Source organism: Pseudomonas sp. 2822-15, from assembly GCF_002742515.1.
In the GTDB taxonomy this organism is placed as follows: domain Bacteria; phylum Pseudomonadota; class Gammaproteobacteria; order Pseudomonadales; family Pseudomonadaceae; genus Aquipseudomonas; species Aquipseudomonas salomonii.
The window spans coordinates 112,980-170,650 of record NZ_LJRY01000377.1 but is presented as its reverse complement, the minus strand read 5'-3'; the positions used below and the strand labels follow the sequence as shown (position 1 = coordinate 170,650).

The following is a 57,671-nucleotide window of genomic DNA, read 5'->3' as shown; positions in this document are numbered from 1 at the left end:
TGTTAGCCCCCATGTTCACCTTGGTCAGGCTTGCCGCCGAGATATTGCTGTTGATCACCAGCACCCGCGGGGTGGTGTCGCCAATATTGGCTTTGAGTTGGTCCAGCGTGGTGATACTGACCACCTGGCCCGCCCAGCCACCGGTGACTTTTGCCGCAAGGGCGAAACCGGTCAAGCCGGTGAGCTTGCTTTCTGGATACGACATGAGATCCCTCTCTTTCATAAAAAGCGGCTCGACAGTGCGAGCCCGCGCATTCAAGTTAATCCGTTAACTTGCACACAGTGTTTGGCGTGGCTGGTAATGCCGAGGTTGGCTGATCAGCGCTTAAACACTGTGCTTATATACAGTATTGGATATTGAGTACGCCGTCAACACGCTGCTGGAAATGGCCAGGACCACGGTGGATTGCTCCATCGAATGCCTGAAGCCCGCCAGGGCTATGGCTTAAACGCGGTAAAAAAAGTGGGAGCTGACAAGCCAGCTCCCACCATTGACCTGCGGTGTATTTAAGTTACTTGGACACCGGCATCGCAAACTCCGCGCCCTGCTCGATGCTCTCCGACCAGCGCTGCATGATCGACTTCTGCTTGGTGTAAAAACGCACACCTTCCGTGCCGTAGGCATGCATGTCGCCAAACAGGCTCTTCTTCCAGCCACCAAAGCCGTGCCAGGCCATCGGCACCGGAATCGGCACGTTGATGCCGACCATGCCCACTTCGATGCGCCGGGCGAATTCGCGGGCGATGTTGCCGTCGCGGGTAAAGCAGCTGACGCCGTTGCCGAACTCGTGGTCGTTGACCAGCTTGATTGCCTCGGCAAAGTCATTCACGCGCACGCAGGCCAGCACCGGGCCGAAGATTTCTTCGCGGTAGATGCTCATGTCTTTTGTCACGTGGTCGAACAGGGTCGCGCCGAGCCAGAAGCCGTTTTCCAAGCCGGCCTCGGTTGGCACGTAATCACGCCCGTCGAGCAGCAATTGCGCGCCGGCTTGCACGCCTTGTTCGATGTAGCCGCTGATGCGTTCCAGTGCAGCACGCGACACGATCGGGCCCATTTCAGCCTTCAAATCGCGGCCGTCGGTGATGCGCAGGTGCTTGGCGCGCTCGGTCAACGAAGCGATGACTTTGTCACCCACATCGCCTACCAGCACGGCCACGGAAATCGCCATGCAGCGCTCGCCGGCACTGCCGTAGGCGGCGCCCATCAGTGCATCCACGGTTTTTTCGATATCGGCGTCGGGCATCACCACCATGTGGTTTTTCGCGCCGCCCAGGCCTTGTACACGCTTGCCGTTGCGCGCACCGGTCTCGTAGATGTATTGGGCAATCGGCGTGGAGCCGACGAAGCTCATGGCCTTGACGTCCGGGTGTTCGAGCAGGGCATCCACCGATTCCTTGTCGCCCTGCACCACGTTGAACACGCCTTTGGGCAGGCCGGCTTCACGCAGCAGCTCGGCCATGAACAGCGAGGCGCTCGGGTCGGTCGGGCTGGGCTTGAGGATAAAGGTGTTGCCCGCCGCGATGGCGATCGGGTACATCCACATCGGTACCATCACCGGGAAGTTGAACGGCGTAACGCCCGCTACAACCCCCAAGGGCTGGCGCATCGTCCAGTTGTCCATGCCACGGGACACCTGGTCGGAATGCTCGCCCTTGAGCAGGTTGGGAATGCCGCAGGCGAATTCCAGAATATCGATGCCACGGTCGACTTCGCCCTGGGCATCGGTGAAGACTTTGCCGTGCTCTGCGACGATGATGCGCGCCAGGTCGTCCTTGCGTTCACGCAGCAGGTGCAGGTACTCGAACAACACGCGAGCGCGACGGATCGGCGGTGTGTCGGCCCAACCGGCGAACGCGGCCTGGGCAGCGGCGACGGCTTCACCGACGGTCTGGCGGCTGGCCAGGGCGACCCGACCGGTGATTTCGCCGGTAGCTGGGTTGTAGACGTCTTGATAGCGATCATCGCGGCTCACGCGTTGGTCGTTGATGTAGTGCTCGATCGTGCTGGTCATGGCAGGTGATCCCTGGTGGGTAGCGTTGAGGCACACGATAGGCTTTCAGTTTGTTCCAAACCAGAGCAGAATCCTGAACTTATTGTCCTTGTTAGCGAACAATAGCATCATGGAAAAATCCGAGATCGAAGGGCTGTGGACCCATATTCACTGGTTGTCGGTGCTCGAAGAGCAAGGCACCTACACCGCCGCCGCAGCGCGCCTGGGGGTGAGCAAGTCGGCGGTCAGCCAGCGCATCTCGGACCTGGAAAAGGCCACCGGCACCCGCCTGGTCACCCGCACCACGCGCAGTGTGCGGCTCACTGATGCGGGGCTGTCGTTGACCCGCGAAGTGCGCAGTGCTTACGAGCACATCGCCCGCAGCTTCTCGTCGGTGCGCGACTCGGCCGGGGAGATTCGCGGGCTGGTGCGCCTCACCGCGCCGGTGGCGTTTGCGCGGCAGCAATTGGTGCCGCATCTGTCGGAGTTTTTACAGCTTTACCCGCAAGTGCGCATACAGCTGGACGTGTCGGATGCCCTGAGTTCACTGGCAGCCGAAGGTTACGACCTGGCGGTGCGCCATGGCTTCCAGGTGCCGGAGACCCATGTGGCGTGGAAGTTGTGCGACACCGGCTCGGTGCTGGTCGCCACCCAGGACTACCTGCAGCGCCACGGCGAACCGCGCGAACCCAGCGACCTCAGCGCCCACAACTGCCTCTACTACCCACGCGGCGCCGACCAGCCGGCCTGGACATTCGAGCGCGGCGGCAAAAAAGTCGAACGCACCACCGTGCCCATCGCCGGTAGCTTTTCCACCAACAACAGCGAAGCCCTGCGCGACTCGGCGCTCAACCACCTGGGCATCGCCCTGCTCCCGGATTTCAGCGCCCAGGCGGCCCTGGCCAGCGGCAAGTTGGTGCAAGTGCTCAAGGGCTGGACACTCAAGGGCGCATTTGCCGATGAGATCTACTTGATCCGCCCGTATTCACCCCATGTGCCGAAGTCGGTGAGTGCGTTGGTGGGGTATCTGAAGGAGAAACTGTCGGATGGGTTTCGGTTTGTGGGATGAGGCAGAGCCGACGCGGTGCGCTCCTTAGCGGCAATGGCTTGAACGCGGTCAAGAAAATGTGGGAGCTGTGGCGCGGCTCCGTGTGGCTGATCAGTCAGTGGTCTTTCGACAGGGTGTGAAGGCATGTCCCTTCGAGAGGCATTGGCTTGAACGCGGTCAAAAAATGTGGGAGCGGGCTTGCTCGCGAATGCGGTGGGTCAGCCACACATGTGCTGACTGACACTGCGCTTTCGCGAGCAAGCCCGCTCCCACATTGGATCTGCGGCGTGACTGAAAACAGTGTAACTGTTGCTCCATGTGGCCGATCAATCAGTGGCCTTTCGACATGGCTTGTAAAGGGCCAGCAAGGCGTGTCCCTTTTAATTGCAGGACGTTTCCTAGACAATCCCTGCCGCCTTGTGCCTGTTGGAATCGATGGCTAGTCTGCGATCCGTCACTGCTCATCAGTGATCGGGTTTAGCAGCCTGACTTCAATAGGTATACGGTTCACCGCTGCGTTTATGGTGGCTGTGCGTGGGGCATCTTCGGGTGCGCTGGTTTTCCTATTGACCGGTCTGCTAACCCGCGTACAGCTACCACCCTCGTTTAGCAGCGCTGGTGATAGCTCTCTGGTTCAATAGGAGTTACACCATGAAAAAAGTCGTCCCCGACCCACCCCGCAATTGCGCCAAAGACCGCGCCGCCTTCAACCGCGCCCTCGACCATTACCTGCCCACCCCAGGCGTTCACAGCGTGATCGAAGACCTGAGCTTTGAAGACGCCTTGCTCTACACCGCCAGCCTGCTCGACAGCGCTTCGGCCACCACACTCAATTGCAGTGAAATGCTCGCCAGCCCCGAACGCGCGAAGATCCTGGCGGTGTGGCATTTGCTGGAGCTGGCGCGCACCACGGTGGATCGCTCTATCGAGTGCCTGAAACCCGCAAAAGCAATGGCTTAAACACGGTCAAAAATGTGGGAGCTGGCTTGCCTGCGATGGCGGTATATCTGTACCTGATTTTCTAACTGATACACCGTTATCGCAGACAAGCCAGCTCCCACATTGGAACTGTGGCGCTGTTCCGTGTGGCTGATCAGCCGGTGGCCTTTCGACATGGTTTGTAAAGGGCCAGCAAGGCCCGTCCCTTTTAATTGCAGGACGTTTCCTAGACAATCCCTGCCGCCTTGTGCCTGTTGGAATCGATGGCTAGTCTGCGATCCGTCACTGCTCATCAGTGATCGGGTTTAGTCGCCCGGTTTCAGAACAGGCGCATCGTCCTCCGAAGTTTATGGTGGCTGTGCGCAGGGCGCCTTCGGGCGCGCCGGGTTCCTGTTCTGACCGGTCGACTAACCTGCGTACAGCCGCCACCCTCGTTTAGTCGCGAAGCGTGTCAGCTCTTTGACCAGACAGGTACTAAACGATGAAGAAAATTGTTCCCGACCCACCCCGCAATTGCGCCAAAGACCGCGCCGCCTTCAACCGCGCCCTCGACCATTACCTGCCCACCCCAGGCGTTCACAGCGTGATCGAAGACCTGAGCTTTGAAGACGCCTTGCTCTACACCGCCAGCCTGCTCGACAGCGCTTCGGCCACCACACTCAATTGCAGTGAAATGCTCGCCAGCCCCGAACGCGCGAAGATCCTGGCGGTGTGGCATTTGCTGGAGCTGGCGCGCACCACGGTGGATCGCTCTATCGAGTGCCTGAAACCCGCAAAAGCAATGGCTTAAACACGGTCAAAAATGTGGGAGCTGGCTTGCCTGCGATGGCGGTATATCTGTACCTGATTTTCTAACTGATACACCGTTATCGCAGGCAAGCCAGCTCCCACAATTGACTGTCGCCACTCCTACTAAACGGAACAGTTCTCGACAACTACGCCCACATAAACTTGTTATAGCCAGCCGCAATAATTCACCAAACAAACCTCACGTTTTTGAACTCAACTTGTTACTTGCAACGGTCATCACCAACAGCTTCTTGACGCCGCCATAAAAGCCATACAACTAATTGTAAATATTGAATAATCACCGCTAAACCTTCTCCTCTAAAACGCCCTTTTCAAACTCCCTTGCGCACAAACTTGCAAAACAACCACAACCGGCTACGTTCATGAATACCGTGAAAGCCATCAGCCATTACGCACAAAACCTGCCCGCCAGGTGAGGGGTTTTATTGCTCTAAAAATAGCGCAAGCACAGACACGGAATTTAAGTCTCAACACTCAAAAGGGATGCTTTGATGAAGCGCAGCCGGTGGTATCGTGCGTTCACGAAAAAGGGCCCAGCCGAACATTTTTGGCTGTCATTGGTGTGCTTTTCTGTACTGGTGATTGCCAGCTTTCTGTTGTTTGAACAACAGATCCAAGACTTCCTGATTCACCTCAACCTCTACCAACCGTCCACGCCTGCCCAGGTATTCAACCTGGCGCTGCTGCTGATCGCCCTGCTGGCGCTGGACGTGGTGCTGCCGGTGCCGTCGAGCATGGTGGCGTTGCTGGGGGTGGCCATGCTCGGCAGCATTGGCGGTTACCTGGTGATCTTTATCGGGCTGTGCCTGGGTGCAGGCTTGGGGTATGCGTTGGGCGCCGGTTATTTTCGTTTGCTGTCCGGCCGCCTTGGCTTGCATCAGCGCTCGCCCGGGCAGTTGGCGTACCGCTTGGGCACGCTGTCGTTGATTTGCCTGCGCGGTGTGCCGGTGCTGGCGGAAACCTCGGTGGTGGCCGCCGGAATGCAACGCTACCCGCTGCGGGCCTTTTTGCTGATCACCACCTTGGCCAATGCCGGCCTGGCGCTGGCCTACACGGCCATCGGCACCTTCCTGATCGAGCAGAATTCATTGCTGGTCACGGTGCTGGCCAGCATGGTGTTGCCGCTGGTGTTTGTGGCGATTTACAGCCTGCTCAAACGCAAGCCCAGTGAGGACCAGCCCCTGCGTGGGCGGTTCACGGTCGCCTATGACTACCCGGTGGTCTTCACCGACCACCTGTTCGACCCGCTCAACCCGTGCCTGCACCACCAGCTCATCACCCAGCACCCTGCGCCGGTCACGGTGATGGCGTTCGCCGATGAGCAACTGCTGCACAGCGCGCCTGCGTTGCGCGACCAGATCGACGCCTACTTCGCGGCCCATGCCGATCTGCGGTTGCTCGCCGCGCCTATCGCCGTGCCCGCCGGTGAACTGAGTAAAACCTCAGAGGTGTTGCAACAGCTCTACAGCGACATGCTGCAACACGGCCTGGACCGGCACTGCTACGTGCTGGCCCTGGGCGGCGGTGCAGTGCTGGATGCGGTGGGTTACGCCTGCGCGACTTTCCACCGGGGTATCCGGCTGATCCGTATTCCCAGCACGGTGCTGGCCCAGAACGATGCCGGTATCGGCGTCAAAAACGGCATCAATGCCTTCGGCCAGAAGAACCTGCTCGGCGCGTTCTACCCCGCCACCGCGGTGATCAACGACTTCCAACTGCTCACCAGCCTCACCCGCCGCGACCAGATCGCCGGGCTGGCCGAGGCGGTGAAAGTGGCGCTGATCAAGGACGCCGCGTTCTTCCAGTGGATGGAAGCCAACGCCAGCGCCCTCGCCCACTTCGACCACGCGGCCAGCCGCTATGCGATTCGCCGTTGCGCCGAACTGCACCTGGGGCATATCACCGGCGCCGGTGACCCGTTCGAGCGCGGCAACGGCCGCCCGCTGGATTACGGGCACTGGGCCGCGCACAAACTGGAAAACCTCAGCCACCACCGGCTGCGCCATGGCGAAGCAGTAGCCGTGGGCATGGCGCTGGATGGGCTTTACGCGAACGCACTGGGCCTGTTGAGCGATTCCGAAACAGAGCGGGTGATGAGCCTGCTGCACACGCTGGGCTTCAACCTGTGCCCGCCGGAGTTGAGTGTGACCGATGCCCAAGGTCGCTCGCCGCTGTTGCTCGGCCTGGAGGAATTTCGCCAGCACCTGGGCGGGCAACTGTCGATCCCCATGCTCACCGGCATCGGCCAATCGGTGGACCTGCATGCAATCGACAGCGCAAAAATGCACGCGGCGCTGCAACGGCTGGCGGCCCACAGCAACCCGGCACTGCCTGCCACCGAGGGCTACGCGCGATGAGCCCGATGAAAACCTGGATGACCCTCGGCCGCGTGTCCAACCTGCCCACGGTGTGGACCAATACCCTGGCCGCCGCCCTGCTCGCCAGCAGCGCCGGAGCCCTGGCGCCGCCGTCGTCGCTGGTGTGGGGGCTGCTGTTGATCACCTTGTCGCTGCTGTACCTGGCCGGGATGTTCTTGAATGACCTGCTCGATGCCGACTGGGACGCGCAACACCACAACCCGCGCCCCATCACCCTGGGACTTGCCAGCCGCCAGCAAGTCGGCGTAGCCACAGCCTTGCTGCTGGTGTTCGCGGCAGCGGCGGTGCTGGGCCTGAGCCGCTTGATCGACACGCCGCATTGGCTGCTTGGCGGCGTGGTGCTGCTGGTGGGCTGCATTTTCGGCTACAACCTGCTGCATAAAAAATATGCCCACAGCGTGTGGCTGATGGGCGCCTGCCGCTCGGCGCTGTACCTCACCGCCGCCGCCAGCCTGGCGGTGCCGCCGGAGCCGATCTGGCTGTGCGCGATGCTGCTTGGCGTGTACATCAGCGGCCTGACCTACCTGGCCCGCCAGGAGCATCGCAACCAACTGATCAGCCGCCTGCCACTGCTGTTGATGCTCAGCCCGCTGGCGCTGGCGTTCTACTCCAACAACCTGTGGTTCTGGCCGGTATTGCTGCTGTGGCTGGGCTGGTTGGGCTGGCATTACTGGAAACACCTGGCCCACCCGCAACAGCGCCAGGTGCGCGCGTTTATCGGCGCAGGTTTGGCCGCGCTGCCGTTGTTCGATGCGCTGGTGCTGGCGGTGGCGAACCAGCCGTTGGGCAGCCTGGTGTGTGTGCTGGTGTTTTTCCTGCTTCCCCACTTTCAGCGCTGGATCAAGCCGACATGAACATGCGCCCGGACTCTCTCGCCGACCTTCGCTTGAGCCTCACTCAACAGCTGGATGCCACGCAACTGCGGTGGTGGCTGCAGGCGCATGCACAGCTAGAAGCGCAGCCGCTTGCGTCCACCGTGGCGCTGCTGAGCGGCCAGTGCAAGCGCCAGTTGCCCGCCGCTGTTGTCGCGCCAGCCCGGGCACTGCTGATAGCCAAGGCACTGGAACACACGCCAACAGACGATCACCTGCCGCTGCTGCGCCAACTGTTCCGGTGGGGCGACGATCAGGAAAAAATCGCCCTGCTCAGCGCCCTCGACTGGCTCGACCGCGACGGGCTGTGCCTGGAGCTGGCGTTGCAGGCCGGGCGCACCAGCAACCCGCAGGTATTTGCCGCGCTGGCCCTCGACACCGCCTACCCATCACGTCATTACCCGGAACGCGCCTTTCACCAGCTGGTGCTCAAGGCGCTCGGCATGGGCCTCGACATCGGGCGCCTGGCGAACCTGGCCCAGCACCATAGCGTGAGCCTCAACCAACTGGCCCTCGACCTGCTCGACGAACAGCTCGCGGCCTCGCGCACCGTATCCCCAGGCTTGCCCAAAGCGATCGCCTTTGACCTGCTCAGCCCGGCGCAATTACAGCGCCTGCGCGGCCTGCGCCTGCCGCCCGAATGGCACGCCTACCTGAACTGATGCACATCGCCTTCCCTTGACGAGGATTCACCATGCTCAAGTATTTCGATCCGCATATCCATATGGTCAGCCGCACCACCGACGACTACCAGAACATGGCCGCCGCCGGTATCACCGGGGTGATCGAGCCGGCGTTCTGGCAAGGCCAGGCGCGCACCAGCCTGGGCAGTTTCGTCGACTATTTCGACACGCTGCTGGGTTGGGAACGCTTTCGCGCGAGCATGTTCGGCATCCATCACTTCTGCACCATCGGCCTGAACCCCAAGGAGGCCAATGACCTGTCGATTGCCAATGAAGTGCTGGAGATTCTGCCGCGTTACCTGGTCAAGGACGGCGTGGTGGCGGTGGGTGAAATCGGCTACGACGACATCACCCCCGAAGAGGACCGCTTCCTCGCCGCGCAACTGGAACTGGCCAAGCAATTCAACCTGCCGGTGCTGGTGCACACGCCGCATCGCGACAAGATCGGCGGCACCAAACGCACCCTCGCCGTGATCCGCGAAGTGGGGATTGCCGAGCACCTGGTGATCATCGACCACCTCAATGAGCTGACCTTGCCGCTGGTGCTGGACAGCGACTGCTGGCGCGGCCATTCGATCTACCCCAACACCAAGATGTCGGAGCAGCGCATGGTCGCGTTGCTGCAGGAATATGGCACCGAAAAAATGGTGGTCAACAGCGCGGCGGACTGGGGCATCAGCGACCCGCTCAAGGTGCCCAAGACCGGCCAGGCGATGCTCGCGGCCGGGTTCAGTGAAGCCCAGGTCGAACAGGTGCTGTTCCATAACCCGGTGGATTTTTTTGCCCAGAGCGGCCAGCTCGACAAAGCCCTGGTGAGCACGCCGCTGCCCATCGACCAGCGCAAGCAATGGCAGGAAAACTCCGCCTTGCGTGGCCAGGACCCGGTGGTCAAATGAGCGCCGCCAACGGCTGGACGGCCAGCCAGATCGGCTATTGCAGCAATGTGCACCCGGCCCGCGACCTGGCCGCGCTGCGCGCCTCCATCACCGAGCATTTTCAGGGTGTGCGCACCTTGCGCGGGCTGGAGCAACAAGACAGCGGCCTGTGGATCTGCGCCCAGGCGGCGGCGCAATTACAGCACGCCTCGGCACGCACGCAGTTTGTGCAGTTGCTAAAGCAAAGCGGCGTGCGCCTGACTTCACTGAACGGTTTCCCCTACGGCGACTTCCACAAAGGCGCGGTGAAAGCCGAGGTGTATTTGCCCAACTGGGCCGACCCGCAGCGGCTGGCTTACAGCCTGGACCTGGCGCACATCCTTGCCCACGCCCTGCCCGACGATTGCCGCCAAGGGGTGATTTCCACGGTGCCGCTGGGCTATGCCGCAACCTGGAGCAAAGCGCGGCAACTGCGCGCCGATGAACACCTCAGCCAACTCACGGAGGCACTTGCCGATCTGCACCGCAAAACCGGCAAGAACATTGTGTTTTGCCTGGAGATGGAGCCCGACTGTGTGCTGGAAAACACCGAGCAGACCCTCGCCTTCTTCCAGCGCCGGCAGGCCATGGACCCGAACCATGCCTACCTGGCGCTGTGTTTTGATGTGTGCCACCAAGCAGTGATGTACGAGGATTGTTATCAATCCCTGGACCGGCTGCGTGCGGCCGGCGTGCCGGTGGGCAAGGTGCAGCTGTCCAACGCGATGATCTGCCACTTGCCGCCCGACGATGCCACGCGGCGCGAAGCCGTGCTCGACACCCTCGCAAGCTTTGCCGAAGCCACCTACCTGCACCAGGTCAAGGCACTCGACGCACAGGGCGGCCGTGTGGCCTGGCCCGACCTGCCGGCGGCCCTGCAGGCGTGCGCGGGGTTCAACGAGCTGCGTATTCACTTCCATATCCCGCTGTTCAGCGAACACCTGCTGTTGCCCGAACTGCGCGGTAGCCAGGCGGCCCTGGCCCAGACCTTCGACTACCTGGCCGCCCATGCCGAGTTCCGCCCGGTGCTGGAGGTGGAAACCTACAGCTGGGGCGTGCTGCCCGCGCAATTGCGGCCCACCACGCAACAGGCGCAGCTTGAAGGTATCGCCGCCGAGCTGCGCTGGGTCGAGGACCAATTGCGCCAGCGCAACCTGCTGCAATCCTTGGTGCAGGAGGCGTATGCCGATGCGCTCTGAGCAACCGCTGCTGCTGATCAATGTGGTCGGGTTGACGCCGTCGCTGCTGGGTGAGGCGACGCCGCAGATCAACGCGCTGCTCAAGACCGCCCAGATGGCCAGCCTGCAACCGGTGTTCCCCGCCGTGACGTCCACGGTGCAGGCCTCGATCCTTACCGGCGCGCCGCCGTCGCAGCATGGGATTGTCGGCAATGGCTGGTACTTTCGCGACCAGGCCGAAGTGCGTTTCTGGCTGCAACCCAATGCGCTGATCCAGGGCGAAAAGGTCTGGCACACCCTCAAGCGTGAAATGCCTGGCTTTCGCTGCAGCCAGTTGTTCTGGTGGTACAACATGTACGCCGATGTGGACGCCTCCATCACCCCGCGCCCACATTACCCGGCCGACGGGCGCAAGCAATTTGGCCTGTATTCGTCGCCGCCCGGTTTGCATGAGCAGATCGAGGCGCAGATTGGCGAGTTCCCCTTCCACGGTTTTTGGGGGCCGGCGGCGGGCATCGCGTCGAGCCGCTGGATCGTCGAGTGCGCCATGGCCGAGTTCCAGATCAGCCGGCCGCACCTGCAATTGATCTACCTGCCGCACCTTGATTACAGCTTGCAGCGCGTGGGGCCTGAGCACCCGTCGATTGCTGATGAAGTGCGCGCCATCGACCACCAAGTCGGGCGTTTGCTGGCCTTCGCCGAGGCCCAGGGCGCGGCGGTGATGCTGCTGTCTGAGTACGGCATCGAAGCCGTCGCGCAGTCGGTGTCGATCAACCGCGTGCTGCGCGCCGAAGGCCTGTTGCAGGTGCGCCAATCCTTGAGCTGGGAATTGCTCGACCCCGGCGCCAGCGCGGCGTTTGCGGTGGCGGACCATCAGGTCGCGCATGTCTATGTAAAGCACGTGCAAGACATCCCTCGCGTTAAAGCCTTGTTGCAGTGCCAGCCCGGCATCGAGCAGGTGCTGGACAAGGCCGAGCAACGCGCCTGGCAGCTCGACCACCCCCGCAGCGGCGAGTTGGTGGCCGTGGCCGCTGCCGGGTTTTGGTTCGATTACTACTACTGGCTGGATGAGCGCAAAGCGCCGGATTTTGCGCGCACCGTGGACATTCACCGCAAGCCCGGCTACGACCCGGTGGAGCTGTTTATCGACCCGGCCATTCGCTTGCCCAGGCTCAAAGTGGCGCGCCGCCTGCTGCAAAAAAAGCTCGGTTTTCGCTACTACATGGACCTGATCCCACTGGACACGGGGCTAGTCCGTGGCAGCCATGGCCGCCTGCCCACCAGCACGCAGACCGGCCCGCTGCTGATCACCAATTGCGACCTGGCGTTGCCGCAGCAACTGGCGGCGACGGCAGTCAAGCAACTGCTCCTGGAGCACTTCCTGGGGCGCCCTCACCTCGAACTGGCGAATGCCAAGGAGCTTTCATGCGGCGAGCCTTATCTATAACGGTCCTGAGTGCCCTGGCCGGATTGGCCCAGGCACAGGACACCAACCCCTTCGACTGCAGCAACTTTTTGCAGTTTGGAGGCAATCTCGACGCCACCCGGGCCGCCTTCACCCAAGGCCCCGACACCCTCGCCTGGAACTGGTTCGTCTGCCTGAACCAGCCCGCCGGCGCGCAAAGCCCTGACCGGGTCTGGGAAACCCTGAAACCGTCGGACCAGGTGTACCTGCCTAACGGCGCCCAACCGCTGCCCTACGGCCAAAGCGTGCCACCACCCGCCGCCGTGCTGACCCAGGCCCAGGCGATGGGCATGAACCCCAACCGCATCATGCATAACCTCAACGCCACACAACAGGTGGACGGGTTGATCCTGCAAATGGGCGGCCAGGTGCCGGCGGCCGAAAAAGGCCAGGCAGTGCGCTTCCAACTGCTGATGGGCCAGGACACCTTCAACTACATCCTGCAGCAGAAGGTCTACAACGTGAATGGCCAGGCCGCACTCACCAGCGACCTGAACTTCCCCTCCACCGCCTGGGAGCTCAAAGCCGCGTGGCTGTGGATCGGTAACGACACGGCCTACCAGCAACAATTGGCCAGCCAGGGTTATTACATCGCCCAGGCCTATTACCAACAGGGCAAGCAGTATCAGGTCGGCTATGCGGCGCTGAGCGGCTTGCATGTGATCAACAAGCTGAACCCCGATTGGGTGTGGACCACCTTCGAAAACCGTAACAACAGCCAATACACGGTGACCAACGCCGCCCCCGCCGCGCCGATGACCAACAGCACCGGGCCGACAGCGGCGGCGCAGCCGGTGAACGCTACCTTCCAGGCCCAATACCCGGCGTTGGCGCAGTACGAACTGATCGGCGTGCAATCGAATACCACGCCCACTTTGCTCGCCAACTCCCAGCTGGAATCGGCGTTCCAAAGCGAATCTTCCTGCTTCGCCTGCCATGGCACCGCTGCTTATTCGCCCAAGCAGGGCTACTTCAATTTCGCCTTGAACAAAGACGGCGGCATCGTCTACCCCACCGCGCCGCTGCCCGACTCCGACTTTGTCGGCTACCACAAACTGGACTTTGTCTGGTCGCTCAAACGCGCCCAGTGGCAACGCTAAGGAGCCTCACATGAGCGTCTTGAATTTCCCGCGTATCTACCTGGGCGGCCATATGTTCTGGAACCCGCCGACCGCCAACAACAACGACATGTACCCGCTGTACGATGCGGTAAAAATGCAGATGAACTGGCCGTTCCTGAAGGCCTTCGACATCACCCCGTTGAACGCCGCCAGCACCTTGCTGCCCTGGACCATCGCCCCGCTGTCGCCCGCCAGCGTGCCCGATTACGTGATGCAGGTGCCAGGCAACGCCGCGCAGTTGACCACGCCGATGATCCCTGGCGAGTGGAACCTGTTTGGCGACAATGCCTGCGGCACCGTGAGCTACAACCAGACCCAGTCGGTGATCACCGGCGGCGAGTTGCCGGGCGGTGGTTATGTGAGCCAGGACCCGCTGATCAACCAGAGCTTCCAGCTGCTCGGCAACCCCTTCGGCGGTGCGCCCAGCTCACCGGCGCGCTTTGTCGACGTGAGCCCCTGGCAAAACACCTTCACCGCGCTGTACTTCGACAAGCTGGTGCTGGGCAATGCCGAGTGCGGCCTGACGCTCAATCGCCAGTTCCGCATGCTCGACCGCTTCCTCAACTTCAACTGGGCCAACCTCGGCGGCCTGGCCTACGTGACCACCACCTGGCAAACCTGTTTCCCCAAAGAAAACCTGGAATGGGTGATCGGCAATTCGGCCTTGCTGCAAAACCTGCAAACCCAGATGGCGCAGCAAAATGCCAAGGGCTTGATGTTCCGTTTTTCAACCTACCTGACGTGCTACGACAAGAACGGCATCCTCAACAACTACCCGCCGATCGACACCCACTCTTCCAGCGCCGCAGCCCAGGCCCAAGTGCAGGCCATGTACCAACAGGGGTTGGATAACGTCGGCGATATTTTCTTCAACCCGGCCTATAGCCGCACGGTCGGCACCCTGGGCCTGTGGCTCGACGATGAGTTCCCCACCGCCCCCGCCGGCCGGCGCCTGGTGCCGGCGGGCGCAGTGCCCATCTACAAGACCTCGCCAGGCTCGGCTACCCCGGCGCAGCTCGGGGTGATCTCGGCGCAGGCCCACGACGACACCTTGTCGCTGGATCTGGGCAATGCCTTCCCGTTCTACCCGATCGACAAGACGGCGGACATCCCGGTCGCGGCCAAATTCCAGGCGGGCAATTACCAGATCGGCATCCGCCAGGGCACGCAATTCAGCCCGCTGGCCAGTTTTGGTTATGACGATTATCAGCAGGCGGCCTTCGACAAACGCTCGGGCATCCTCGACCTGCCGCTGGGCGTGGACGCCCAGGCACTCCTGCAAACCGGCACCCTGGAATTGCAACAGCCCGGCACCACGCCCGTGATCGCCGCGACCCAGCAAATGTGGACCGCCGAAGTGGTCGAGAGCGCCAGCTTTATCGACGTGGGCGATACCAGAACCCTGCAAGTGATGGTGCAATACGACGGCCTGCCCGCGCCCGCCGGCACCACCTTGTGGGTGGCCGAATACGGCAATGCCTACATGCTGTGTACCACCGATTATTACCTGGCTTTCAGCAACGCGGCGAACTTCACACTGTTTAACAACGACCCGGCCAACCTGACTAAAAACAGCGCCAATTGGCCGCAATTCCAGGGCGCAACCCCGCTGCGCAGTCACGTGACCGAGGGCACCGGCCGCCAATTGATGGCCACGCGGCTGGCGGTGTCGGCCGATCAAATGACGCCGGTGACCTACCAGGAATTTTTGCCGACGCCTGCCGCAGTCGCCTTAAGCCCGACGCTCACGTTCGCCAACCCGATCGCCATGCAGGGCATCTTGCAAGACCCGCTTAACAGTACGGTGCAATACAGCCTGGCGAAGATCCAGACCGACGCCAACGGCATCGCCAACCTGACCGTTACGGCCCAGGCGCCGGGCTTTCCGACCTTGCGTTTCTTTGTGCAGGAAGGTCAGCAGGCCCCGGCGATCCCGTTCAGCTTCCCGCTGCCCACGGCCTTCACCGACTTCCTCGCCCCCCTGCGCGTGCTGCCGCTGGAGCCGCAGTTGCAGCAGAACTTCGTGGATGCCTGGAACCTGATTTATCAGCGCGAGAACGCCGGCCAGTTGATCTGGGAGACCTTCATCTATCCCTTCATCCTCCAGCCGTTCTATTACCTGTACCCGATCATGAGCAAGTTCATGCCGCTCAATTCCCTGCCGCGCATTGAGGGCGCGGTGGACCAGCTGATTGTGTTGATCAGCAAGCCCTATCAGGAAGAAAGCACCCTGGCGATGCCCATCACGCGGGACATGCCGCAAAGCCGTCGAGCCGTGCTGGAGCTGTGGGCGAACGCCCTGGTGAAATGCAACTACCCACCCGTGCAACTGAGCATGAGCGACTACCACTAAGCCACACACAGGAGCGCCGGGTGGCCTCACGGCTGCCCGGCACCCCACAGGAGTGCCCCATGAACACCCGCCTTTTGAACCGACTGTTGCTGCTGCTTGTGCTGCTCAGCCCCGCCGCGTTTGCCGCCGACGACAGCGGCGCCGTGTACTTCACCAATGGTGTGCACAACAGCGAAGGGTGCAATGCGCAGAACGGCAACTGCATCGCCAAACGCATGCCCGGCGAGCCATCCGATCCGTTTTTCCCGGCGCAATGGATCAGCGACTGGACCATGTACCGGGTCACCAACAACTACGCGAAAAACCCGCCGCCCTACAGCAACCCACCCTCAACCCTCACACCTGCCGACTACACGGTCTCGCGCGGGACGAGCTATTACGACACCACGTACATCCCGCCGGATGGCGACGGCTTCGGCGCGATGATGGAGCACTACGAGAAGTACTGCCTGCCGATCTTTCCGATCAAGAACAACAACTACACCTGTTCGTTCGTGTCCCTGGGCAACAAGGCGTACTTTTTGACTTACCCGCAGGACCGCCCGAAAGACATGCCGGCGTGCTGCATGTTTTCGCCGATGAACCACCCGCCGCGCCAGGACTTTATCGAGCATCTGCCCTACAGCGCCGAGCGCAGCAAAAACCTCAACGCCAGCGTGCAGGCCTATGCCCTGGACCTGCAATCACCGGCGGGGCCGATCCTGTTTGGGTATGCCTTCAACAAGCGCCAGACCGGCGCACCGCCCTACCGTTCGCCGCAGTCGTTCTTCTTCTCCGGGGACACCAGCGTCGCCAATGCGCCGATCGTGAGCCAGAACTACACCAACTTCCGTATCGCCAAACCCGACCCCAGGCAGACCTGGGACCAAGTGGCCGCGATGTGCCCGTCGAACCCGCCACCGTGCCAGTTGTTCGAGCCGCCGGCGTCCCGGAGCAACGGCCATAAGGCGCAATGGAACCAACTGATGCAGCGCAAGCCTTGAGGAAGATCATCATGAAAACCCTACTAAGTGTGATGCTGCTGGGGCTGGTCAGCCTGCCGGCCCTGGCGCGCGAAGCACCGCAGCCGTCGCTGCTGGCCACCCAGCTCAACTGCCAGCCACCCACCAGCGCACCCGCCGCCAATGCGCCGCAGGACCAGTTCGATCAATACAGCTGGCAGATGTTCGTCGCCCTGAACTGGCCGGCCCAGGACGGGCAGCGCGGCACGCCCAATTGCAACAAACAGCCTGGGGATTCGGGCTACACCGTGTGGCAAACCTACAAGACCGTCAGTGAGATCTTCCTGCCCGGCGCCGCCAACCCTGGGCCGTGGAACAGCCCACTGACGGCCCGCAGCCTGGGCATTATCAATATTGCCGCGTTGAAGAACAGTTCATTGGTCAACTCCATCGACCAGGCGGTCGGCGGCTGGCTGATCGACCAGGCGGGCAACCCGACCTACTACGACATCTCGGCCAACCAGGCGTCCTATAACTACATTGTCGGCAACCGCTTCTACAACGCGAATGTGGTGTCCAAGGCCAGCAACATCAGTTTTCCCAACGGGGTGATCGAGATCAAATCGAGCTGGCGCATCCTCACGCCCAGGGACAACGCCAGCCATTACCTGACCCAGATTGCGCGCGTGGCCACCTTCAACAACCAGGGCCAGCGCACCGGCGTGACCGAGGCGTATCTGGGGCTGGTGGGCCTGCATATCATCACCAAGGTCAATGGCTACCCGCAGTGGATCTGGTCGACCTTCGAGCAGATCGAAAACGTGCCGCCCAAGGCCAAGGTCAATGGCCAGTGGGTCGATCAACCGGTGTCCGGTACCGCGTATTCCTACTACAACCCTGTGGCCCCGGCTGCCACGCTCAACCAGTCGCCGTGCAACTGGCAAACCCAGGGCACGCAACTGGTCTGCGTGCCCAAGCCCGGCACCACGTTCAAGACGCCGAACCCGCTCAACCGCGTCACGCCGATTGCCGACGCCACAGGCTGGGTGAATGCCAACTACCAGGCCAGCCCCGGCCTGCAACGCAGCGTCTTGAAGTACTACCAGCTCATCACCACCCAGCGTCCGCTGATGCCCAACAACCCGAGCAACCCGCTGGGCCAGCCGACGCCGGCACTGTCGGCCAACGTGACCATGGAGAGCTATATCCAGCCCAACAGCAGCTGCATGAATTGCCACTCCATGGCGACGCCGGTGAAGAGCCCGTTCAAGTCTGACTTCTCGTACCTGTTCAAATTTGCCAACCCGCCTGTCACCCCACACGCCACGGACAAGGAATAGACCATGAGCATCCTCAATGGACCACGACTGAATTTCTGGGGCGGCATCCGCACGGACGTGAGCTTGCCGAACAACTCCCCGACCATTCCGTTCAATGGCAACCCGAACTGGCCGCTGTTCGACCTGACCACCTCGACCCTGGCGCCGGGTGCGCAGTCTTATACCGATGACCAGTTAAACAACATGATCAACGCGCCAGCAGGCAATTACTACACGGCCGGCGGCTGGAACCACTACGGCCAGCACGTGGTGGACATGCAGAATGCCTTGATCAGCTCCCAAGGTGTGCCGGGCAACATCAGCACCACCGGCGACATGATTGGCCAGCCGGTGTACCTGCTCGGTTCGGTGGACCCGGTGACCGGCCAGGGCCCGGTCTCCGGCCCGATGATGGTGGACCTGGACCCCAGCGCCTCGACCACCACGCAGATATTTGTCGGCGGCCTGCAAATTGGCGGCAACGACAACATTCAATTGCTGATCCGCAACAATGCGGTGTGCAGCAGTTACGACGTGACCGGCCGCGTGCTCGACCCGGCCAAAATGGACGCACCGGGTTCGTTCCATGCCAGCGGCACATTCCAGCTGACCTTCCCGCTGAGCAGCATCGTCAGCTGGAACCAGAACAGCGCCGGCCTCAGGGCAATTATTCAGGCGCCGGGGGCGACGGGCATTGTCTTGCGGTTTGTGATGTTCGAGATGTGCCCGCAGATGACCACGGCGCAGTTGGATGCTGATTACGCCGCCGGTAAATACACCCCGAACCCGAGCATCGGCCGGGTGATCGGCACCCTGGCCCCGGCGTTTGCCGGCGAGTTGCCGGGCTGCCAACCGGGCCGCCAGATCGTCAACCAGGCCACGGGCAACGCCGCCTACGCGGCGCTGGGCAACAACGGCTTGCTGAGCCTGGATATGGTCAATGTCATCCCCAAGCAAACCTTCCGTGCCGTGCGCGATGACATCACCAGCCCCATCGGGCCGAATGCCAATTACGGGCCGGTGACCATTGCCGCCGGTGCGGCGCCGCTGACGACGCTCAACCCCGTCGCCAGCCCGCTGGTCAATTACTATGTGTACGGCGGTATCGTCGACCTGCCCCTGAGTACCAGCCAACAGCAAGCCGTGCGAACCACCGCGTTGAACATCACTGCGCCCAATGCAGTGAACGGTAAAAAACTCAACGCCACCGAGGCCACTTACCGGGTGTCTGCCGACCAGCGCAATGTGTACCTGGAGGACTACCCCAATGGCCTGACCATCACCTTGCGGGTCAGCTACCTGGGCGGGCCGGTGCCCAACGCCACCCAGGTGAGCCTCGCAGCCAGCGCGCCGGGGGTTTACGGGCAAAAGCAGTACTTTGACTTTCTCAACTTCCCCCCTTCGCTGACCGTGAATGCCGGGCAACAGACGGTAAGTTTTCCGGTCTCGCTCAAAAGCGGCAGCGCCGGCCAGGCCGGTTTTGTCGCGCTGACCTGCACGGCCAATGGCGTGGGCGATGGCGCCTTCTTCACCAACCTGCGCAAATACGCCCAGACTGATTTCGGCATAGCCAAGGGCAGCACCATCACCTGGGCCCAGGTTTACCCGAACGTGTTGCGTTTTCACTACCTGGCCTTCCCCGCCATGTCGCGCTATGTGCCGCTCAACCAGCCCGACGCGATCATGGCCGCCAAGAACGCGATTTTGGCGCGCACCTCGGACGCCTATAAAGGCACCACGCTGTTCATGCCGGTCGTGCGCTCGATGTCGCCGGCCCAACGGGCATTGTTGCGCGCCTACCTCACCGGCAGCCCATGGCAGCCACCGCAATAGGAGCACAGCCCATGACCTTGCATATCCCGGCGCAGCCCATTGAGGCGCTGCGCCCCAGTACATTGATCGCCGAAGGCCTGCTCAACCCGCGCGGTCTGTGCCTGCAAGACGACGGCAGCCTGCTGCTGGCCGAAGCCGGCTCCGGCCTGGCGGATCAGCCGTACAGCGGCCGCATCAGCCACCTGCAACCCAACCCTGCACGGCCGGGCGAATACCTGCCCGGCGACGTCATCGCCCACGGCTTTCGCAGCATGAACATGCAGGCGCGCATGCTGCGCGATGAAATCATGGGCGTGTCGGACATTGCCTGCGGTGAGGGGCGTTGCCTGGCCAGCCTGACGGATTATGTCGGCGGCTCGCAACTGCTCGATCTGCAATACAGCCCACCTGAACCGGTGTTCCACAGTCGAGGCAATTTGAATGCGCTGTGCTACCACCCCACCCGCCACAGCTGGCTGGCGGTAAAGCCGGATACCAATCAACTGGTGGAATTCACTGAAGGCCGGGACGAACGGGTACTGGCGCAACTGCCGGAACTCGATCAGGGCCAGGACGCCGTGCCCGTGACATTGGTGTACGAACCGCAGACGGACGCCGTGCTGATCAGCCTGTTCTCCGGCGAGCTGCACGGCGACCTGGCGCGCAAGGGCATCGACTTTGCCGATTTTGCCGGTCAAGTGATCCGCGTGCACCCGGCCAGCGGGCAAATAGAAGGCGTGATACGCGGCCTGCAATTGCCCACGGGCCTGGCGTTGTGCCCGCGCGGCAGGTTGCTGGTGCTAGAGCTGTGCAGCCACCTGCAGCAACCGCTGCTGCCGGACTGGAGCGGCGAGCCGCTGCACGGCGGCTTTACTCGGTTCAGTGGTCGTCTGCTGCGTTGCGAGCTGCACACACGGAAGGTCGAAGTGCTGGTGCGTGGCCTGGATACGCCGTCCAACTTATGCGTGGTGCCGGGCGCCGTACTGGTCAGCGAAGGCATGGGGTTGACCGGTCGGCACATCCCAACGCCTACCGACACGGTGGTGGCATTGAGCGGAAAGATAAGGCGGGTGCCGCTCTGAAAGCCATGCCTTTCAAGGTTTTTGGGCTGATGCAGTCAAGTCGAATCAGAAATAAAACTAACAGCAATCTGTGGCGAGCAGGCTTGCCACAGTGACAGTGTTCGTCCTTATTGAACGGTATCGCCGGTTATTCAACGTCCTTGAAAGCGCAGGCTCTGAAAGCGACCTTATACCGCGTCCCCCAACAGCAAAACGGTCGCAGGCCCGGCACGAAACGATGGATTGTGCTGGGCCGCTGCGACCATATGAGGGGCGACATGGTGGGCGTCCAATGCGGCCTTTGACGCCCACTTTTCGATGAGGACAAAACTGTCGGGGTTGCCCACCACGGGATGCAAATCATAGTGCAGGCACCCGTGCTCGGCCCGCACCTTGGGCGCCAGCGCCTGGAACGCTGCCAACTGCTGCGAGCCCTTGCCGGGCTGGGTGTTGATCATCACGACAAGCCGCACTTCATTGGACATGAACACACCGTTGCTTGGATTGGGTAAGGAGGACGTACAGTACGTGAGCATGATGCCTGGGTGCAAAAAACATAATGCACACACGGTTTTCACGCGGTTTTCACAGTGGCGCGCCTAGCCTGAACTCAGCTCCTAAGTGAACACCTTTTAAGCCCGCGCCCCCATCGTGGGCTTTTCTTTGTCTGAGTTTTGAATCGACATGCCTCACCTACCCTAGTGGGTTGGCGTACTCAGAAACTGACCCTCTGCCAGCATTGCTACAGCCAACCACACTCAAAAAATTCAGATGTCGCTCTCATCGAGACTGTAATATTGAAGCCCTAAAAAAGGACGTGCGCTTTTTTGCTTTCGCCATAACTACCCGCCAAACTATTGATACGACACAAGGAAGAACATGTACTTCTACCACTTCACGACTGCCTCTGCCGCACAAAACATCATGGCGTCATCACTCAAAGTTGGAATCACGCCCTTCAGCGCAATGTCCAAGAGGCAGGCCGTCAACCTCACAAACACACCAGATCCCAAAGGGCACGGTTTGTTGACAGGCCAAACCTTGAAGGACACTGATCCGGAATATAGAGCAGTCCAAGCTCTTGGTGTATACACGCCGGTGCGAAACCCTGATGGGTACTACACGATTACCGTTGCAGACCAGACTGAGGCAATGCTGGTTATTGACCTTAACATCAGCAGTAGCAAACTCATCAGCTACGACAAATTATTCGAGAAAGACATCAAAAACATGCTATACCCTGGTCGCGATAAAAAATTATATGATCAATTAAGTGCAACAGCGATACACAGTGCCGACTACCCTTTTTCTACCGCGCACATCAGCAACGCTCAACAAGACCAAGAAATAGCCGATATAATAAATAAGAAACGCAAACACAAAGCCCCTACCTGGTTCTTCCATCTTGTCGATATCCCAGCGAAAAAAATAGTGGAAGTCCGACTCAAACAAAGTGATGGCTCTTACAAGTAATAAACAACGCTCGTATTCATCACCTACACTACCCAATTATTGCCTAGCCGTTCTGGCGATAAATCGACGATCTTATTTGCCTCGGGGGCGGGTGGATACGTTCCCCCCCGCCGTGCACATAGACCGGGAAGGTTGACGCGACATCGTATCTCGTCGGGGTATATCGGCGGCGACCACGCTGGACAATGGGAGGGTACCGGCGGCGATCGTGGATTTACAAATATAGGCCCAACCAGAACGTGAAGGCATTCACACTTCTGCAACGCCAGTGTTGAGGCACAAAAAAAGCCCCAATAGTATTTCCCTCCACCCGAGCGCTCACTCTTATACGGATATTGCTCTGCGCCAGCTCGGGCGCTGACACGTGTGCAGGCAATCAAACATTGAGGTTTGCCATGCGTCTTACCCAACTCGCACCCGCCGCCGCCCTGTTCAGCCTGTTTGCCCTGCCCGCCCACGCCGCCGACCTGACGGCCCTGACGGGCGCCCTGTCCTCCGCCCTGGGTGGCAGCAACAACAACACCATCAACACCATCAACACCCCTGGCAACAACACCTCCTGCCAGCAGCAGATCCGCGACCTGCAGGCCAACATCAATGCAGCTAACGCCAAAGGCGACACCTTGCGCGCGACAGCCTTTCAGGCGGCCCTGACGCAAACCAATAAAAGCTGCAGTAACGCGCACTACAACACCCAGGCGCAGGTGGATACCAACCCACAACACCAGCAAAACGTGAACAAGGCTGCGGATGCGATCAATGCCATCGGTGGTTTGTTCAAGTAAGTCGAAAAGTGATGTGAGAAGAGCCCGCGGTTGCGGGCTTTTTTATGCCTGCTCTTTGGCTGCCTGCTGCGTGCAGCCCGATACGATAGACATGCTTTAATGGGCGCCATATCACCACAGCAAAGGAATTGCCCGATGAACAAATATCTCCTGTGCTCGCTATTGGCACTGGTTGCGGGCTGCAGCACGGGGCCTTATCTGCATCCGGAGTCGTCTGTGGGCCAGAATGCCCTGCTCTCACGTACCTGCCCCGGTGCACACGCGGCCATGAGCTTTACGGCACAACCAGAAAAACTCAACTGGGTTCGCGTGCTGGTGTATGTAGCGCCACCGGGCACGCGCAGTTGGCCAGGCAATGTGAAGTCAACCGACAGCGAACTTCGTCTGTTCGGGCGCCTCTATAAACCGAGCCAGGGCTACACAAAAACGCCGCTTTGGGTAAGTGCCGCATCGCCTGAAGTGAGCGTGCAATTGGCATCCGGGCGGACTTACCGGGTCAGCGTCGATCAGTTGAAAACAGGGTTCGACCCCGCGCAAATATCCAGCTCCGACACTCAAGGTACACCCTTGGGTAAAGGTGACATGGACGACTTTACGCTGACCTTCCCGGACATCTTCGTCAATGGCGAAAAAGTCCCCATGGCGCCGATTCACTTTAAAAAGCGTGAAGAGCGTTATGCGCCGGTGTTCAACTGCTGAGTTGAATCGCCACGCGGTTATAAACCGGTGATTGTTGATTGCTAAGGATATTTCAAATGAACGGACGCACCTTGCTGGTCGTTATATTGCTTGCCCACCCCACGCTATCCTTTGCAGCCACCCAACCTGGTGACGGGAAGGTACTCGGGGCAAGCGATGGCCTGATGTATTCCCGGGCGCAGTTCACCTGCGGGACGCTGCCCGCCGATCTTGTTGCCGATTACGTAAAGGCATCCAAGCTGATTGCTGGGCCTAGCGCGGAATACGATGAAGGCTATGAACAAGTCGTCTCCCGAGGGGAGCGCAATTGGCCGGCTATCCCGAGCGCTGAGCAGCGAGCACTCGAATGCCAGAAGTCCAAAGAGGACCTGGCAATCAAGGTGAAGTTGGCACAACGCTGGTTTCCTGAGGCATACAAGTAAGCGCTGGAAGTTATTGCCACCCGCTCATATTTATCTAACGGAGCGCCCACTCCATGGTCAGCGACCTCTCACCAAACTGAGGCTCTCAAAATATTTAAGGATATTTCAATACGTTATATATTATATTTAATTTTCAAATAACACTAAACGAATAACTCGTTTATAAAGATCAACACAACAAGAAAACAGCGAACACGTGATAAGCCTATAGCACTCCACGCTCAATGGACACGAAGGAATGTAAACTTATGACTGTCTCAACGAAAAATCTTGTTAATCCAACTGCCTCTTCTGCAGGAATCCAGACGAGTGAAGATTACCAAAGCCTTCTGAATTTTTCACACGCTTATGATCGAGGAGGATTTAATTTAAATGGAAAGCCGTCTTACACCATTACGCAGGCAGCGGATGAAATAACCCGAGGCGGTTACTATTGGGGCGACAATGACCATAACGGCAAATACAACTTCACCTACAGCTTTCTGACCTCAGAAAGTAAATCTTACGCCGCCGAGAAAGTTTCCGGCTTCGCCGCTTTCAACGCACAACAAAAGTCCCAGGCAGCCCTTTCGTTTCAATCCTGGTCAGACGTCGCCAATATCTCATTCCGTGAATCTAACAGCGGAGGCGACGCCCATATATCCTTGGGCAACTATAGTAATGATCTGCAGCATGGCGGTGCCCGGTCGGCTTTCGCGTTCTACCCAAACAATAGCGGAAACAGTGACGCCCTGTTTTATACCAATAAAAGCTACCAGGAAAACTTGACGCCAGCGAACGGCAATTACGGCCGTCAAACGCTAACCCATGAAATGGGTCACACGCTTGGCCTGCAACATCCAGGCTCGTACGATGCCAGCGTGGGTCAGCCGTCCTATTCGGATGCGAAATATGCCGAAGATACACACGGCTACTCCGTGATGAGTTACTGGAACGAGAGCAACACCCATCAAAACTTCAGTAAAGGCGGTGGCGAAGCCTATGCGGCGGGCCCGCTGATCGACGACATTGCTGCGATCCAGAAGCTCTACGGCGCCAACTACGCCACCCGCGCCGGCGACACCACTTACGGGTTCAACTCCAATACCGGGCGGGATTTCTACAGCGCCGCCTCCAATACCGACAAGCTGGTGTTCTCGGTATGGGACGGTGGCGGCAACGACACCCTGGACTTCTCCGGCTTCACCCAGAACCAGAAGATCAACCTCAGTGAAGGCTCGTTCTCCGACATCGGCGGCCTGGTGGGTAACGTGTCCATCGCCAAGGGCGTTACCCTCGAGAACGCTTTGGGTGGCGCGGGCAACGACCTGATTATTGGCAACAACGCCGCCAACATCATCAAAGGCGGTGCCGGCAACGACATCATCTACGGCGGTGGCGGTGCGGACCAACTGTGGGGCGGCGCCGGCAACGACACCTTTGTGTATGGTGCCAGTTCCGACTCCAGGCCAGGGGCTGCAGACAGGATTTTTGACTTTACCTCGGGTAAGGACAAGATCGACCTGTCGGGCATTACCAAAGGTGCAGGCTTGAGCTTCGTCAATGCATTCACCGGGCATACTGGCGACGCGGTGTTGAGCTATGCCTCGGATACCAACCTGGGCACCTTGGCGGTGGACTTCTCCGGGCACGGCGTGGCCGATTTCCTCGTCACCACCGTGGGCCAGGCGGCCATCAGCGACATCGTGGCGTGATGTAAAGCGCGGCGCTTCGGCGCCGCGTTCTGAGGAGCCAGAAGTGGATTCTGGCCTTTAGACTAATTGTCGTAGAAGTACCACATTACCGCTATCACAGTGGCAACCCATCCGAGGGTAAGCAGAAATGATAGACCTGCGAGCCGCTTATCCATGGTGCCCTATCAAAAGTCAGATGAACGCAATACGAACGCCTCGAATCAGACGCCTCGAATCAGACGGCTCTAATCAGAGTAGTTCAGTGCTCTCACTGTGCAATGGCCTGTACCTGGCGATCAGTCCTTGGTCGACAGTGCTGGTGATTACCCTAGCTCAATGAGCGGGAACATCAGGAACCTTTTGCAAAATCCGGAATCAGTGCTGCTTGCTTTTACATCAATCAGTTAGCGAGCGCCCAGCATGATCCTGAGAAACACCTTACTGTGCATTGCGCTTGTCGCCGCCGGCTTCCTTGCCGGGTATGCAGCGAAACCAACCCGTGAACTTCAAGTAACAGCCGGCCAACTCATAGAGTGTGGCCGGGTAATCATGCCGACTCTTGGTATGTAAGTGTGATCTCTGCGTCAGAAAACTTGTCATTGGCTTGTGGGCCCATCCAGCATGGATGGAGTTCCAGTAACGCCGACACCCATTCGGCGGTCGAGAGTCTTAAATCTACATTGCAAGGAGTGCGATATGCCAGTGGTAGCTGTGCTGAATGATGAGTCAGACCAAGGTGAGATTTTAGGTGCGCTGAAGGCCTATGGTCTGGTGCTGGCTAACTACTACACCCGCCCCGGCGCATCGGAGCTGACCACGGAATTAAGAGCCGCGCTGGGCAGTAGATCTGATGAGAATCAGCTGATTTGCCATAATCTACCGCTGGCGATAGAAGGCGACCCCTCGTGGACAAGCGTGCTTGTGCTCCCTCCCCGGTATCACTTTAAATACCGTGAAACGATGGCCTTGGCGGCTCGAGCGCTCAGCGCTGCCGATGAAAGTAACGAGAAGGGAATGTTCTTGTATCACGAGCCGTAGACGCCCAAAGTGGACTGGCGGTGGCATTCAGGGATAACACTTAACGCATGACAGCATGGCGAAATCAGAGCTTTTGGAGCAAGGTCGGGGTCATTGCCTGGCTGACGCTGCTCATGGCCATTCCTGACGCTGGCGACACAGGCTGGTTGGACGCAGGCGCGTCCAATCGTAAGCGAGTCTTCAGCCCTGGCTTCATTGCGCTGTGCGCCATTGTGGTGGTGGTTGAGCTGATAGTGCTGAACCACTTCTATGGGGTGCGAGTATGAGGTGAAGGCGGTACGCTTATATCTTGTTACAACTATTCACCTGCAGGCACCGCCCGCAAAGAACTTCAAACTTTTGTCCTAGTCCCAATGACAGGCGTGCTTTAAACCGTGAGCGCCTGCTGACAACCCATAGAGGTTCACAAAATGAAAATGACACTGCCCGTCCTGTTTTTGGGCGTCCTCATTGCGCAAGGAGCGATGGCTGCCGGAGATGGCACAGCCGGCCTTGGAGGCGGCGTTGGTGGTGCACTTGGCAACATCGTAGGTCAACAGCTTGGCGGCTCGACGGGCGCGGCGGTAGGCGCAGGCGTAGGTGGTGCCGCCGGCAGTGCTGTCGGTGCTCAAAGAGGCAATAGAGCGGAAGCTGCATTGGGTGGAGGAATCGGCGGCGCGGGTGGCTCATTGATTGGTAATCGCCTCGGCGGTACAACCGGCTCGACGATCGGTGCAGGTCTCGGCGGCGCGGCGGGTGGCGCGCTGGGAAACAACCTGGCGGACGATGAGAGCAATCATCGATCCGATGGTAGAAAGCACAAAGGCAACAACAAGCATAAACACAAGAACAAGCATCGTTAGGTCCTGACGCTGTTACATCGAAGCCCGGCCCAGCGCCGGGCTTCTTGTTTCTGGCAGGCGCCCTGCTCTGCTATCGTGGCCCGCTCTGATCGCAGTGGAAGCATCGAAGCATGAATTCATGGAAGACTCTGGCAATCGCCTTACTGGCATCGGTCAGCACACAGGCCGTATCAGGCGACAACGTCAACCCTGTCGCTGCAGGAATATTTATCACCATCTCCTTGCCAACCATTTTAATTGGGGCAACCACATCGCTCACGACCGAGCCGCCAAAGATATTCAAGTCAGCCAAGACTGACGCACTGACGTTCATAGGTTCGGACGGCGAGATTCGCGGGGCACAGTTTGAGCAAGCCTCCCGACACTATCGATTGAGCTACAGGTCACCGCTCATGTCCGATATGCAACTCGCCAAGGCGATCGTGGCGTCCTACTGAGCGCATCCTTTCACATCCCTTTCACACTCGGGCGCTTAGGGTTACCCCAGCTCCTAGAGAACATCCCTTTAAGCCCGCTAATCCCCATCGCGGGCTTTTCTTTGTCTGCGATTCGGAGAGCCGAGACTCGCCCTCGACGTCTTACCCGTCGACCGCTATACACGCCCAGCTTCAAAATGACACGATAACGCCTTGCCTTCGTAAGCAGGAATAGAGGATGTTCAGTCACGTAACCGTTGGGACAAACGACCTTGATAAGGCGTCTAGCTTCTATGACGCGGTGCTGATCCCCTTGGGGCTCTGTCGTCGGCCTGTAACCCCTGATGGCGGGCCACCTTCGGCATGCTGGATCAAGCCAGATAACGCTCTCCCGCGCTTTTATGTGTACAGCCCTTATGACCGCAATGAGGCCGGAGCAGGGAATGGCAGCATGGTGGCTTTCACTGCACCCTCTCCAGATGCGGTAGATAGCGCCTATGAAGCCGGGCTTCTTGCAGGTGGATCTGACGAAGGTGAACCTGGCCAACGCCCCCACTATGGTGACGGCTACTACGGTGCGTACCTGCGTGATCCAGATGGCAACAAGGTGCACATCGCTCATCGTGGAGATTTGCATGTGGCGGGAGCGCTGGAGTCTTTGAGGGTTTGCACGGGCAGAGAAAGCGCCCATGACATAGCTTGAACGCTCACAGCGAGTTCCCTTGGATATTTTGTATGGGGGCGGCGGTACGGCTGATGTCTCGCGACACGTTTTGAAAGCAGTCTGAAAGTGTCGCGACATTGGGGGTATTGCCAGGGATAGGTATCATGCTCATAATGGCCCCACAGTGTTTTATAAGTTGTTGAAAGAGCCGGGTTGCAGCCCGGCTTTTTTATGCCTGCGATTCAGGCGTATTGGAGTCCGAAACGCCTGTAAGTAGCTTTTTGAATGCACACCGCAAGTTCCAGGGAGGACGAAAATGAAGGTTAATGGCGTTGTGTCGGGTGGGAATCAGCGGACCGGGCGCTGGGCGATTCGCACAGAGAACGGCTTCGCCGTAGTGGATCTAATGCAGGGAGAGCTTCACTTTCACGACGTGGTAACTGGTGACCTCGACAGTCACGGTCCGGTCGTTTTGATAAACCGGACAACCGAAGAACCTGTCGAAGTTTGCGTCGAAGCAATTCACGCAAGCCTAGATGCAGCAAGAGCTCTACTTCAGAGTAGATAACACCACTCTCAAAATGGCTGCCAAGCCAGAGCCGCTTGGCGCCAGCGCACAGCTTTCCTATCCCCGCCCCCATATCAACCTTTTGCTCTGCCATCTTCCCTCCCTCACGTCGTACTGTATGAATCAACAGCTAATCCAAATCACTTTTTGCCCGCTCGTAATGAGCGGAGAATTAACCCGACGGCCGCTCAGACAACTGATCTCTGAGACGGGAAAGGCCTGACCTCCTCCGCAACGAAGGAGCCGTCTTCAAGTTCGGTTACGAAAATGTCCCGGCCGACTCGTAAAGCCTTGTTCAGGGCGCCCTGGCTCATTCCAAGCAGATGAGCTGCCTTGGTCTGGCCCTTGTTCAGGGCAAATTCACTAAGAGTGATTCGGCTCATGGCCATATCTCCGTTGGCATACACGTGCGGAGATTATATCCATGGGATATTTTTATCAAGCCCAATGGAAATAGCAAACTATCCCCATTGGCAATAGGATTGGCCAGATGACTACTGACCGACGCGAACTTGAAGACTGGGAAAAGGATGAGTGCGCCGCTCTCAAGCTGGCTCTTGCTCGGTACAACGCCTCTGCGTCGAAGAATGATCGCTTCACCCAGGAACGGTTGGCTGGCGAACTGGGTATGGCTCAGGGAAATCTAAACGGACACCTAAACGGAAAGCGCCCCCTAAATGTAGAGATGGCGGCAAAGGTATTTGCACTGACTGGAATACCCGTAGAAGAGTACAGCCCAAGACTCGCTGAGGATATTAAGTCGCTTGCCGCCTCTATTCAGCTTGGCGCTCTCTCAGGCTTAGCGACACAGGCGCGCGAGCTTGCCGAAGCTTCTAGCCCTAGATCCAGGTCCGCCTTGGAGAAAATTGCTGAGGCCGCAGATTCCGGCCTTCTAAGCGAAGAAGATGTTTTGCTGCTCGAGGTAATAGCAAACAGACTGGCATCCCAAGGAAAGAACCAGACAGAATCGCCCCATCAGCGCTTAAGGAAAAAGCTGACAAAACATGATCCAGTTCCTCAGTAGTGATTTTTTTAGCGGTCTTCTTCGCGATCCGTCTCGGACAGGCTTGAATCCTCTATTTCGTGCCAAGATTCGAATTGGTTCGGAATCTGTTCACTGCTTTTTAAAGCCGATTCCCGACACCATTCGCGATGCTCAGGGCCTCCCTGAGTATGAGTCGGCTGAGATCTTGAGTGAGGCGCTCGGATACGCGATGGCCAGGCTGGTAGATCTTCCGGTAGCGAAAAATGCAGGCGTTATCGAGCTGAAACCAGAGCAGATGCCAGTCCGTGTTAGGCAGATATTGAAAGACATGTCCACCAAGGGAGAGCAAAAGACTTACCTTGCATGGTTTTCAGAGGATACAACCTACCCCAACCTCTACCAAAAACACGCAGAGGGCTTCCCTAGCTTTCTTGAAGACCGTCGCGCCAAGCGCCTGGCTGTTGCCCTCTCGAAAAACAAGTCAATACCCAGCGTAGTGTCCTTCGACTCCTGGCTGCAGAACTCAGATCGGCACCTTGCCAATCTATTGTGGGCTTCCGGCGGAAAATACGTCCTGATTGATCATGGACGAATATTTGGATGGGCTGACTGGAAGCCATCCTCCCTTATCAGTAGAAAAGATCCTGCCAATCGATTGATGGATATCATTGACCGCCATACTCCAAATTGGAGTGTAAGTTTTCCTATTCGCGGCGCCAGGCTACTTGCATACAACGGATTTTCCGTAGCTTTCAAGGATCGCGGAGTAGCTTTAGCCACAGATATCCTGGGTCATTTCTTGGACGACAAAGGGTCAGCGCTTGTTGTCGACTTCTTGTCTAGCCGGCTTGATAATGGCCGATACTCCAAGGAGCTTGGGATGTTGGCATTGCCATGAATATCACAGCACGATTAAGAGGTCGCATTAGCGAGCAGCCCCGGCAGGATCTAGTTATTGGGTCCTGGCGGACTATAAGTATGTGCCTTGATCAGGACGCCGGGGAGTTTCTGAACGTAGGCGTAATCTTTCAGCACGGCGGTAAGGCTGAGGTTCGCATGCTGGATACTTTTCAGCGCTTGGCCTGCTTATATGATGGCAGATTCGATCAAAACGATTTTGCTCATTACCTGCAGGACATAGAAGCCACCCTGATCCATATGGGCTCCGATCTGCCTGACTTTATTTCTGACGATATACGCCTGGGTGATCCCCTCTACGCCGCAGGTTCGGATGCGGAATCTGTTGTGGATGAATTCTTCAACGATGTCGTAACGCTGGCGAGGCCTAAATCTGGAAATAAGCGTGATAGCTTCAGGTATCGATCCACTCCGAAGCTAAAGGAAGGTGTCCTATGCCTCATGCAAGAAAAGATGCATATGGAGGCTTCTAGAATCATTCAGCAAGGTCGCTTTAGCTTAAAGATGAAGGGGTCTTCGAACCGGATTGAGGTAGATGTCCCTTTGCTGAGTCAGAATGCGGCGGGTACCATTGTCTCAGCTTGGTATAAGAGCCCTCTGGTTGTAGGCAACAACATACTCCAAGCTGCATCTGACATCCTCCTGATAACCAGCAACTCAGACAGGACCGGGTCCATCTCGGTGCTCATGCCTCCCGCAGATAGCGGCATGTCGACCTCCGAGCATCAGAAGGTTTTAGATGCTGCGTTCAGACAAATGGATCGCGCAGACAAAGCTGGTGTTGCCATCCTAGAAGCGCCTTCAACCGACGCAGTAGCAAACAAGACCATCGAGTGGTGGCAAGGCAAAGTAGCCTAGCACTTCAAATATCGATAACGCCAAAGCCCGCCTTGACGCGGGTTTTTTTACGCCTCGGACATTTTTATATCCATTGGATTTGACATTTTAATATCCTGTGGATATTTTTACCTCTTCGGGTCACCAAACAGGGACTCGCCAGGGCCTACCAAGACCCGCCGCAACACAGGCAGCGATGAACCGGCCTCAACGGTTCAGAGGGTTGGCAACTGACCCGGGCGAGCAGCGTAAAGCGCCAAGAACAGTTATCCAGCGGGAGAACAAGCCGAAAGGCCCGCGGCTGGAGAGACATTTGATTAAAGCCTGTGACCGACGCCAGTAGCGGGTCACGGCCAGATCCAAACGATTTGAATTAGCGGGCCCGATAGCTTCGGCTGGGCGCGCCGGACCTCATGCACCCTGCCCCACTCAACCAGGGCATTCAGAGCTGTAGCGTGCATGTTGTAAGGACCTGTGATCCACGGCGAACAGATGCTGTTTGACGCTGTGAGTAGGAAGCTGGAAGCCCACCCACGAAGACGAACGGCCAGCCCTGCAATCAGCGGCGGGTAACTGGCCAACACCGATGACGAAACAACCCCGGTCTGACGCCAGTAGCGTGGCCGGGGGTTTCACCGATAGGCCTTGGCAGCAGGGCCTAACGGGAAACCAACCGGGAGTCACAACGATGAACGAGATCATCAACGGCGCATGGAAGGGTCACCTCGGTAGAGGCCTTGCGCCCAAAGAACTTCAGTACCTTCTGGCCGCCGCCCAGGGCATGACCGCCAAGGAAATCGCCAGGCAGTTCGACGTTGCAGCTTGCACCGTAGCAAAGCGCCTTTCCTGCGCAATGTTTAAGCTCGGCGTCACCCGCCAGACCGCGATGATCGCCGAGGCCATGCGCCGCCAGATCATCTCGCCGATGTGCTTTGTCTTGGCGGCCCTGATCGCCATGCACGCAATGATCGGTGACGAGTCGATGCGTCGTGACCGGCGAGTGCCGGAGCGCCGTACAGCGCAAGTCAGGATAGTGCGCCGCGCCGAACAACCGGTGCTGCTCGCCTAACTCAAACCCCGAGGGAAAAGACATGCCCCCATCAATGCAAGAACGCACCGAAGGGCTCGCGGCCCTCCGTGTCCGCGCAACCATCGCTACCGGCGCGATGTACGCCATGATCGGCAAGGAACAACCTGCGCAGGAAGTTCGCTTCCAGATAGTCAACAAGGGCCGCGGCGCTTATCACGTTGTCGAGCGCTCCACCGGCAAGGTTATGGGCATGTGTTTCACTTGGAAGGCAGCGGTCAACCGCGCCCAGATGTTGGAGGCCCGCGCCGATGGCAAGAAGATCTACATTGAAGGGTGGTCTCAATGAGCGGCGTAGCGATGGCAAACCCGCGGGACACAATCAGCGACGAGTTGAACCGCCAGCTGAACGCATTCTTCGACGCCGGACGCACCGTGCAAGAGGTCGCCAAGGGCGTCAATGATGGCATCTACGGCAGCGGCCACGGCAGGAAGCTGCGTGCCGAACACGACAGCCTGGCGCTTCAACGAGCTCATGAAATGATGATTACAATAAGGTTAGGATTTGTATCTATTCAGGAATCCACCAAACTTCCGAAACGACAAGTCACGACACAACCCCTCCAAATCACCATAAATAGACTTTGCGCCAATATTTAAGCTCACCAAGTTTGAATGCATTTCTGCGATAGCATTTCTTTTAATCCTAATGGCATATGCAGCATCAGTCGGAAAAGTAGATGAAGGAGTAACTCCAATTGTAAATACGCCACTCTGATGCTTAATACGTTCATTTTTTACATCTGGATCCATAAAGCAAAACCCCATTTTCTTCGCGTCTTCAACATCTCCGAAAACGTCATGACAAAGCTGATCCGTTTTTAACCAAGGAGCCTCTCTACCCTCATGTGAAGATGGGATCATATATACTACTGCGCTGCTTTCAGATAGCCCGACATACTCGCCATCTAATACAACTCCATTTTTAAACTCCTCTCTTTGAGCTCGTGTCAATTTCGCCATAGCTGTCTTCTTGTATCGGACACCATCCAGCGCAAAAAACAAGGCCACTATAGGCGACAGACTCCAGTCTAGAAGGCGAGTAGGCAGCCCAAAATGCTGCGCCAAGGTTAAAACATCCCAGGAATTACTTAGGCTTAAGCTGTTATACCCATGCCGTTGAGAATCGAATATCGTGTATGCCTGACGCGCTGAATTCAACGCTGCTTCTTTGTCAGCAACATTACTAACATATCTACTCAACCCAGACGCGATACCCCACCGGCTGTCTGACTGCCCCCTATACACTGCGCCAGATATAGAGCCAGTCAAATTATTTATTCTTAGGATCTCGTCCAAATACTGCGTTAGCGAACTTACTTCAATTACCTCTATATAAGACTTCATGAGATCTTAGATTTCCATATCAGCTTCAAAAGACTATAAACAATACACTTTTCTTACAAACTATGCCAATCCGACAAGGGGCGACAGCTGCATTGGAAACAACGGCCAAGAGTCGAACAGACATACCACAAGGTACTGGCCTACTCCTTAGAGACCTACGATCCTAAAGAATCCAACATCCAGCTCGCCACTTCGAACGCTGCACCTCGGCGCCAGGGCGCGGTCGAGATCGGCGCAGATTTTGGCGCGACGGCCTGCCGTTGCGCCCAATGGGGCGCCTGATCTGGCCCCTTGCCGGTCACCCGTAATACCCCATCCAAATCCAAATTGCCACCACGCCGCCCAGCGACGAGGGAGCACTTACAATGCTTGCGGTGGACAAGCTAATTAAGCATCTAACATAGCAAAATCCATATTTACAGCAAACGTGTCTATCGACTGGCCGGTCGCCTCACAGTACAAAGCGAGATCACTCCAGAACGGCCAGTCACTCACCTCGTGCAACGTAAATATTAAATAAGATCCAACACTCCAGTCATTTTTCTCATCGATAGAGGCAACTGCATAAAATTGCAACCTATTACCATACGCTAAGACCTCATCCAGCGGCATCCTAAACGCGCCGACTAAATCATGCAGAGCAATAGCCCTCTCGCTCCATCCGTGCTTAATAACTACAGAGGTGTTCTTTACGCGCTGCATCCGTGCCACAACCCTCCCGAGAAAAACACGTAATTCTAGAGGCACAGATTGAAACTTATCAATGTATGTAGCGACACTTTGAAGATAATGAGCCTTATCTACATCATCTAGCGTACCCCAGCAAAATGGGTAAAGCCCATTCATGTTTCGTGGCTTCGTAAATGAATGCCCTACAGTCCAATCTTTGATGGAATCGAAAATGACCCTGCCCGGATCAGAAAACCTAAGCTCATGCTGGAGCTTCATATTCTTTAGGCGATCGACTGTATACACATTAACGTCATTCGTAACTTTATGATGCTCATGACACATCAACATCAGGTTATCGAAGCGACGACGATCTTCATTGGTCATGCAAGGATTAAATCTTTCACCACCTTTCTCAGCCGCTTCTATATGACAAATTTGCGCTATAAACACACCATCCGAATTCATAATCAAATGAGCACACTCAGGAAATGCACATAAGTTCCCTGACTTCAAAAACAACTCACGCAAAGTTCCAGAGAGTGGTGTTAGGCGCTTTACTTCCTCAGACATTCTCATCTCACATATTTCTCAGAACATACTCTGGGAGACTTCATACGCCTCTTTTTGGCAAATTGCCACAATGCCGCATCTGGCCTCGGAGGGCGGCGCATGCATGGAGAAAGCCATTAACGGAGGCAGTGACATGCTGCTTAGACCATCACTTCTTGCTGCCGCTCTCGAAGCTTCCAGAAACAAACGGCCAGCTTCCACGGTATTTCTTTCCAGACTTCGCCATCGACTCAGCAATTCGCTCCTGCTCAAGCTTCTCGTAGAGCTTGGCTCGATATTCGACCGGAGTTGCCTCAAGCAATGCAGCAAGATCGTCGAACTGATGTTTCTGTTTGTGTCGCTCGGCCCTGGTACGCCTTTCCTTTTTTGCCATTGCGAAGCTCCGCATCCGGATCCATGCCGGTCACCCGTAATACCCCAAAAAGATTGCCCCTGCCAACCTCGACGTTCAGACACCAAATACTTGGATCGCCTGAAACATAGCAGCTGCGGCGCCGAGTCCTGCTGCCGCACGATTCCAATAGGCCTGTTTGTGCAGGGTTTCTTGTAGATGAAATCGGCCTTTTTTGTCTTCGCCAATATCTAAGTCGTGTCTGGGCTCCCCCTTCGAGTTTCTCATGCTGAAGGGAACCCGAACTGTGGCCGACCTCGTCCACGCAATTGCGGACAGAAAAGCAAAAACGCAGGTAAGGGCCGGGTAGTACTTGGCGGCAGAAGAAAGAATTTCCATTTTTTTAATCCATTAACCGAGGCGTCTGCCCATGATCTCATACGGAAGCGTGTGCAGCGGCATCGAAGCCGCGACGCAAGCCTGGCACCCGCTGGATATGCGCGCCGCTTGGTTCGCCGAGATTGAGCCGTTCCCCTCGGCGGTCCTGGCCCACCACTACCCCGACGTGCCGAACCACGGCGACATGACCAAGCTGGCCGCCCTGGTGCTGGCCGGCAAGATCCCAGCGCCGGACGTGCTGGTCGGCGGCACCCCATGCCAGGCCTTCTCTGTCGCTGGTATGCGAGAAGGCCTCACCGACCCGCGCGGCGCCCTCACTATCAAGTACGTGGAGCTTGCAGATGCAGTTGACTATGTTCGAGCCATCAACGGCAAACCCGCCAGCGTCATCGTCTGGGAGAACGTCCCCGGCGTCCTCAGTGACAAAGGGAACGCCTTCGGATGCTTTCTTGGCGCGCTTGCTGGGGAAGACTGCGAGCTGCAGCCTCCAGGGAAAAAATGGCAGGACGTTGGTTGTGTGTATGGACCCAAAAGAACAATCGCGTGGCGGGTCCTGGACGCCCAATATTTCGGCCTGGCCCAACGACGCCGTCGTGTGTTCGTTGTCGCAAGTGCTCGAGACGGGTTCGATCCCGCCGAGGTACTTTTTGAGCGAGAAGGCGTGCGCCGGGATACTGCGCCGCGCCGAGGCCAGGTGCAGGACGTTACCGGAACAGCTCCTTTCGGCCCTTCGCTCCAGTGCGGAGAAGGATGCGAGTACGTCTTCCCCGAGCAGTTAGGCGCTTACGGCTGCCCGAACTGCGAAGGTGACTTCGGGCCAGCGGTATCGATGTTCGGCGGTATCCCAGCCTTCGGCGCCGGGCGCATGTCCGGCTCTATAGAAAAGGCAGGCACCCTCACCCACCACGAAGGGCGCAACGATCTGGATAGCGAGACCTTCTTTGTCCAGGACAAGCCAGTTTCAGCCCTGACCGCCAACGGCGTCGGCACATGCGGTGCTGATGACAACCAGGCCCAGGCCGGGCACTTGATCGCAGGCACACTCAACGCCAACGGCAAGGCGGCTGGTAGCGCTACCAGTCAGGACGCTGAATCTGGCCTGTTGGTGGTGCATGGCACACAAGACCCCGGTTTCAGCGACAAGCTCGCCTTTGCCCTGGGCCGGAACCGGAACAACGGTCAGGAGAATGCTCTGCTGGCCTTCACCCAGAACAGCCGCAGTGAGGTTCGGTATATCGGCGGGGATGGCCAAGTCGTTGGAGCTCTGGCCGCAGAAGCTGGTGCCCAGCAGCAAAACTATCTGTACTGCCGCGAAATCGCGCAAACGGTGACCAGCAACTACGGCAAGCAGCTGGACAACACAGACTCTGCCCTGGGCCCAAACATTGTTGCTGAGCTTTCTCCGACGCTCCGATCGGGAAACATGCGCAACAACAGCAATCCGATGACAGAAGCATCCATGTTGGTTGGCGGTTCAGCAGTTCGCCGCCTCACTCCCGTCGAGTGCGAACGCCTGCAGGGCATGGCCGACGACTACACGCTGATTCCCTGGCGCGGCAAACCAGCCAACGAATGCCCGTAAGGCCCCCGCTACAAGGCGATCGGCAACAGCAAGGCCGTCACCGTGGTGCGCTGGATCGGCCGTCGCCTCCTGCAACAACTTAAAACCAGCCCGTACGGTTGATTGCATCAGCCAATTTGACCAAGGCGGTTGTCAGTTGAATCCATTTTTTTAGATTTTTCATGTGAGTTCCTTAAGTAAGTGCAAGACCACGAGAAATGGTTTGCATAGATAAGGTGCCCAATTACTTACACGCCCTCTAAACCGCCCGGGCATGGCCCGGCAAGGACTCCCCATGCCTACAGAAAATCAAATTTGGCCTGACTGCACTGGGAATTTGGTTCTTTATCGCGAGTTCCGCCCAGACGATGACTGCGTGATTTGATGAGACGGTCCAATTGCCACTGAACACGAGGGTTAAGGAACGTCTCGAATGCTAAGCTGTATGAGTAAAATACTAAATTGTCTAAAATTTCCGTTTTTGCAAAAAACTGCAATCAACTAATACAGAGAAAACCATGGCTCAACCGACTATAAACTTAGGAAACAGAAAAACCCCGAGGAGTTTCAAAAACTGCGATGCTCCTGGCCGGTATAGTCTCGCAACGCTTGTCGGCGAGACAATCCTAAATCCTGGAGATGCTTTAGTATTCGAACAATTTATAACGGGATATGGAGAGGGGCTAGATATAAAAATTCAGTGCTACATTTCTTCAAATGTATTCGACAACTCTGAAGCACATGTACTATTAGAACTCGGCGACGGAGGAGATGGAAAAGCACAATGGGGAGTTAAAAAAGAAAATATTATAGACGACGGATTCAGGATATACCCAAACCAATATACCTTCGACAAAGGTACCGATAGAGAACGCTCTACTATTTTTGTTGACGGAAGCGAGAGAATAAATAGCGTACTTTCTGAAATACGTCTAGACAGAGCTCCTTTCACCTACAACTTGAAAACCAAGAAAAACATCAAGAGCGGCATCCACTACATTGATTTCTACATGACTTATTACAACGGAAAGGAATGGATCCTCAACAAGGAGAGAGTTGAATTCAAAATAAGAAACTTCTTTGAAAGGCACAACAAATTAATAAGCTGGCTCGCTATAACTGCGTCTATTCTCGCAATCATCAGACTCGCACTGATTCCGGCCTTACAATTTCTGTATAACCATTTCATTTAGACATCTCGAAAACTACGCTTACTTGATACAGGAGCACATGCGTGCTCCATCTAAAAAGCCTCTACCCCCTCCCCCTTCAAAGTCAGCCGCTGTAGCGGCAAGGATTCGGCATCAGGGGTAGGGAACAAATTCTCCCAACCACTCTCGGGCAATTGGGACCGCGTATTCGAGCAACTCAAGCGGAACATCCGGCATGAACAACGTCGCCTCGAATCGAAGCGTTTCATCATTTCGAAATATCTCAAACAACGGTCCGTTGTTACCCCTCCAGCACTCCATCGCAAGTCCATCATGTCCTTTGACGACGCTTGAGGCGCAACAAAATCGGTATTCAACTCCGTGTACGACCACATCGCACCTCCCTATCTGAGGAGGCAACGATACCTCTCCCCTCTATGAATTTGATAGCCGCTATAGCGGCAAGGACACCACTATGGAAATTCAAAGCGAAACCCTTGCCGAGGAAGAGATCGCGGCAATCACTGGCTACATGATCCCGTCAGGCCAGATCGCCTGGCTCAATCGAAACGGCTGGAAATATGTGCTGACCCGCTCGCGTCGACCGGTAGTGGGCCGCGTCTACGCCCGCATGAAACTAGCAGGTGTGAAACCGTCAGCAGAAAACGTCGCGGCCGAAGCCTGGTCGCTGGATCTATCAAAAGTAGGATAAGTCGATGCGAGCAAAAAAGGCGGCAAACAGGGACCTGCCGCCACGAATGATTCGGCGGGTGCGCACGCTGAAAGGCGGTAAAGAGTGGGTTGGGTATTACTACGACGGGAGGAATGAAGACGGGAAGCGGGTGGAAATCCCGCTCGGGGGTGACTTGGATATCGCCAAGGCTGAATGGGCAAAGCTCGATTGCAAGCCGGCACCGAAGAAGAATGCTCTTCTGGGCCAGGTGTTCGACCGATACGAGCGAGAGATCATCCCCGGCAAAGCGCCGAAGACGCAAAGCGATAATCTGCTGAGCCTGAAGCAGCTGCGTAAAGCCTTCACCGATGCTCCTATCGACGCGGTGACACCGCAGATCATCGCGCAGTACCGAGACGGCCGCACAGCGAACGTACGCGCCAACCGGGAAATATCGTTGCTGTCACACATTTACAACATCGCGCGCGAGTGGGGTCTCACCCAAAACAACCCTGCCGCCGGCGTGCGCAAGAACAAAGAAGCGCCTCGCGACTTTTATGCAACCGAAGAAATTTGGAGCGCTGTCTACGCGGTCGCGGCGTCGGAGCTACGTGATGCAATGGACCTGGCCTATTTAACAGGCCAGCGCCCAGCGGACGTGCTATCGATGAGGGAGGCTGATGCAGTGAACGAGTTCCTGCAGGTTGCCCAAGGCAAGACATCCAAAAAACTGCGCATACGCCTGACCGCTGCTGGGGTGCTAAACGATCTCGGCGCGCTGGTAGAGCGGCTCATCGAGCAGCGCCGAACACGCAGTGTCCGAAACCCATACCTGATCATCACCGAAGATGGCCGGCAGGTTACCAAGCACATGCTTCGCCTTCGCTTCGACGACGCACGCGACAAGGCTATCGCAACCGCCAAAGAGAAAGGCGACGGGGTGTTGGCGGCCAGCATTCGCCAATTCCAATTCCGTGATATTCGCCCGAAAGCGGCAAGCGAGATCCTCGACCTGGGTGATGCAAGCCGACTGTTAGGACACACGGACAAGCGGATAACCGAAACAGTTTATCGACGTGTCGGAGAGATCGTGAAGCCAACTCGGTGACCGCAATTTGCAACGAGTTGCGGAAACTGCCTGAAATGATGCGGAAACGATCAGCCGTTAAGATAATGGCAACACCAAACCCCAGAAACGCAAAAGCCCCGCTTTCGCGAGGCTTTCGTGTAAATCTTGGCGGGAAACCAGGGATTCGAACTCTTATATAAGGTTCAACCCAATACCTCCTCAAGAGCCATTACCATAGCTTTAAGCTGCACCTTAGTCAACATCAATGAATCCGGGCTCTCTGCCAATGAAATATTACCGTAGCTCGTCGTCGCCCCAAAGCTTGCAAAGGTGCAACTCGTTGCATGTTAAGCGTTGCACCTTAACGAGGGGAGAAACTCAGGACAAAATACCTGAGCCAAGCCCGCCACCCGGTTCGGTCTGACGATCACTTGCGGTACTTTGCAGTCTCAGAGCGTGCTCGCATGAGGAGGCGGCTCCCAGAGTTGGAGGATCAGCATTGTGAAACTCTATGCTCACCGGCTGCCCACCGCATCGTAACCTCACCAAGGACTCGATCTACCGAAACACTACTCAAGTCACCACTCATGCTCTGCAATCGCTAATTCCACATTTTGTAATTTCGGCGTCGGTCTTTTACGGAAATTCGCACAATGGATAAGCGGCCTCCGCTATAAATATAAATTGTTGACCGCTTCTCAATTCAAAAGCAAAAGCCATCAACAAACTTTTAATCAATTGCATTCGAGGTAATCGATGAGCAGCAACAGCACTTACAACTTAAGCAAAAAAATAAAGCCCCCACCACTAGAACTATACCGAAAAGCCAATAAAAAAAGCCTCGCCAGAAACCTTATAAAAACTACAAAATCAAATTAAGAGTCTACTTTTAATATACTGTTAAAAGATCACCACACGCCGAGAAAAGTGCAAAAATACCTTGACGTCAGCGCAGCCACTCCTCTTAAATGGCAGCCCTCTCATGACGGTTATTGATGATGAGTCAAACAAAAGAAGACATGCAAAGCAAAGCGACCAGGCCTTTTAGTCGAGGTGAGCTGATGCAAATAAAAGAAACTCTCGAACAGAAAGGCTCGCTTACAGACCGGTTACTTTTCTCCCTAATGCTCACAGGCATGAGGCCCAGCGAATATTTGCCGATCAAATCGCGAGACTTAGTGCTTGGAGTCGAGAAAACAGTAAACTTCAGAGCAGTTTCACTGCCAAAGCAAGACATAGATCTTGCAGTAGAGATACTGAACCTGAGGAACAGCTCAAAAAACGACTACATTTTCCCCAGCGGCTCAGCTTCAAACTCTTCGATGAAGCCTGAAGAACTTCGTAAGAAGCTTGTGAGCTGGCTGAAGGCTGCGAACGTAAGCCATGGTGGACGCTCGCCACACGTCGTACGTCGTTCGGTAATTATAGCTAAGGCAGAAGCGGCGATGCAGGTATCCAAGCGTTTCAATCCTGCCATGGGCACAATCAGCCGGAACATGACCCATCACTACGCTATCAACAAGCGCCCGCCGCAAAACTAATACGAACAGTGAAAGGGCGAGACCGGGTCAAGCTTTTAAGCTTAAGGAATAGTCTTTAGTGGGGCTTACCTACCCGAAACTCTTGCCGAAAGACAGCTGACAAGCTAGTCAATTGCCCACACCCCAAAAAATGGCGTCTTTCGCACCTCATAGCCCTGTTACGCCTACGCCTTAACTAAGAAGAAATGAATGAACAACCAACAAGTTGACTTAACTTTCGGACAGCCGTCACGAGGGAGACTGAATCCAACTAACCTGCTTCCATTTGAGCAATATGAAAACAACTGTGATATACCGCCCGAATGGATCGATCTTGAAGACGTTGAGTTAATCTGGTGGATTGTTGCCTCTAGAATTAGTAAGAAAGAGCTTAGAAATCGTTTAAGAAAGATTGCGGACAGCTACCAAGATTGTGGTTGTTTCGCATTCGCTGTAGTTGCAGACGGAGACGGTCGTGGGCGCTACCCCAGAGGGGTTGTCAATACTCTCCAATCAATTCTGAAACCACGCAAGCTGATGTGGCGGCACCCCACGGAAGATGTTCTCAGCATCCAAATGGTGATCTGGCATTTATGCATCTCTGCTGCGCTTGATTGGTGCCCTACTGAAGTTCTACCAATGAGACTTCAAAGCCTGAAATTTGAAAAAGCTTTGGACTGAGAGTTGTAGAAGACTAGATCGATATTTTCATAAAACGAAATCTTGCGGATCGTCGACACGGCAGACGTTCTTAGCCGCACTCTTCTTGACTCAAGCACCTCGACCTATCGGTAGCTTCTGGGAAAACCATTCCCTCGTTTCTTTAGACGCTATACCAATGATAAAGCATCAAAATGCCACAGCAAATTCTGCCGCCAACTTCCACCCATTACCAATCGATGTCTCGGCGCGCCACAGTGACGCCCCACATATAAATTGAAAATCCTTCGCCAAAACGGTATCCGACATGATTTATTCCCGCTGGCTTTATACCGAGCATGAGCAGCCTCACAACGATGATGGTGAGGGCGCGTACACGATTTTTTCTACACAGCAGTTATTCGGCGTTGACTGCATGCCACTCGAGGTCGTGTGCATTCAGAGATTCGTAGTGCTCTGGGAAGGACAACCTGACACAAGGGTGATCGATTTAATCGAGCAGTCTATTGCCCTGGCAGTTCTCTCCCCCGTGAAGCTTTTGCATGCGTCCAAAGGGATGCTTGTCGTGGTGTATGACTCTGTGCTTGTCGGCGAGACTTATAAGTTGTTTCACCTCGCCTGGGCGAAAATTGCTGCCGGCGCATTCTATGAGAATTGGACTGTCCTTCTAATCAAAGATACGGATGCCGGACGTGGCGTTGATGGAGGCAGGATTTTCAGACATTTTGCTCGTGACATCCTGGACGACAGCGAAGTCGGAATCGCTGAATTTACGCGTGATATGTTCCTTTTCAAAGATGACTGGTCGCCTGAAAATATCTCCGGGCCGCCTCCTGCCGATGAAGCGGACTCCGCCTCAGAGCAGCAGAGAGATTAGCCAGACCTGTTGGACGATGACTTGGATTCGTGGCGCCAGTCGGCCAAGGCGTGCGACTGAACCGTGAAACAAGGTGAAGGATCGGTAGCAAGGACGACGTTCTACATGTTCGACCGGTACAGCCTTAATATGTCTCGCCAACAGCAATAGCTACTGATGGCATGGGACAAGCAATTTCCATTTACCTCCTGGGAACAGGAGCGAAATAAACGTATCACCGCGATCATGGGGCATCCCAACCCTTTCGTGACTCAAGAACGCAGTTGGACTCAGCGCTATAAGACGGTGGGCGACGGAGTAATCAGCGGCCTTATGGCAAAGTCGGCGCAATCACGAAAACCGATATAGGTATCCCGCTCCACATCAATTGGAAGCATCATCGGTAGAGTTAAAGCCATGTTTACCATCTACCAGAAGGTTGCCCAAGCTACGACAAGGTGTCCTCGGAAAACCAGGTAGCCTTCGAGTCAGAATCCGCAGCTCGATTGGCGGACTACCGCAAAGCAGGCAACTGTAAATGAGACTGGAGACTTAATAACCATGGAAACCGAATCCCCTGCTCCGTTCCTACAATCGAGCGACACGGCAGTTCTCTTTGACGGCACATGCAAGCTCTGCAACGGGTGGGCTAGGTTCATAATCCACTATGACAAGGCTCACCGAATTCAGCTCGCTGCGGTTCAGTCGCCTGAGGGCCAGGAGCTTTTGAGGTGGGCCGGACTACCACAGGACAAATTCAACACCATTGTTCTCTTCTCAAACAACAAGGTGTCCATACGTTCCGAGGCGATGTTCGAGATTTTAGGTCGCCTAAATGCCCCGTGGCGCTGGCTCACGGCTGCACGTGTTGTACCAGCAGCAATGCGAGATTGGATGTACGACAAAATCGCGGTAAATCGCTATCGGTTGTTTGGTCAGTACGACTCCACCCACCTTCCAGCGGCAGATCACGATAGGCGCTTTTTGAAAGCAAACGTCGCAGTGGTTCACTAGACCTCAGATTCAGGCGTCAGGGTCGGTGATATATGATCGAACGCATGATCTTTTCGTTTTCCGCTTTACACATATCGCGAATACCTTCTATTGCTGAAGGGGGCATTCGCGTCTCTGCAGCATCTGCACAAAAATCCTCCATCCAGCTCAAGTTTCGCCAAAACACACCGTTTTCAATTGTATGTACACGGTGAGAAACCAGCCTTGACCAAATCAAAGCCTGCATCCATTCAGATTCTGCGGGGAGCGATATCGTTTCCCAAGACGATCCTGGGCAACCGTCAGCGGAGAACCTGGGAACGACTGATTAGTTACATTGAGTCATCCGACTCACCTTCCGCATTCGATAAGGCAGCATCCTACATCGAAGGCTATGTGCACGCGCTTGTCGATAGCGACCAGATCCACGTTTCTATCGAACGAGATCTGTTGATCATCGAGACGGTCGACGCTTGGCGATGCACCCGTACTGAATCGAACACTTCGCCTTATCTGAACGCCCAGGAAAACCATGACTTCCTTTTTTAAACGCTACGCCGACGGCGGAACATCAGACCTACACATCCATATGCCGCAGCGTCTTCTGCCCACGACCGTCAGTCATTGTCCCATCGAGGTCTTAGTGGGCCACTGGGAAAAGTATCTCGTAGATCCCTCCTCCGCTCATGAGCATTGTCCATGGGCAGCGCGATTCGTTATGGGCATGCCAGTGCCAACCTGGTCGCGCGGGCTGGAATGGAACATCGGACAGAAGTCTCGCTTCATCTCAGCAGTATGGTCAGGTGGGGATCTGGGGAGCTACCTCACGAATGACTGGTACGAATCAGAGAGCGGTGGCAGGGCACTGGCCGAAAACAGTGAAATTTTGGTTGATGGTCAGCAACGGCTTCACAGCCTTGAAGAGTATTTCCTCGACCGCCTTGCAGTCCCAGATGCACAAGGACAGCCGAGGATTTGGTCTGAGCTCGGCAACGGCGAAAGGAAACGCTTTCTGTCGACGATCTTTACCCATATGAGGGTGTCTTCAGGTGACGAGGTGGCATTGCGCAGGACATACGATCTTTGCGCGCAGGGCGTAGTGCCTCGGTCATTTGAACAGCGCGCCTTGCGGTAGTCTTCGACGCTGCAGTTGTCGTGGCATGCCCTAGCAGGGACGGCTGTCGTTAACCAAGCCCTGTCTGCGACAGGTCTTGGCCCTTCGGGCTTCCATCCTCATGCCCTTCGACCCTCCTGGTCTGCGCGCTCCGCTTGCATAATGATCAAAGTCACCATCTAGCTTGGACATTCCCTGCGGCTACCACATACTAGCTTCCATCCATCGTGGAGTGAGGCTAGCCTTGCTTGATAAAGCAGGATCAGCAACTAAGTCGTTGTGCGAACTATTCAACTCCAACGATCCTCAGATCAGTGAAGTGGCTCATATTCTGTTTGAAACAGGCCTACTAGATCTCCCTGACCGCCTAGTGACAGCTCTATTGCTGGGCGTCACAACTGATGATCCTCCCGACACATCGGATCGTGATGCATTAGAAACCCATGCATACCAGACTTTACTAGGGCGCCCTTTCTCGGAAATGGCTGCGTTCGCTGGCTATACCGAGGGACTATCCCCTTTTGACACTCACCAAGGTGTGAAGGGACTAGAGTTCCCTAGAGTCATGGTTATCCTAAACGACGAAGAAGCAGGTGGTTTCCTTTTTAGTTACGACAAACTCTTGGGCGTCAAGCCTGCTTCTGAAAGCGATGTCAAAAATCAACGCGAGGGCAAAGATGACTCCTTGGCTCGCACTCGTCGCCTGCTGTACGTCACTTGCAGCCGGGCCGAAGAAAGTCTTGCGATTGTGGTTTACACCGCTCAGCCTGCGACGGCGAAACAGCGAGTGATTGAGGCAGGATGGCTCCAGCCAGAGGAGATCGAAATCCTATGACCTCCTCTCGCAGCTAGCTGGCCGGTAACCGAGCCGGGGTTATTTCCCTGCTATGGAGTGGGCCACCTTTCGGCTTGGCAGGCTATCTATTCTCGGCAGTTTGAAACTCACTGACTAGAGCCTGCCAACTCGTTTGGTATAGACCGTTATATAGTCTTTTTCCGGCTTGATCTTACCTACAAAACCACGATCGTTGAGCGTCTGACAAAGACGAACATCAAGCTCCGAATTCGGCAACCGCACAGTTCGTTTATCCCCCAACAACTCAGCGTATCCACCGGAGAGAGAAGCCAGTATCGACGAGGTCGTAGCCCAATCGACATGAAGTTTGAGAGCCTGATGCAATAGCTCCTGCTTTTCACGTTGCGAAAGACTCGCATCGCACGCACGCGACGCAATGATGCTTCTGCAATTACGGGGCATGACGAAATTCTCGGCATTAGCTCTGGCGCATACCAATGCAAGTCTCCCGACTACATTAGCTTGGCTAGCCTCTTCTCGCTCAACCAAACCCTCCCACATCTCGGCAATATCACCAATAGGCACACTACGCGCGGCGCTGATCAAACCGACAGTCTTCGGATCGAGCTTTCGTAGGTCGACGTAGTCACGGGCATCAGCCCAGCACCTGATCAGATACGCCGCCTCTGCGTTTGGATCATTGTTGCCAATTTCCTCCAGAACCTCACCATCGAAGGGCACGAAATGAGCCTGGGCCAGAAACGCCCATCGGTCAGCCGATATTTTCAGCCCTACGAGAGACTCAGGGCCGACAGTGGTACTCCCGAAAATTTCATCCAGCGAGTCATCGTCAATCTCCGAAGCCAGCAAATAGGCTTTCAGGTCATCCGCCTCATCTCTCGCATCATCCCAAAGCCGCTGAGCTTCACGGGCGTTCCTAGCAAGGAATGCTGTAAAGATGTCTCGGATACGATCCTGTTCTTCCTTGTCAATCGATTCAGATGAAGTCTCTGTTGGCCTTACAACCATGCCGAGATAGTAGCTCCACGCAGCATTTGGGACGGAGGTCACACGGTCTAGTTCAAGAGCCTTCTCCCAAATGTTATCGGTGAACCCTTTCAAGTCATCAATCAAACATTCAGTGTGCTGGAACAAATCCTCCTGCACTTCTTGATCATCCTCTACTAGGCCAAGAATGTACCTAAGGGACTCAGTGTCTTCCCGAAGCTTACCTTGTTGCTTCATGAGCTCGAAGATGAAGTCTTCAGGAGCAATCTCAATCAATGAATCAAGTCCTGCGAGACTTAACTTTCGAAGACGCTTGTAAGTGACATCTCCCCCCTCGTCCGCAAACGTTTTCAGGATCAATGTCATCATCGGGAGACTCAGTTGCAAGCAGCCCCAGCCAATCAATTGGCCCAGCGTACTCGCACCGACCTCTGCAGTGAGATTATTGAAGCGAACAGGCTCGCGGCGAAGCCACGCCCAGCCATCGATGTTTGAGGCCATACCTGTGACCAGGTGGTTAACACCCGAGAGACTGGCGATAACTTCAAGCAACGTCTGCCGATGAGCCATAACCTCAAGTTGTTGCTGAGACAACGCGTCCATGATCCCGCACACCAAAGCCTGTCGAGCGTCAGCCTCATTAAATCGCTCAGTGCTCAAGATCACGGCGAACAACTCAGGGGCGAGTGCATGCAAAGCGCGAACGAGCGATAACCTAGCATCCCCTGCAAGGATGATGGATACAGCCTCAGCCAATCGGCCCGCATTCTGGTGGCCGCTTTGCAGGATGACGTCCAGCTTTTGCGTCCTTGTGTCGGACAACTCAGTGAGTGGCGCAGATAGTGAGAGTTGGACAATTAGGTCAGCGATAATGCCTTTGCCATCCCCGAGAGCATCGTGCTCCAATTTGGCGGCCACTCGCTCAGGATTCCGGACTGGCGAGGCGACGTCGAGGGTGGCACGGCGCCTGAGTGCGAGAATCAGATTCTGATCGTCGCGAGTCAGCGAGCCTTCGTAGAAAAATCCAAGATAATCTGTGTAATCGGTATCGAGGTAGCCAGCGCGCATTAGGTAAACGACGATCTCCATTCCTGCCAGCCGCTGGTCAATGATTGCTCCATAATCACCACGGGCAGCTTCACGGAAGGAAATCGTCTTGATCTCGGTCAGCTTCCTTTCTGCCGCCCCAATGGCCTCATCCATTGACTTTATGGACTGATGAATCCATGCGAGACGCGTACGATAGGATGCCTGTTTAAGCGCGTCATTTGGACGAACAATATTTCCAACTGGGTTGTGATGCGCCCACTGTGAATAGAGGGTGGCTTTGAGTTGCTCAGCCTCACAGATTCTAGTGAAGACGTCGTCCTGTAGAAATTCGTTGAGGCTTACCCGCTCAGAACCGTTTACTAAAACATAATTTGCACCGTCTATTCCGCTCGCCCTCAGCACCTCGAACCAGACACTTAACCTAAGATCGATTACGCGCTCATCACCGTGTTCCTCACGCCGGGACTTATCTTCGATTAATCGTTCGAGCTCAGCGAGTGCCTGCGATGGTTGGTTAGCCCAAGCAGACAACCCCGTGAGCAAGCTGTACACCTTCCCTCTCCGCTTAACCAGCTCTGCAAATTCTTCCGGGTAGAGGTTCCTGAGCACCACGATGGCAAACAACTTGTTTTGATCCAGCTTGAGGCCACCTTGGGACAGCAGGCTCGCAAAAATGTCGTACTCATTGACGATGTTCTTTATCAGCCGCATCTCATCTATGTAATAGCAGACGGTCTCCACGAGAATTGGGTCAAGATCATTACCCAGCTTTTTGCCATCAACAGCCCGAGCCATCATGAGCTCTTGAAGCTTCTCCCTTGAGTTTTCAGAATTGACGACAGGGATCACCGGGATAATCAGATCAAAAAATTTCGTCTTGTCGGTGACGGTAAACAGCTCGTCACGAATAGCGTAAATGAAGTGAACAGGTCGAATTATTTGGGGCGAGTGCCGGATAGTGAAGTTGATCTCGCGCAAGCGAAAAAATATTTCCTGAGTTCCAAAACGATCCAGATCCTCAATCACCACGACGCGGACATCGCTTCGTTCAAAGCAATAGATAATTTCATCTACGTTCTTGTGGAGTACGGATCCGTGATTCACGGCCTCGAGCTTTCCACCCTTCAACGTTAAGCCGTCGATACTGAACATAGATAGAAATTTGAGTCCCGAGTAGAGAAGATACAAACCACCCAGCCCCGTTACCGAGACTGCCAGCCAACCCGGGATCATTAACAGGCTCGTTAGCAACCAAGCAGGATCTAACGTAGGTATCTCCTTCAATGTAGGGACATAAAGCCGCAGGCACGCAATGAGCATTACTCCCCAAAAAATCGTGCGCCTAGCGATGCTACGCCCTGATGTCTGGACAATTCGCTTGAGCCTGGTTTTGGGTACGCGTGCAGTTGGCACGGCGTAAAGCAGCTGCTGGACAATCGTTTCCTCGATCCTTGCGATCAAATCGCTTGAGGTATTACTCTCGCCGGAATCCTTTACTGACTGGGAGCTTCTGGCTGAAGTCTCAGAGCGTTCCGCGTCCGAAACCGTCAACGGTGGAGGTGCATCTTTGCTGAATGTTGCGAGTGAAACATAAGCCGTTTGAAATTCTGGATGCCGCTCAAAAAAGGTCTTCAGGACACTGCTCTTACCTGCCCCATATCCACCAGTAAGTGCGATGTTCAGAACCTCATCCTTTCCCAGTGCGCCAAGCAATTCGCGTTCATAGCGATCAAAGTGGTCACTATCGATGAGGACTGGTGTGAGTGGCTCAAAAGAACCTGGCGACGAAGATGCGGAGCACAGAGACTGGAAGATGCGGATCCCTTCTTTAGCAGCAACCAAAAAAGCGGCATATTTTAGTTTGATACTGGCTGACAGTCCCTGTGACATAGGCAATCCTGGTTTTAGACACCCATACCTTCAGGCTTGGGCATCTGCAAAGTAATTGAGCACCAGTTAGGCCGGCGCCATCTTCTATAGCGGCTATATGCCATATTTACTAGGCTCTGAGCCAGCAATCCTTTAGAAGCCTAGATATTCAGCATCTCGCGACCCAATGGTGACATTTGTTCTTCCAGCTTTGCTCAGGAACGACATCAAACCCATGGCTCGCATAGGACAGCGGAAATGAAACAGCCTCGGTTCGACTTTGACCTCAAACGTGTCGCGCGCGAGCATTACATAACAGGCCAGTCAGCCATCAACTTTCCACATGCTGGAAGCATCACGGGTGGGTGGCACTTCCTTTCTTATTTTGATCGGGAGTCCGGCGTGGCCAAGATGTCATTGGCAGGCATCCATTATCCTGACACCACAGCCTATTTTGGCGACCTCGGCATCACTGGCGTCACTGATCAGCTAGCTGAGCGTGGCTGGATTGTTGAAGGAAGGCGTCTGTTAACAGCGGATCACTACCCAGCACGCAGAAGTGCCAGTACAAGCAATTAGCCATTCGGAATGGCCGTGGGCGCCAGGAAAATTTCGAGGGTAGATTTGCAAGGGGCGCAGCTAGCGATGAGCACACCGACACGGCGCATGGAAATCGCCGAGCTCACCTCTTTCGATTTAAGAGGTTTTGCGAGCTTAGATAAGAAAATCCCTCGCAAATCTCAACCGCCTGAGAATAAAGTGGCGGCAGCCCGTCCAGTAAAGCTGAATTGAAAAATGGAACCTGCTGGCTACTGAAAACAGGAGATGAAAGTTGCAGTGGATCAAAGCGCTCGATCTGGAGATGTGGGCCGAAACAGTCCAGGCCAAAGGCAAGATGCCCGGCCTAGTGAGCGACCTAATATGGGCCACGGCATCAAAAGTCAGATACCTAAGATTTCCAAACGGGGATAAAGGCCAGGTTCGGGGCTACGATGGCGAACTTGACGCAGATTCCTCCTCATCGTTCATCCCGGACGGCAAGTCCGTCTGGGAGTTTGGAACAAGTGGTGCAGGCAAAGCCAAGGCTGAGAGTGACTATAAAAAACGCACCAACGAGGTCGCGCCGGCTGATCGCGTGAACCTTACGTTGGTGATTGTTACACCCCGAACTTGGGACACCGGAGGAGAGAAACTCCCTGACTGGCTTGCGGAGAAAAACGCCCTAGGGGAGTGGAAAAAAGTTGAGTATCTCGAGGGGACGCGGTTAGAGGACTGGCTCGCCCAATGCCCGGCCGTCGCGTCGAAATGGGCGAGTTGCGAGCTCAAGCTGACTCCCCAAATCGGAGTTCAGAGCACTGAAGAATTCTGGCAGTTCTACTCAAGCCGATTCTCACCCGAACTGAACGAATCGGTATTGCTCGCCAGCCGAGAGGATCAAGCGAAAGAGTTGTTGGAAAAGCTGACTCAAAACAGCGGCCGCCTTGCATTTGCAGCCGACTCTCCTGACGAGGTCATTGCTTTCGTCATCGCGGCAATACGTAGCGCACCGGAACCCATCCGCAACGTACTGGAGGCCCGCACCCTAGTCCTAGAAACGGAAGAAGCCGTCAGGCATTGCTTAACGCTGGACAATCTTATTTACCTTCCACGACAAGGAGCTAGGGCTTCGGCAGGTCGACTCGCTCGTGTAGGTGTTACCGTCATCAGTGCCGGGGCAGATGAGAAAAGCCATGACCACGTTCTCCTTCGCAGGCCAAGCAGCAGAGAAATGGGAAAGGCGTTCATGAATATGGGTATGAACGAAGACGCCGGTTACCAACTGGCTAGAACATGCGGCCGCAGCCTAGCGGTTCTGGCTCGACTGCACCCTAGTGGCACGGCTGAAAATCCTGAGTGGATTGAAGATGCTGACTTGTTGATCCCTGCCCTACTCGCTGGATCCTGGATGGCTGACGTGGAACCGGATCGCTCAATCCTGAGTCTGCTCACCCGTAAAGATTACGATGACGCAGAAGAAGAGCTGCTCAAATTTACCAAGATGCAGGATGCGCCATTAGAGCGCATTGAAGATCTCTGGGCGATGAAAGCATCAGTGGACGCTTTTGTATATCTCGGGCATCTCATCAGCAGCAAACATCTGGATCGCTTCAAGGAAGCTGTCACCTCGGTTTTTTCAAAAGCTGCACAAGCGCACAAACCTCCTACTGCGGATCAGCCCTTTTTGATGCCAGGTAGCAGAGATCAAAATCCGCTGCATACTGACTCCCTAAAAAACGGCCTTATGAACACACTGCTGCATATGGCCGTGTTACATGAGCAAGCGCAGTTCAAAGTCTCACGTTCCAACCCTCAAACTTTCGTTGACGAGGTCGTCCGGGGACTGCCAGGGCTGTCCAGCGATCACCGGCTCATTGCGAGCTTAGAGCAACAACTTCCCCTGCTGGCGGAGGCCTCCCCAAACCCTTTTCTTGAGGCCCTTGAGCGTCAGCTTGAGGGCGACGCCACAATCCGTCCTATCTTCGACGAATACCCGGGCCTAATCACCCCGACTACCTATCATTGCGGTTTGCTGTGGTCTTTGGAGGCGCTGGCGTGGCTTCCGGATTTCCTACAACGAGCAGCACTCTGCCTCGCAAAGCTTGCAGCTCTGGATCCTGGTGGAAAGCTGACGAACCGGCCCATCAATAGCCTACGCTCGATCTTCCTTTCATGGAGTCCCGGCACTGCCGTCAGCACCCAACATCGGCTCGCGATTCTAGAGTCGATCATTAACGACGTCCCCGTCATCGCATGGCCGCTCCTGGAACAACTACTGCCTCGCTTTAGCGATACCAGCACGCCGACGACGAAGCCGAGATTCAGAGAGCCCGAACAGAGAGAGACCGAAAACCTGACATACGGGCTTGTCTGGAAAAGTGAGGAAAGAATCGTTGAGCTCGCGATAACCCGGGCAGAGTATGATCCAGCCCGTTGGAGCTCGCTGATCGACTCTTTGGGCGCCGTGCAGGAACCCACGTTCGAACTGATCGTAAACGGCCTCGGACACGTTCTCGGTGCTACCCAAGACGAACAGCAATCCGACATATGGAATGCACTTCGCAAACAAACCCTGCGCCACCGAAAGTATCAAGACGCGGACTGGGCATTGCCTTCTGACAGTATCGAAACGCTCGAGGCTTTGGTCGAAAGACACAAGCCCGCAGCTTTGGTGGAATCTGTAAGCTGGCTCTTCGACGATTGGATGCCCTCGTTCGATTTGGACGATGCAACCTCCGACCCAATTCAGGCGGTGGAGGACGCCCGCGTGGCAGCTCTCAGGGGCATCATGGATGCGACGGGAATCGATGGCGTCGTGGGCTTGATGGAGCGCGTTAAGGTTCCTCGCTTGGTGATGTTCTCTATTCGCAGCCTACAGCTTCCTGATAACCAGCTTTTGCAACTGTTCACCAGGATGCTCTCAAGCACCATTGGCGAGTCAGCCCTCGCTGCAAGCATTGTCTTGGCACATGGTATAGAACGGTTTGGTGACAGTTGGGCCACAGATGCAAAGGACGTTCTGCAGAACAGTGGCTGGGATCATCAGAAGTGCGCTCTGGTGCTTTTGGGACTGGATGAAACCAGGGAAAGCTGGAATTACGTCACGTCTTTTGGGAATGAGACGGAGGCAGCGTACTGGAGCCAAAAATCGCCTACCAGGATCACCGGGCCGCTAGAAGATCTCACATTTGCCATCGAAAAATATCGCTCTGTGGGGCGCTCTGCAACAGCCCTGGCCGCAGCAGAGAAGCGATTGGAGGAGCTTTCCGTCGCAACGATTCAGGCAATCATGTCCTCAGCAGTGTCTGAACATAACGCAGATCCAGAGGCGAAAAGCACATTTGGATTTCTGGACGTAGACAGGATTTTTTCCGCACTAGCGCAAAGATCTGACCTCCCCCGAGAAAGCCTGGCAGCATTGGAGTTCATGTACCTTCCCATGCTCCGTACCGATAACCTTACGATCCATGAGCTTTTGCTGGAGCAGCCAGTGTTCTTTATGGGCATGGTTAGCAGAGTTTTTCGAGCCAAAGACGAAGAGCCTCGAGATCTTTCCGAAACGGATAGAAAGCTGGCAACCGCTACCTATCGGCTACTCAAGGGGCTAAAGAAGCTTCCAGGTCAGAAAGAAAACGACGTGGATGAAGCTGCTCTGAGGGCTTGGTGCGTAGATGTCCGAAAACTGGCGCAGGAATCGAACAGGGGTATGGTCACAGATCAACTGATTGGACAAATACTGGCACACGCCCCGCTTGAAGCGAAGGATTCGGCATGGCCTCATGAGGCCGTCAGAAACGTCATTGAAGTCTTGGCGTCGCCTGAGGTTGAGCGAGGCATCAGCCTCGAACGCTACAACATGCGCGGGGTGTACAGCAAAATGCCGGATGAGGGCGGGGATCAGGAGCGCGCCCTCGCCTCTCAATCGCGTGAGTGGGCTGCGAAAACGATAGCATCAGTAAGAACGTCAGCAATGCTCCGCAGGATTGCTGAAGGCTGGGAAGCCGACGCTGAGCGGGCAGATATTGCTGCTGCTCAGCGAGCCACGCGTTGGTAGAAGTGCAACTAAGAGGAGCTTGGCGTGCGTTGAATTTTGCCAGCACAAGTCAAGCACCTCTCCTACTTAAGCACGAAGCAGCCGACACACTACTCAGCTTTGGCCTGACTCGAGCTCTGCGAACTGCGCAGCTAATTGTTGTTTCGAGCATTCTAGACCTCCAGCAATCATTGAACGCTACATGGGTGATCAGTCGAAGCATGATGGTCATTTTTCGCCTAGATAGCCGCATACCATTGCATACACAGCAGGCTCCTGGATGTAAATAACAGCCAAACTCAAAAGGATCATCCCAAGAATTGCGGACACCACTCCCCTTACGATACCGAAGTCATTGACGCCTCGCTGGAGTTTTACCGAGCAAACAGTAAATGCAAGGTAAAATACGCCGATTAAAAAGTTCGACATCCTGGAAACAGAACTTGCGGATATTGCTGCAGTGACATTCGCTCCAAATTCCCCGAGCTCACAGCTATGCGCTAAAGCGGTCATTCTCGAACCCAGCGCTGGCATCTCAGCGATCTTCATGAAGACTAGGCAAATCGAGATATAAAAAAATGAGTTGATCGTAGAGAACAGCGACCCCTTTCCAAACATGCAACGTGCGCCTAACCAGAAGCAAGCTCCATAGAGGATCAGGAGCATGCAATTCAGGACAACCATGACGGCTACAAAGTCTTTACTGAGCTCTATTCCAATCCCTTTCAGCGATGGGAAGCTTAGTAGTGATAACGCAACGGCCATTACGAGCCCGATCAAGCTGGCTTGCGCACACCAGTAATTGCGCAGCTTCATATCTTTGAAAAATTCGGTCGGAGTAATTATGGAACGCTGTAGATCTTTAGCCCCAGCCACGAACGTGGGAAAAACACTCTTGATCACAGAAAATATACCGTCAGACACGCAAAGACCCTCAGCTAATTATTGAACATATATCATCGGCGGCACTCACTAATTCCTTAGCGAAACTGCAATATTTTTTCCCTGATATTTTTCGAGAGATACCTCTCCGCTCGCAGCATTCCTCTCAATGCGTAGAGATACGCAACGCGCTTCAGTACGGTTATGATCTACATCAACTAAAACAGTGCGATCCTCCGCCCTTCGATGGGGCGCCATACCACGAACTGGGGGGTGTGCTCCGCTTAACCGAATCGGCGCCAAGAATTCAGGAAAGCCCTCATGGCCCAGCCGCTTTTCGACTTTGACCTCAAACGCGTCTCCCGCGAAACCTACATAACAGGCAAAGCCGCCATCAATTTCCCCTATCCTGGAAGCACCACGGGTGGGTGGCATTTCCTTTCATATTTTGACCGGGACTCCGGGGTGGCTAAGGTGTCGTTGACAGGTATCCATTACCCTGACACCACAGCCTACTTTGGTGACCTTGGCATCATCGACGTGACCGATGAGCTAGCAAAGCGTGGATGGTCTGTGGAGGGCCGACGTCTGTTCATGGCCGATCACTACCGAGCCGCTGCGGACATGATCGTTAGATGGGCATTGAGTGAGTCTAATCACTGCAACGTAGAGATCGATGATTGGTTCCCCTCTCGTGCGGAAAGACAGCGACTGCTAGAGACTCTAGATACAGCAAGGTCAGAGCTTTCCGAGGTTGGCCGATGGCAAAAAGTGGAAGCGTGGCTGCGTACGCAAACCTTGAGCTAGGGTAGTCGGTAGTCTAGATCCCAACAGAGCAAGCACCGAGATGGGTTCTGGGCTGGAGTATCCAGCGCACGAGCACCGGGAGCCCACTCATGTCTTTAGCCCGACATCACCTTGGCATTACAGGTCGTTGACAACACTACATATGGTGATTAGTCTGCAATAGCAGCACATCATATGGTGTAAAAAGATATGAACCGTGAAAGCATTCAGCAAGCAGCCCATCGTCTTCATAAGGAAATTTGGGACAACCAAGAACGCCTATGGCCAAACCGACACCTGACGCCATTTCAGATGCTGGCACCTGAGGTTGCGGCCCATATTTTAGGACTCGATTACCAGCTCCTTCCTGACCTGGGTTCTCCACTGTTCGGGCGAGAGGGAGAGCGCTTCAAGGCTGCTGGCTTAATGAATCGCTCGATTCGACGCATAGCAGTTTCCACCGAATTCCCAATGAATGTGATCCGGTTCACCGGCGCACATG

The 57,671-nt window shown here is 55.9% G+C and carries 52 protein-coding genes and 3 pseudogenes (2 of these 55 cut by a window edge); 45 read left to right on the top strand and 10 right to left on the bottom strand.

What is annotated here, in order from left to right; genetic code table 11:
• Positions 1–205, bottom strand: partial view of a pectate lyase gene (locus AOA59_RS29795; protein WP_065932163.1) — the start only. It extends 734 nt beyond the left edge of the window; only the first 205 of its 939 coding nucleotides appear in the window; its start codon is at positions 203–205; its stop codon lies off the left edge, out of view.
• Positions 206–512: 307 nt separating this feature from the next.
• Entirely contained in the window at positions 513–2,012 is a 1,500-nt protein-coding gene (locus AOA59_RS29790; protein WP_056861841.1) for a CoA-acylating methylmalonate-semialdehyde dehydrogenase, read from the bottom strand.
• Positions 2,013–2,121: 109 nt separating this feature from the next.
• Here AOA59_RS29790 and AOA59_RS29785 point away from each other — a divergent pair, with 109 nt between their 5' ends.
• The 15 genes from AOA59_RS29785 to AOA59_RS29715 all read left to right on the top strand — a co-directional run bounded on the left by AOA59_RS29785 (position 2,122) and on the right by AOA59_RS29715 (position 20,906).
• Positions 2,122–3,060: a LysR family transcriptional regulator gene (locus AOA59_RS29785; protein ID WP_099489956.1), complete on the top strand. Its 939-nt coding sequence runs from the start codon at positions 2,122–2,124 to the stop codon at positions 3,058–3,060.
• 630 nt (positions 3,061–3,690) lie between these two features.
• Positions 3,691–3,999: a DUF6124 family protein gene (locus AOA59_RS29780; RefSeq protein ID WP_017136535.1), complete on the top strand. Its 309-nt coding sequence runs from the start codon at positions 3,691–3,693 to the stop codon at positions 3,997–3,999.
• A gap of 460 nt (positions 4,000–4,459) precedes the next feature.
• A complete protein-coding gene (locus tag AOA59_RS29775; RefSeq protein WP_056861838.1) occupies positions 4,460–4,768 on the top strand; it encodes a DUF6124 family protein in 309 nt (102 codons plus the stop codon).
• A 511-nt stretch (positions 4,769–5,279) separates the two neighbouring features.
• Positions 5,280–7,145 carry a 3-dehydroquinate synthase gene (locus AOA59_RS29770; RefSeq protein ID WP_099489955.1) on the top strand — a complete coding sequence of 622 codons (1,866 nt, stop codon included), beginning with the start codon at positions 5,280–5,282 and terminating at the stop codon, positions 7,143–7,145.
• A gap of 5 nt (positions 7,146–7,150) precedes the next feature.
• Positions 7,151–8,020 carry a UbiA family prenyltransferase gene (locus AOA59_RS29765; RefSeq protein ID WP_099489954.1) on the top strand — a complete coding sequence of 290 codons (870 nt, stop codon included), beginning with the start codon at positions 7,151–7,153 and terminating at the stop codon, positions 8,018–8,020.
• On the top strand, positions 8,017–8,700 hold the full coding sequence (locus tag AOA59_RS29760) for an EboA domain-containing protein (RefSeq protein WP_099489953.1): 684 nt from the start codon (positions 8,017–8,019) through the stop codon (positions 8,698–8,700). Before AOA59_RS29765 ends, AOA59_RS29760 begins: the two co-directional genes overlap by 4 nt.
• 32 nt (positions 8,701–8,732) lie before the next feature.
• Positions 8,733–9,617, top strand: coding sequence for a TatD family hydrolase (locus AOA59_RS29755; RefSeq protein WP_017136539.1), 885 nt, complete (start codon positions 8,733–8,735; stop codon positions 9,615–9,617).
• On the top strand, positions 9,614–10,834 hold the full coding sequence (eboE, locus tag AOA59_RS29750) for a metabolite traffic protein EboE (RefSeq protein ID WP_099489952.1): 1,221 nt from the start codon (positions 9,614–9,616) through the stop codon (positions 10,832–10,834). The genes AOA59_RS29755 and eboE overlap by 4 nt, the downstream gene beginning before the upstream one ends.
• Complete coding sequence (locus AOA59_RS29745) at positions 10,824–12,260, top strand: alkaline phosphatase family protein (protein ID WP_099490083.1); 1,437 nt, start codon at positions 10,824–10,826, stop codon at positions 12,258–12,260. Before eboE ends, AOA59_RS29745 begins: the two co-directional genes overlap by 11 nt.
• Positions 12,239–13,378, top strand: a complete 1,140-nt coding sequence (locus AOA59_RS29740; protein ID WP_099489951.1) for a hypothetical protein — start codon at positions 12,239–12,241, stop codon at positions 13,376–13,378. Before AOA59_RS29745 ends, AOA59_RS29740 begins: the two co-directional genes overlap by 22 nt.
• A 10-nt stretch (positions 13,379–13,388) precedes the next feature.
• Entirely contained in the window at positions 13,389–15,752 is a 2,364-nt protein-coding gene (locus AOA59_RS29735) for a hypothetical protein (RefSeq protein ID WP_099489950.1), read from the top strand.
• Between the two features lie 59 nt (positions 15,753–15,811).
• On the top strand, positions 15,812–16,735 hold the full coding sequence (locus AOA59_RS29730) for a hypothetical protein (RefSeq protein ID WP_099489949.1): 924 nt from the start codon (positions 15,812–15,814) through the stop codon (positions 16,733–16,735).
• Between the two features lie 11 nt (positions 16,736–16,746).
• Positions 16,747–18,033 carry a hypothetical protein gene (locus AOA59_RS29725; RefSeq protein WP_099489948.1) on the top strand — a complete coding sequence of 429 codons (1,287 nt, stop codon included), beginning with the start codon at positions 16,747–16,749 and terminating at the stop codon, positions 18,031–18,033.
• A gap of 3 nt (positions 18,034–18,036) precedes the next feature.
• Positions 18,037–19,845, top strand: coding sequence for a hypothetical protein (locus tag AOA59_RS29720; RefSeq protein WP_099489947.1), 1,809 nt, complete (start codon positions 18,037–18,039; stop codon positions 19,843–19,845).
• A gap of 11 nt (positions 19,846–19,856) precedes the next feature.
• On the top strand, positions 19,857–20,906 hold the full coding sequence (locus AOA59_RS29715; RefSeq protein WP_099489946.1) for a hypothetical protein: 1,050 nt from the start codon (positions 19,857–19,859) through the stop codon (positions 20,904–20,906).
• A gap of 167 nt (positions 20,907–21,073) precedes the next feature.
• On the opposite strand, the gene AOA59_RS29710 is transcribed toward AOA59_RS29715, so the two are convergent.
• Positions 21,074–21,370, bottom strand: coding sequence for a putative quinol monooxygenase (locus AOA59_RS29710; protein WP_099489945.1), 297 nt, complete (start codon positions 21,368–21,370; stop codon positions 21,074–21,076).
• A 394-nt stretch (positions 21,371–21,764) separates the two neighbouring features.
• On the opposite strand from AOA59_RS29710, the gene AOA59_RS29705 reads away from it, so the two are divergent.
• The 10 genes from AOA59_RS29705 to AOA59_RS29660 all read left to right on the top strand — a co-directional run bounded on the left by AOA59_RS29705 (position 21,765) and on the right by AOA59_RS29660 (position 28,936).
• The gene (locus AOA59_RS29705) at positions 21,765–22,358 is read left to right on the top strand and encodes a hypothetical protein (protein WP_099489944.1); all 594 of its coding nucleotides are present in this window, start codon (positions 21,765–21,767) and stop codon (positions 22,356–22,358) included.
• 395 nt (positions 22,359–22,753) lie between these two features.
• On the top strand, positions 22,754–23,143 hold the full coding sequence (locus tag AOA59_RS29700) for a DUF1090 family protein (protein WP_099489943.1): 390 nt from the start codon (positions 22,754–22,756) through the stop codon (positions 23,141–23,143).
• 135 nt (positions 23,144–23,278) lie between these two features.
• Positions 23,279–23,842, top strand: a complete 564-nt coding sequence (locus AOA59_RS29695) for a hypothetical protein (RefSeq protein WP_099489942.1) — start codon at positions 23,279–23,281, stop codon at positions 23,840–23,842.
• A gap of 56 nt (positions 23,843–23,898) precedes the next feature.
• Complete coding sequence (locus AOA59_RS29690) at positions 23,899–24,264, top strand: hypothetical protein (RefSeq protein ID WP_099489941.1); 366 nt, start codon at positions 23,899–23,901, stop codon at positions 24,262–24,264.
• Between the two features lie 248 nt (positions 24,265–24,512).
• Entirely contained in the window at positions 24,513–25,958 is a 1,446-nt protein-coding gene (locus tag AOA59_RS29685; protein ID WP_099489940.1) for a serralysin family metalloprotease, read from the top strand.
• Positions 25,959–26,633: 675 nt separating this feature from the next.
• Positions 26,634–26,975 carry a hypothetical protein gene (locus tag AOA59_RS29680; RefSeq protein ID WP_065932180.1) on the top strand — a complete coding sequence of 114 codons (342 nt, stop codon included), beginning with the start codon at positions 26,634–26,636 and terminating at the stop codon, positions 26,973–26,975.
• 47 nt (positions 26,976–27,022) lie between these two features.
• Positions 27,023–27,241: a hypothetical protein gene (locus tag AOA59_RS29675; protein ID WP_099489939.1), complete on the top strand. Its 219-nt coding sequence runs from the start codon at positions 27,023–27,025 to the stop codon at positions 27,239–27,241.
• 144 nt (positions 27,242–27,385) lie between these two features.
• The gene (locus AOA59_RS29670; RefSeq protein ID WP_083221821.1) at positions 27,386–27,817 is read left to right on the top strand and encodes a hypothetical protein; all 432 of its coding nucleotides are present in this window, start codon (positions 27,386–27,388) and stop codon (positions 27,815–27,817) included.
• A 110-nt stretch (positions 27,818–27,927) separates the two neighbouring features.
• Positions 27,928–28,254: a DUF2388 domain-containing protein gene (locus AOA59_RS29665; protein WP_099489938.1), complete on the top strand. Its 327-nt coding sequence runs from the start codon at positions 27,928–27,930 to the stop codon at positions 28,252–28,254.
• A 217-nt stretch (positions 28,255–28,471) separates the two neighbouring features.
• The gene (locus tag AOA59_RS29660) at positions 28,472–28,936 is read left to right on the top strand and encodes a VOC family protein (RefSeq protein WP_099489937.1); all 465 of its coding nucleotides are present in this window, start codon (positions 28,472–28,474) and stop codon (positions 28,934–28,936) included.
• A 717-nt stretch (positions 28,937–29,653) separates the two neighbouring features.
• Here AOA59_RS29660 and AOA59_RS29650 read toward each other — a convergent pair.
• On the bottom strand, positions 29,654–29,848 hold the full coding sequence (locus tag AOA59_RS29650) for a Cro/CI family transcriptional regulator (protein WP_099489935.1): 195 nt from the start codon (positions 29,846–29,848) through the stop codon (positions 29,654–29,656).
• A 107-nt stretch (positions 29,849–29,955) separates the two neighbouring features.
• On the opposite strand from AOA59_RS29650, the gene AOA59_RS29645 reads away from it, so the two are divergent.
• From AOA59_RS29645 to AOA59_RS29625, 5 genes are all read left to right on the top strand, one after another.
• On the top strand, positions 29,956–30,489 hold the full coding sequence (locus AOA59_RS29645) for a helix-turn-helix transcriptional regulator (RefSeq protein WP_099489934.1): 534 nt from the start codon (positions 29,956–29,958) through the stop codon (positions 30,487–30,489).
• Complete coding sequence (locus tag AOA59_RS29640; RefSeq protein ID WP_099489933.1) at positions 30,470–31,348, top strand: hypothetical protein; 879 nt, start codon at positions 30,470–30,472, stop codon at positions 31,346–31,348. The genes AOA59_RS29645 and AOA59_RS29640 overlap by 20 nt, the downstream gene beginning before the upstream one ends.
• An 80-nt stretch (positions 31,349–31,428) precedes the next feature.
• The gene (locus AOA59_RS29635) at positions 31,429–32,226 is read left to right on the top strand and encodes a hypothetical protein (protein WP_178076317.1); all 798 of its coding nucleotides are present in this window, start codon (positions 31,429–31,431) and stop codon (positions 32,224–32,226) included.
• Between the two features lie 667 nt (positions 32,227–32,893).
• Positions 32,894–33,274: a LuxR C-terminal-related transcriptional regulator gene (locus AOA59_RS29630; protein WP_099489931.1), complete on the top strand. Its 381-nt coding sequence runs from the start codon at positions 32,894–32,896 to the stop codon at positions 33,272–33,274.
• Between the two features lie 34 nt (positions 33,275–33,308).
• Positions 33,309–33,581 (top strand): hypothetical protein, encoded by a 273-nt coding sequence (locus AOA59_RS29625; RefSeq protein ID WP_256593147.1) that lies wholly within the window; start codon positions 33,309–33,311, stop codon positions 33,579–33,581.
• 209 nt (positions 33,582–33,790) lie between these two features.
• Here AOA59_RS29625 and AOA59_RS29615 read toward each other — a convergent pair whose 3' ends face one another.
• The 4 genes from AOA59_RS29615 to AOA59_RS29595 form a co-directional block, all read right to left on the bottom strand.
• A complete protein-coding gene (locus AOA59_RS29615) occupies positions 33,791–34,639 on the bottom strand; it encodes an FRG domain-containing protein (RefSeq protein WP_099489928.1) in 849 nt (282 codons plus the stop codon).
• A 387-nt stretch (positions 34,640–35,026) separates the two neighbouring features.
• Complete coding sequence (locus tag AOA59_RS29605; RefSeq protein WP_143522866.1) at positions 35,027–35,881, bottom strand: hypothetical protein; 855 nt, start codon at positions 35,879–35,881, stop codon at positions 35,027–35,029.
• Between the two features lie 148 nt (positions 35,882–36,029).
• On the bottom strand, positions 36,030–36,254 hold the full coding sequence (locus AOA59_RS29600) for a hypothetical protein (protein WP_143522865.1): 225 nt from the start codon (positions 36,252–36,254) through the stop codon (positions 36,030–36,032).
• 75 nt (positions 36,255–36,329) lie between these two features.
• A complete protein-coding gene (locus tag AOA59_RS29595) occupies positions 36,330–36,611 on the bottom strand; it encodes a hypothetical protein (RefSeq protein ID WP_099489925.1) in 282 nt (93 codons plus the stop codon).
• Between the two features lie 31 nt (positions 36,612–36,642).
• On the opposite strand from AOA59_RS29595, the gene AOA59_RS29590 reads away from it, so the two are divergent.
• The 11 genes and pseudogenes from AOA59_RS29590 to AOA59_RS29535 all read left to right on the top strand — a co-directional run.
• Positions 36,643–38,193, top strand: a complete 1,551-nt coding sequence (locus AOA59_RS29590; protein WP_256593146.1) for a DNA cytosine methyltransferase — start codon at positions 36,643–36,645, stop codon at positions 38,191–38,193.
• A gap of 497 nt (positions 38,194–38,690) precedes the next feature.
• Entirely contained in the window at positions 38,691–39,365 is a 675-nt protein-coding gene (locus AOA59_RS29585) for a hypothetical protein (RefSeq protein ID WP_099489924.1), read from the top strand.
• Between the two features lie 433 nt (positions 39,366–39,798).
• Positions 39,799–40,035 (top strand): DUF4224 domain-containing protein, encoded by a 237-nt coding sequence (locus AOA59_RS29575; protein ID WP_099489922.1) that lies wholly within the window; start codon positions 39,799–39,801, stop codon positions 40,033–40,035.
• Between the two features lie 4 nt (positions 40,036–40,039).
• Positions 40,040–41,104, top strand: coding sequence for a tyrosine-type recombinase/integrase (locus tag AOA59_RS29570; RefSeq protein ID WP_099489921.1), 1,065 nt, complete (start codon positions 40,040–40,042; stop codon positions 41,102–41,104).
• A 959-nt stretch (positions 41,105–42,063) separates the two neighbouring features.
• Positions 42,064–42,606 carry a tyrosine-type recombinase/integrase gene (locus AOA59_RS29565; protein WP_158235282.1) on the top strand — a complete coding sequence of 181 codons (543 nt, stop codon included), beginning with the start codon at positions 42,064–42,066 and terminating at the stop codon, positions 42,604–42,606.
• A 189-nt stretch (positions 42,607–42,795) separates the two neighbouring features.
• A complete protein-coding gene (locus AOA59_RS32190) occupies positions 42,796–43,266 on the top strand; it encodes a hypothetical protein (RefSeq protein ID WP_143522864.1) in 471 nt (156 codons plus the stop codon).
• Positions 43,267–43,552: 286 nt separating this feature from the next.
• A complete protein-coding gene (locus tag AOA59_RS29560) occupies positions 43,553–44,122 on the top strand; it encodes a hypothetical protein (protein ID WP_099489919.1) in 570 nt (189 codons plus the stop codon).
• A gap of 75 nt (positions 44,123–44,197) precedes the next feature.
• Positions 44,198–44,643, top strand: a pseudogene (locus AOA59_RS33710) (endonuclease); the annotation flags it as partial.
• A gap of 19 nt (positions 44,644–44,662) precedes the next feature.
• Positions 44,663–45,115, top strand: coding sequence for a thiol-disulfide oxidoreductase DCC family protein (locus AOA59_RS29550; RefSeq protein ID WP_178076316.1), 453 nt, complete (start codon positions 44,663–44,665; stop codon positions 45,113–45,115).
• A gap of 511 nt (positions 45,116–45,626) precedes the next feature.
• Positions 45,627–46,229 (top strand): hypothetical protein, encoded by a 603-nt coding sequence (locus AOA59_RS29540; protein ID WP_099489917.1) that lies wholly within the window; start codon positions 45,627–45,629, stop codon positions 46,227–46,229.
• 214 nt (positions 46,230–46,443) lie between these two features.
• Positions 46,444–47,043, top strand: a pseudogene (locus AOA59_RS29535) (hypothetical protein); the annotation flags it as partial.
• A 114-nt stretch (positions 47,044–47,157) separates the two neighbouring features.
• On the opposite strand, the gene AOA59_RS29530 reads toward AOA59_RS29535, so the two are convergent.
• Complete coding sequence (locus tag AOA59_RS29530; RefSeq protein ID WP_143522863.1) at positions 47,158–50,952, bottom strand: hypothetical protein; 3,795 nt, start codon at positions 50,950–50,952, stop codon at positions 47,158–47,160.
• A gap of 237 nt (positions 50,953–51,189) precedes the next feature.
• Here AOA59_RS29530 and AOA59_RS29520 point away from each other — a divergent pair.
• A pseudogene (locus AOA59_RS29520) lies at positions 51,190–51,483 on the top strand (hypothetical protein); the annotation flags it as partial.
• A gap of 280 nt (positions 51,484–51,763) precedes the next feature.
• On the top strand, positions 51,764–55,522 hold the full coding sequence (locus tag AOA59_RS32745) for a hypothetical protein (RefSeq protein ID WP_178076315.1): 3,759 nt from the start codon (positions 51,764–51,766) through the stop codon (positions 55,520–55,522).
• A 207-nt stretch (positions 55,523–55,729) separates the two neighbouring features.
• Here AOA59_RS32745 and AOA59_RS29510 read toward each other — a convergent pair whose 3' ends face one another.
• On the bottom strand, positions 55,730–56,425 hold the full coding sequence (locus AOA59_RS29510) for a hypothetical protein (RefSeq protein WP_143522862.1): 696 nt from the start codon (positions 56,423–56,425) through the stop codon (positions 55,730–55,732).
• 279 nt (positions 56,426–56,704) lie between these two features.
• Here AOA59_RS29510 and AOA59_RS29505 point away from each other — a divergent pair, with 279 nt between their 5' ends.
• Both AOA59_RS29505 and AOA59_RS29500 read left to right on the top strand, forming a co-directional pair.
• A complete protein-coding gene (locus AOA59_RS29505; RefSeq protein ID WP_099489913.1) occupies positions 56,705–57,190 on the top strand; it encodes a hypothetical protein in 486 nt (161 codons plus the stop codon).
• Between the two features lie 189 nt (positions 57,191–57,379).
• Positions 57,380–57,671, top strand: partial view of an ImmA/IrrE family metallo-endopeptidase gene (locus AOA59_RS29500; RefSeq protein WP_068931345.1) — the beginning only. Its footprint extends 401 nt past the window's final position; the window shows 292 of its 693 coding nt (coding positions 1–292); the start codon lies at positions 57,380–57,382; its stop codon lies beyond the right edge, outside the window.

What these genes read in the sequence shown, in the direction of transcription:
- AOA59_RS29505 (WP_099489913.1), top strand. Translation starts at nt 56,705, where the DNA reads ATGGCCCAGCCGCTTTTCGACTTTGACCTCAAACGCGTCTCCCGCGAA.
- AOA59_RS29770 (WP_099489955.1), top strand. Translation starts at nt 5,280, where the DNA reads ATGAAGCGCAGCCGGTGGTATCGTGCGTTCACGAAAAAGGGCCCAGCC.
- AOA59_RS29760 (WP_099489953.1), top strand. Translation starts at nt 8,017, where the DNA reads ATGAACATGCGCCCGGACTCTCTCGCCGACCTTCGCTTGAGCCTCACT.
- AOA59_RS29725 (WP_099489948.1), top strand. Translation starts at nt 16,747, where the DNA reads ATGAAAACCCTACTAAGTGTGATGCTGCTGGGGCTGGTCAGCCTGCCG.
- AOA59_RS29700 (WP_099489943.1), top strand. Translation starts at nt 22,754, where the DNA reads ATGCGTCTTACCCAACTCGCACCCGCCGCCGCCCTGTTCAGCCTGTTT.
- AOA59_RS29720 (WP_099489947.1), top strand. Translation starts at nt 18,037, where the DNA reads ATGAGCATCCTCAATGGACCACGACTGAATTTCTGGGGCGGCATCCGC.
- AOA59_RS29630 (WP_099489931.1), top strand. Translation starts at nt 32,894, where the DNA reads ATGAACGAGATCATCAACGGCGCATGGAAGGGTCACCTCGGTAGAGGC.
- AOA59_RS29640 (WP_099489933.1), top strand. Translation starts at nt 30,470, where the DNA reads ATGATCCAGTTCCTCAGTAGTGATTTTTTTAGCGGTCTTCTTCGCGAT.
- AOA59_RS32190 (WP_143522864.1), top strand. Translation starts at nt 42,796, where the DNA reads ATGAACAACCAACAAGTTGACTTAACTTTCGGACAGCCGTCACGAGGG.
- AOA59_RS29605 (WP_143522866.1), bottom strand. Translation starts at nt 35,881, where the DNA reads ATGTCTGAGGAAGTAAAGCGCCTAACACCACTCTCTGGAACTTTGCGT.
- AOA59_RS29785 (WP_099489956.1), top strand. Translation starts at nt 2,122, where the DNA reads ATGGAAAAATCCGAGATCGAAGGGCTGTGGACCCATATTCACTGGTTG.
- AOA59_RS29650 (WP_099489935.1), bottom strand. Translation starts at nt 29,848, where the DNA reads ATGAGCCGAATCACTCTTAGTGAATTTGCCCTGAACAAGGGCCAGACC.
- AOA59_RS29585 (WP_099489924.1), top strand. Translation starts at nt 38,691, where the DNA reads ATGGCTCAACCGACTATAAACTTAGGAAACAGAAAAACCCCGAGGAGT.
- AOA59_RS29560 (WP_099489919.1), top strand. Translation starts at nt 43,553, where the DNA reads ATGATTTATTCCCGCTGGCTTTATACCGAGCATGAGCAGCCTCACAAC.
- eboE (WP_099489952.1), top strand. Translation starts at nt 9,614, where the DNA reads ATGAGCGCCGCCAACGGCTGGACGGCCAGCCAGATCGGCTATTGCAGC.
- AOA59_RS29730 (WP_099489949.1), top strand. Translation starts at nt 15,812, where the DNA reads ATGAACACCCGCCTTTTGAACCGACTGTTGCTGCTGCTTGTGCTGCTC.
- AOA59_RS29530 (WP_143522863.1), bottom strand. Translation starts at nt 50,952, where the DNA reads ATGTCACAGGGACTGTCAGCCAGTATCAAACTAAAATATGCCGCTTTT.
- AOA59_RS29575 (WP_099489922.1), top strand. Translation starts at nt 39,799, where the DNA reads ATGGAAATTCAAAGCGAAACCCTTGCCGAGGAAGAGATCGCGGCAATC.
- AOA59_RS29695 (WP_099489942.1), top strand. Translation starts at nt 23,279, where the DNA reads ATGAACAAATATCTCCTGTGCTCGCTATTGGCACTGGTTGCGGGCTGC.
- AOA59_RS29645 (WP_099489934.1), top strand. Translation starts at nt 29,956, where the DNA reads ATGACTACTGACCGACGCGAACTTGAAGACTGGGAAAAGGATGAGTGC.
- AOA59_RS29565 (WP_158235282.1), top strand. Translation starts at nt 42,064, where the DNA reads ATGAGTCAAACAAAAGAAGACATGCAAAGCAAAGCGACCAGGCCTTTT.
- AOA59_RS29685 (WP_099489940.1), top strand. Translation starts at nt 24,513, where the DNA reads ATGACTGTCTCAACGAAAAATCTTGTTAATCCAACTGCCTCTTCTGCA.
- AOA59_RS29635 (WP_178076317.1), top strand. Translation starts at nt 31,429, where the DNA reads ATGTGCCTTGATCAGGACGCCGGGGAGTTTCTGAACGTAGGCGTAATC.
- AOA59_RS29715 (WP_099489946.1), top strand. Translation starts at nt 19,857, where the DNA reads ATGACCTTGCATATCCCGGCGCAGCCCATTGAGGCGCTGCGCCCCAGT.
- AOA59_RS29765 (WP_099489954.1), top strand. Translation starts at nt 7,151, where the DNA reads ATGAAAACCTGGATGACCCTCGGCCGCGTGTCCAACCTGCCCACGGTG.
- AOA59_RS29665 (WP_099489938.1), top strand. Translation starts at nt 27,928, where the DNA reads ATGAATTCATGGAAGACTCTGGCAATCGCCTTACTGGCATCGGTCAGC.
- AOA59_RS29675 (WP_099489939.1), top strand. Translation starts at nt 27,023, where the DNA reads ATGACAGCATGGCGAAATCAGAGCTTTTGGAGCAAGGTCGGGGTCATT.
- AOA59_RS29590 (WP_256593146.1), top strand. Translation starts at nt 36,643, where the DNA reads ATGATCTCATACGGAAGCGTGTGCAGCGGCATCGAAGCCGCGACGCAA.
- AOA59_RS29670 (WP_083221821.1), top strand. Translation starts at nt 27,386, where the DNA reads ATGAAAATGACACTGCCCGTCCTGTTTTTGGGCGTCCTCATTGCGCAA.
- AOA59_RS29710 (WP_099489945.1), bottom strand. Translation starts at nt 21,370, where the DNA reads ATGTCCAATGAAGTGCGGCTTGTCGTGATGATCAACACCCAGCCCGGC.
- AOA59_RS29660 (WP_099489937.1), top strand. Translation starts at nt 28,472, where the DNA reads ATGTTCAGTCACGTAACCGTTGGGACAAACGACCTTGATAAGGCGTCT.
- AOA59_RS29755 (WP_017136539.1), top strand. Translation starts at nt 8,733, where the DNA reads ATGCTCAAGTATTTCGATCCGCATATCCATATGGTCAGCCGCACCACC.
- AOA59_RS29550 (WP_178076316.1), top strand. Translation starts at nt 44,663, where the DNA reads ATGGAAACCGAATCCCCTGCTCCGTTCCTACAATCGAGCGACACGGCA.
- AOA59_RS29745 (WP_099490083.1), top strand. Translation starts at nt 10,824, where the DNA reads ATGCGCTCTGAGCAACCGCTGCTGCTGATCAATGTGGTCGGGTTGACG.
- AOA59_RS29570 (WP_099489921.1), top strand. Translation starts at nt 40,040, where the DNA reads ATGCGAGCAAAAAAGGCGGCAAACAGGGACCTGCCGCCACGAATGATT.
- AOA59_RS29680 (WP_065932180.1), top strand. Translation starts at nt 26,634, where the DNA reads ATGCCAGTGGTAGCTGTGCTGAATGATGAGTCAGACCAAGGTGAGATT.
- AOA59_RS29625 (WP_256593147.1), top strand. Translation starts at nt 33,309, where the DNA reads ATGCAAGAACGCACCGAAGGGCTCGCGGCCCTCCGTGTCCGCGCAACC.
- AOA59_RS29790 (WP_056861841.1), bottom strand. Translation starts at nt 2,012, where the DNA reads ATGACCAGCACGATCGAGCACTACATCAACGACCAACGCGTGAGCCGC.
- AOA59_RS29705 (WP_099489944.1), top strand. Translation starts at nt 21,765, where the DNA reads ATGTACTTCTACCACTTCACGACTGCCTCTGCCGCACAAAACATCATG.
- AOA59_RS29775 (WP_056861838.1), top strand. Translation starts at nt 4,460, where the DNA reads ATGAAGAAAATTGTTCCCGACCCACCCCGCAATTGCGCCAAAGACCGC.
- AOA59_RS29540 (WP_099489917.1), top strand. Translation starts at nt 45,627, where the DNA reads ATGACTTCCTTTTTTAAACGCTACGCCGACGGCGGAACATCAGACCTA.
- AOA59_RS29740 (WP_099489951.1), top strand. Translation starts at nt 12,239, where the DNA reads ATGCGGCGAGCCTTATCTATAACGGTCCTGAGTGCCCTGGCCGGATTG.
- AOA59_RS29780 (WP_017136535.1), top strand. Translation starts at nt 3,691, where the DNA reads ATGAAAAAAGTCGTCCCCGACCCACCCCGCAATTGCGCCAAAGACCGC.
- AOA59_RS29600 (WP_143522865.1), bottom strand. Translation starts at nt 36,254, where the DNA reads ATGGCAAAAAAGGAAAGGCGTACCAGGGCCGAGCGACACAAACAGAAA.
- AOA59_RS29615 (WP_099489928.1), bottom strand. Translation starts at nt 34,639, where the DNA reads ATGAAGTCTTATATAGAGGTAATTGAAGTAAGTTCGCTAACGCAGTAT.
- AOA59_RS29735 (WP_099489950.1), top strand. Translation starts at nt 13,389, where the DNA reads ATGAGCGTCTTGAATTTCCCGCGTATCTACCTGGGCGGCCATATGTTC.
- AOA59_RS29595 (WP_099489925.1), bottom strand. Translation starts at nt 36,611, where the DNA reads ATGGAAATTCTTTCTTCTGCCGCCAAGTACTACCCGGCCCTTACCTGC.
- AOA59_RS29690 (WP_099489941.1), top strand. Translation starts at nt 23,899, where the DNA reads ATGAACGGACGCACCTTGCTGGTCGTTATATTGCTTGCCCACCCCACG.